Origin of the sequence: Acidovorax sp. GW101-3H11, from assembly GCF_001633105.1 — a bacterium.
Lineage (GTDB): Bacteria > Pseudomonadota > Gammaproteobacteria > Burkholderiales > Burkholderiaceae_C > Acidovorax.
Map to the genome: position 1 here is coordinate 342,531 of NZ_LUKZ01000012.1, position 49,372 is coordinate 391,902.

The window sequence follows — 49,372 nt, forward strand, 5'->3', positions numbered from 1 at the left end:
GCGGGCGTTTGACCAACGCCTCCCAGCGCTGCGCATCGTGCTGCGCAAAACCCAGCGCATCCAGATCCTTGACTGCGTTGTCCGGGTCAAAGATCCGCATGACCATCTTCTCGCCGAATGCTGTGGGCAGCGTGGACAGGCGCATTTCCACCTCGTCCCCCCGCTGGTTGCGCGTCTTGATGCGGCCGTCCTGCGGGCGGCGTTTTTCCACCACGTCGATGCGGCCCAGCAGCTTGATGCGCGACACCATGGCGTTGTGCACCCCCATGGGCATCTGGTAGACCGGGTGCAGCACACCGTCGATGCGGAAGCGGATCACACCCTGCTCGCGGCGCGGCTCCAGGTGGATGTCGCTTGCGCGCTGGTCAAACGCGTACTGCCAGAGCCAGTCCACCACCTTGACCACGCCCTGGTCATTGGCATCGAGCTGCTTGTTGCTTTTGCCCAGCTCCACCAGTTGCTCGAAGCTGCTGCCACCCGAGTTCCCCCCCGCTTTCTGCGCAGCGCGTACGGACTTGGCAAGCGCAAAGAACTCGGCAGTGAATCGATGGATGTCCTGCGGATTGGCCACCACCCGGCGCACCGTGCGGCGTGACTGGCGCTCCACCTCGGCCACCCAGTCGTCAATGAAGGGCTCGGCCGTGGCCACCACCACTTCCTTGGCCGTCACCTGCACCGGCAGCACCTTGTGGCGCTCGGCGTAGGTGGCGCTCATGCTGTCAGCCACGCGGCCCACATCGACCTTGAGGGGGTCAATGCGCAGATAAGCCAACCCGGCACGCGTGGCCAGATACTCGGACAGTGCCTCGATATCGAGCGGTTTGCCATCGCTCGCGCGCTCCATGGCCACACTGGCCAACCGCACCAGCGCATGCTGGGAGCTTTCAGCCTGCGAGCAGCGGGCAATGGTGCGCTGCGCTTCTTCCGGCGAAATGACATGGTCATCGCTGAGCCACTGCACCATGCGGCGCCAGTCCACCGGGCCGATGTGGGTGGCGGCCTTCAGTCGGCCGGGGATGTCCACGGAAGCATTCATGTCAAAACCTTTCAGGGAGCCACAGGCTTGAACGCCCGCAGCCATTTGGTGGTGGGCAACTCCCAGCGTGCCTGGATCGCTTCGGCCTGTTCCTCCAGCTCCGCACGTTTGGGCCGGGAAGGCGTGCGCTGCGCCAGCACCACCGTATTGCCCTCGCGGGTGGGCTTGAATGCCCACAGCGCATCGTTGCCAAACGCCTGGGCCATGCTTTGGAGGCTGCGGTCAAAACTCGACGCGCGGCCGAACAGGTTGACCGTCATGCAGCCCGTCTCGGTCAGCAGCGCCCGGCAATCGGCATAAAAATCCGGGCTGTCCAGCACCGGTGCAGCTGCCTCGTGGTCGTAGAGATCCACAGCCAATGCGTCCACCGTGCCCAGCCACATGGGGTTCTGGATCTCCTTGGCCGCATCAGCAAGCACCACACGCAGTTTCGGGCCATCGGGAGGAAGCTTGAACCATTGGCGGCACACCGCCAGCACCTGGGGATTCAACTCAATCGCAGTGCTGCAGATGCGCAGCTTCTTGTGGCAAAACTTGGTGATGGCGCCTGCCCCCAGCCCCAGTTGCATGGCATGTCCCTTGGACACCTGGGCCAGGTCGGCAAACAGCAGCCAGGCCATCATGCGCTGCACGTATTCCAGCTCCAGCGCAAAGGGCTCATCAATGCGCATGGAACCCTGGATCCACGGTGTGCCCAGGTGCAGGTGGCGCACCTCACCATCGTCCGACACACTGACTTCGGGCAACTCTTGCAGTTTTTCTTTTTTACGGGTCATTCAAAGCGTTCAAAGCAGGTGGTGGGCCGACAACACTGCGGCCCAGGCCGCCAATTTACGGTCAAAACTCCAGGACGCATTGGCCGGACTGGTCGATGGCAGCCGCACGGCCTGCAGTTGCAGCCTGTGCTGCGAACCCAGGCTGGCCAACACCGCCGGGGCGTGCCGGAAGCTTTCGGCACCGTTGTGGGCCACAGCCACCAGCCGGGGACAGCGCCCGAGCAGACGGGCAAAGTCGTTGACCTGAGGGTTTCGGATGCTGGTGTCCAGGCTGCCTTCGCGCTCGCAGCTGGCATACACATCCCATAGCCCCAGCCCCCGTGCCAGCAGCCAGTCGCAGCGCTGCGCGTAGTGCTCCGGCCCGGCGACGGGCAGCGGATGCTGCGGCCAGAGGGCCTGCAATATCTTCCAGAAGTGATTCTGCGGATGGGCATAGTACTGCTGTGCCCGCAGGGAGGCTGCGCCCGGAAAGCTGCCCAGCACCAGCACCACCGTGACCTCGGACGCCACGGGCGGCAGCCCCTGCCACCGGACGGCAGCAGGAGCGGACATGAGGCCAGTGGCACCGGGGTCAAACATGGGCCGATTCTGGACCGAAACCACGCCAACGCTTTTGCGCAAATGCAAAAAAAGAGAGCTGTAAACCGTTTACCACACGGCCCAAAGCTCCCAAATTGCTCCTCATTTTCCACCCTGGGCAAGCAAAGGCACCAGTCGCGGTAGCGCCACGCAGGCGTTGACCGTGGTGGCCTGGGCCAGCGCCGCCAAGGGCTGGCCCCGCAGTTGCGCCAGCACCTCGGCAATGCGCGGCAACTCGGCCGGGGCATTGCGCCCCTGGGGCAAGCCCTCAGCCCGCTGTGCGGCCGGGGTGTAGAGCCAGTGGGGCGGGATATCGGGGGCGTCGGTCTCCAGGACCAACGCCTCCTCGGGCAGCTCAGCCGCCAGGCGGCGCAGCTGCAGGGCGCGGTCATAAGTCATGGCGCCGCCAAAACCGAGCTTGAAGCCCAGGCCGACGAAGGCCTGCGCCTGCTGCAGGCTGCCATTGAAGGCATGCGCAATCCCGCCACGCACCGGCAGGTCCCGCAGGCCCTTGAGCAGTTTGTCGGCCGATCGACGCACATGCAGGATCACTGGCAGGTCAAACCGGCGGGCCAGCTGCAACTGGGCCCGGTAAAACCGCTCCTGCCGTACAGGGTCCAGCCCCGGCACGAAGTAGTCCAGTCCAATCTCGCCGATCGCCACCAGGCGCGGGTCGGCGTGGCGCTGGGCCAGCATCTGCTCAAGTAGCGCCACATCCCCATCGCCTGCACGCCCGGTGTACAGCGGGTGGATGCCCAGCGCATAACTATCCCCATGCTGGTGCGCCAGCAGGCGCACGGTGTCCCAGTTGCTGCGCTCCACGGCCGGAATCACACAATGGCCCACCCCTTGCGCGATTGCTTCGCGGCGCACTGCACTGCGGTCGGCATCGAACTCGGGCGCATCCAGGTGGCAGTGGGTGTCAATCCAGGCAGTCATGCGCCGATGATGCCCGATGCGGTGTACCCCACACAGGGGCGGTAGCCCTGCGTGTGCATTTGCGGGCAAACCGTGCTACCGTCATTTGCGTGCGCCGGTACTTGGCGCCAATGAACCTGCGAATGATCTTCCGGGGCCGTCCCAAGACCCTCCGCAGGCTCCCAGAGCAAAGGTGACAGGATGCCCCGGCCCGCCCTCTACAGCAGCTCACGCCCCGCCCGCAGCCGTGCCCCCAATCCGGCGGTCGCACCCGCAGCGCCTGCGACCGCTGCACTGCCCTCAGCCGATGCACCGCCCTCGCCGCAGGAGGTGGCCCAGGCCACGGCGGCCGCCCCACACTCTGCGGCCATCCTGCGACAGCTTTGGGCCCTGTGGACCATCGTGGTGCTGTTGGCAGCCCTGCTGGTAGCCAGCGCCTGGCACAACAGCCGCAGCACCACCCGCAAGATCACCCAGGACGACATCGACGCCGCCGTGCTGCGCACGCTGGAGACCACGACGCCGCCTTCGGCCGCCGCACGCGCCGTGGAGAGCATCGCCCCCTCCATCGTGCGCGTGGTGGGCTATGGCCGCAGCAAGAACGGCAAGGAAGAAGTCGAGCGCGGCATCGGTACGGGCGTGGTCATCGTGGACAAGGGTGTCATCCTGACCAACCTGCATGTGGTGGCGGGCGCCGACCGCATCGGCATCACCTTCCACGATGGGCTGGAAACCACCGCCAGCATCACCGGTGCCCAGCCCGAGAACGACCTGGCCGTGCTGCAGGCGCACAAGGTGCCCGACGACCTGGAGGCCGCCACCCTGCGCTCCACCCAGAACCTGCGCCCTGGCGACCACGTGGTGGCCGTGGGCTTCCCCTTTGGCATCGGCCCCTCTGCATCGGCGGGTGTCGTGTCGGGGCTGCAGCGCGAATTCACTTCGCCCGAGGGCAAACGCCAGCTCAGCAACCTGATCCAGTTCGACGCCGCTGCCAACCCCGGCAATTCAGGCGGCCCGCTGGTCACGCTGGATGGCGAAGTGGTGGGCATCGTCACCGCCATCCTCAACCCCACGCCTGCGCGCACCTTCATCGGCATCGGGTTTGCGGTGCCTATCGAGAACGCGGCCTCGGCCGTGGGCATGCCCCCCTTCTGACCCTGACCCTCCACAAGGAGCACCATGGAAACCACCCCCTCCCCCGCCGCCATGAACAACGCCGCCACCGCCACCCTGATGGAGCAAGTGCTCTACGAAGTCAAACGCGTGGTGGTGGGCCAGGACCGCTTTCTTGAGCGCGTCATGGTCGCCATGCTCGCCCAGGGCCACCTGCTGGTCGAAGGCGTGCCGGGCCTGGCCAAGACGCTCACCGTGAAGACGCTGGCCAGCACCATCCAGGGCAGCTTCAAGCGGATCCAGTTCACGCCCGACCTGGTGCCCGCCGACCTGGTGGGCACGCGTCTGTACAACCAGAGAACGGGCGAGTTCAGCACCACGCTGGGCCCCGTGTTCACCCACCTGCTGCTGGCCGACGAAATCAACCGCGCACCCGCCAAGGTGCAGAGCGCGCTGCTGGAAGTGATGCAGGAGCGCCAGGTCACGATTGCGGGCGAAACGCACAAGGTGCCCGAGCCCTTTTTGGTGATGGCCACCCAAAACCCCATCGAGACCGAGGGCACCTACGCGCTGCCCGAGGCGCAGGTGGACCGCTTCATGATGAAGGTACTCATCGACTACCCGACAGAGGAAGAAGAATTTGTGATCGCCCAGCGCGCTCTGGACAAGCCCGTGCAGGTGCTGCCCGTGGCCACCACCGCGCAGCTGGCCGCGCTGCAGGCCGAATGCCGCACGGTGTATGTGGACCCTTCCCTGCTGCAGCATGCGGTGAAGTTGGTGGCCGCCACGCGTGCGCCCGCCAGGCACGGCCTCAAGGACCTGGCCGGCTTCATCGCCTGCGGCGCCAGCCCCCGCGCGACCATTGCCCTGGCAGAGGGCGCCCAGGCCCTGGCCATGCTGCGCGGGCGCAACTACGTGCTGCCCGAGGACATGACCGACCTGACCGCCGATGTGTTGCGCCACCGCATTGCGCTGTCGTACGAGGCGCTGTCCGAAGGGCTGGATGCCGACGCGCTCATCCAGCGCATCATGGCCAAGATTCCGGCACCTGCGCGGCCTTTGCACCACGAGCAAAAAGTGGCCTGAGCCTGCACCATGAGCAACAAGCCGCCCGACACCCCTTCCGCCACAGTCCACACGCTGCCGACCCTGCCCGGGCAGGCCGACCGGCTGCTGCGCGAGCTGGAGTGGAAGGTCATCCGCCGCCTGGACGGTCTTCTGCAGGGCGACTACCGCACCCTGATGCGCGGCAGCGGGCTGGACCTGGCCGACCTGCGCGAGTACCAGCCACACGACGACGTGCGCCACATCGACTGGAACGTGACCGCCCGCCTCAACCAGCCCCATGTGCGCGTATTCACCGAAGACCGCGAGATGACCGCCTGGTTCCTGCTGGACCTGAGCCCCTCGATCAGCTTTGGCCCTGAAGGGCGCGCCAAACGCGACATCCTCACCGGCTTTGTGGCCGTGCTCTCGCGCCTGCTCACGCGCCACGGCAACCGCGTGGGCGCCATGCTCTATGGCGGCGCCAGCCACCAAGCCGAACGCGCGGTAGACGCCGTGCTGCCACCCCGCAGCAGCCGCGCCCATGTGCTGCACCTGGTGCACCGCCTGCTGGCCCCCACCACGCCCGCCACACGCCAGCCCCAGGGCGGCGGTGCGGCCACCGAACTGCACCGGCTGCTGCAAACCGGCCTGGCCAACCTGCGCCGCCGCGCCACCGTGTTTGTGGTGTCCGACTTCATCAGCGCGCCAGGCTGGGAGAAGCCCCTGGCGCAACTCGCCCAGCGCCACGACGTGGTGGCCGTGCGCCTGCTCGACCCGCTGGAGCTGGAGCTGCCCGACCTGGGCCTGATCACCCTGCGCGACGCCGAAAGCGGCGAGCAATTGCAGGTGGACACCCACGATGCCGCGTTTCGCCGCCGCTTTGCCCAGCTGGCGGCCGAGCGCGAGGCCACATTGCGCAATGGCCTGGCGCACGCCGGGGCCGACACGCTGGAGCTGTGCACCGACGACGACCTGGTGGACGCCCTGCTGCGCTTCATGGACCTGCGCCAGCGCCGCGTGCGGGCGCCCCGCGCCACGGCGGATGCCACCGCGCCCCACCCCCACTACGCCACCTGAGGACCCGCACCATGGTTTTTCTCTGGCCCACCCTGCTCTGGCTGCTGCTGGTTGCGCCCCTGCTGGTGCTGCTGTACTGGTGGCTGCTGCACCGGCGCAAGAAGACTGCGCTGAACTATTCCAGCCTGTCGCTGGTGCGCGAGGCCCTCGGCCCCGGCCAGCGCCTGCGGCGCCACATCCCGCCCGCGCTGTTCCTGCTGGCGCTCATCGCCTTGCTGCTGGCCGCCGCGCGGCCCCTCGCGGTGATCACCCTGCCCTCGCAAGACCAGACCATCATGCTGGCCATGGATGTCTCGGGCAGCATGCGCGCCGCCGACGTGGAGCCCGACCGCATCACCGCCGCCCAGAACGCCGCCAAGGCCTTCATTGCCGAACTGCCCCGCCATGTGCGCGTGGGCATCGTGGCCTTTGCAGGCAGCGCCCAGCTGGCGCAGCTGCCCACACAAAGCCGCGAAGACCTGGTCAAGGCCATCGACAGCTTTCAACTGCAGCGCGGCACGGCCACAGGCAACGGCATCATGTTGTCGCTGGCCACCCTCTTTCCCGATGCGGGCATCGACATCTCCGCCCTGGGCGGCCGCCAGGCCATGCGCCCCAAGCCCATCGACGAAATCGGCAAGCAGGACCCGGCCAAACCCTTCACCCCCGTAGCGCCGGGCTCCTACAACTCGGCCGCCATCATCATGCTGACCGACGGCCAACGCACCACGGGCGTGGACCCGCTCGAAGCCGCCAAGTGGGCGGCCGACCGGGGCGTGCGCGTGTACACCGTGGGCGTGGGCACGGTGCAGGGCGAAACCATTGGCTTTGAAGGCTGGTCCATGCGCGTGCGACTGGACGAAGAGACGCTGAAAGCCGTGGCCGCACGCACCAACGCCGAATACTTCCATGCCGCCACGGCGGCCGACCTCAAGAAGGTCTACCAGACCCTCAGCTCGCGCCTGACGGTGGAAAAGCGCGAAACCGAAATCTCTGCCCTGTTCGCGCTGGCGGGCGCTGCGCTGGCTCTGCTGGCTGCGGCGCTGTCGGTGTGGTGGTACGGGCGGGTGATGTAGCCCCCCAAGCCCCGCCGGGCGCAGGCACAGGGCCCCTGCCTCGGCATCCCGCTCAGTCGGTCCTGGTATTCGCACGAAGGAGATCATTCCATGCGTTCCCTGATCCGCACCACGGCCCTGGCGGCCCTGCTGGCCACCGCCGCAGGCATGGCGCTGGCCCACAACTGCCCCAACGAGATGAAGGCCATCGACGCCAAGCTGGCCACCAACCCCAGCCTGTCGGCCGACAACGCTGCCAAGGTCAAGCAGCTGCGCGCCGATGGCGAAACCCACCACAAGGCGGGCAAACACGACGATTCGATGAAGGCTCTGGCCGAGGCCAAGAAGATCCTCGGGATCTGAACCCGCGCCCCCGTCTATCCAGCGGGGGCGATCAGGCGCGTGGCGCCTGCAGCTTTCCTTCGGCAATCCGCACCACGCGGCCGCAGCGCGCGGCCAGGGATTCGTCGTGCGTCACCATCACAAAGGCCGTGCCGTGGTCGCGCGCGAGCTGGAGCATCAGCTCGAACACGCCGTCGGCCGTGCCCCGGTCCAGGTTGCCGGTGGGTTCGTCGGCCAGCACGCACGCGGGCCGCGTGACCAGCGCGCGCGCAATGGCCACACGCTGGCGCTCGCCGCCCGACAACTCGGCCGGACGGTGGTGCACCCGCGCCTTCAGGCCCACGGCCGCCAGCACTTGCTCGGCCGCCTGGTGGGCTTGTTCAGAAGGCATGCGGCGAATGCGCAGCGGCATGGCCACGTTGTCCAGCGCGCTGAACTCGGGCAGCAGGTGGTGAAACTGGTAGATAAAACCCAGGTGCTGGTTGCGCAGTTGGCCCTGCGCCTGGGGCGACAGCGCCGACAGCTCGGCCCCCTTGAGCCGCACCGACCCGGCCGTGGGCGCATCCAGCCCGCCCAGCAGGTGCAGCAAGGTGCTCTTGCCCGAGCCCGAGGCACCCACAATGGCCAGGGTTTCGCCCGCATGCACCTGCAGATCCACGCCTTGCAGCACGGTCACGTCCAGGCGGCCTTCGGTAAAACGTTTGGTCAGGCCCTTCGCCTCCAGTACCACCGCACCATTTTTCAAACCATTTTGGCCATTACCGCCTGATGGTATTGGGTTGATAGCTACATTATTCATAGCGTAAAGCTTCGGCAGGGTTCACACGGCTGGCGCGCCAGCTCGGGTACAGGGTGGCCACAAAGGCCAGCACGAGCGAGATCAAGCCGATAGGCACGATGTCGCTGCTTTGTGGCTCGCTGGGCATCTTGCTGATGAGGTAGATGTCCTTGGGCAAGAAGCTCGCGTTCAGGGCCTTTTCGATGGCGGGCACGATCACGTCGATGTTGAACGCAATGCCCAGGCCCAGCAGCAGGCCCACGGCCGTGCCGATCACGCCCACCATGGCGCCCTGCACCACGAAGATGCCCATGATGCTTTTCGGGCTGGCGCCCAGGGTGCGCAGGATGGCGATGTCGGCGCGCTTGTCGGTCACGGTCATCACCAGCGTGGAGACCAGGTTGAACGCGGCCACCGCCACGATGAGCGTGAGGATGATGAACATCATGCGTTTTTCGAGCTGCACGGCGGCAAACCAGGTGCGGTTCTGCTGCGTCCAGTCGCGGATCAGCAGCATGCCGCTCAAGGACTGCGCGAGCTGCTGCGCCACCTCGCGCGCCTGGTGCAGGTCCTTGAGCTTGAGGCGCACACCCGTGGGGCCTTCCAGGCGGAAGATGCGCTGCGCGTCCTCATGGTGCAGCAGCACCAGGGCCGAGTCGTATTCATAGTGGCCCGAGTCAAACGTGCCCGCCACCGTCATCTGCTTGAGGCGCGGCACCACACCGGCCGGGGTGACCTGGCCTGCGGGCGCAATCACCGTGACCACATCGCCCGCACGCACGCCCAGGGCGCGGGCCAGCTCGCCGCCCAGCACCACGCGAAACTCGCCGGGCACCAGCAGGTTCAGCGTTTTCTCGTTGGTGGCGGCCAGGTCGGTCACCGCGCCTTCCAGCGCCGGGTCGATGCCGCGCACCAGCGCACCCTTCATGTCCTCGCCCCGCGCCAGCAGGGCCTGCGCCGCCACAAAGGGGGCGGCGCCGATCACGTTGGGGTTCTGTTTGGCCTCGGCCAGCGTGCGCGCCGGGTCGGGCAGCGCCGCGCCCTGGGGGGCAAAAATTTCGATGTGCGAGACCACGCTGAGCATGCGGTCGCGCACCTCCTTCTGAAAGCCGTTCATCACGCTGAGCACGATGATGAGTGCCGCCACCCCCAGCGCAATGCCCAGCATGGACACGCCCGAGATGAACGAGATGAAGCCATTGCGCCGCGTGGCGCGGCCCGCGCGCGTGTAGCGCCAGCCCAGGGCCAGTTCGTAGGGGATTTTCATGGATTGGGAAAGAAGGCCTCGCCCCAGCGGAATGCCGGGGCCGGGCCGGGGCAGATTGTGGCATCCCGGACAATAGCGGGATGTCGGACACCACCCATTTGCTCATTCCTGGCGCCGCGAGCGCCTCGGAGGGATGCCAGCAAGCCCAACAAGGCCTCGCCCTGCCCCACCTGGACCGGCTCCTTGCCCGGCTCAGCCCCCACCCTGCCCAGAGCGACGACGGCGAAGAAACCAGCTTCACCCCCCCGCACGAACGCGCCCTGGCCCGCGCCCTGGGCCTGCCTGCCGAGGATGGCCACATCCCCTGGGCCGCCTGGCACCGCCACCAGCAAGGTCTTTCGACGGATGGCGAAGCCTGGGCCTTTGTCACCCCCTGCCAGTGGCAGGTCAGCACCGACCACGTCACCCTGCGCGACCCGGAGCAACTGGGCCTGGATGAGGCGGCATCGCGCGCACTGCTCGGCATCGTGGCGCCCTGGTTTGCCGAAGACGGCATCACCTTGCACTACGACCAGCCCACGCGCTGGCTCGCCAGCGGCCCGCTGTTTACCCACCTGGCCACCGCATCGCTGGAACGCGTGCTGCTGCGCGACGTGCGCGCCTGGATGCCCGACGCCAAGCAGGCCCGCACCCTGCACCGCCTGCACAGCGAGATGCAGATGCTGCTCTACACCCACGCCTTCAACGACGAGCGCACGGCGCGCGGGCTGCCGGTGGTCAACTCCTTCTGGGTGCATGGCGCGGGCGCGCTGCCCCAGCCGGTGCCCGCCCCTTCTGCGCCCCCCCACATGCCCACCCCGCTGCGCGATGCCGCGCTGCGCGAAGACTGGCGCGCATGGGCCCAGGCCTGGGCCGCGCTCGATGCAGGCCCCGTGACCGAGCTGCTGCGCCAGGCCGAGGCAGGCGTCCCCGTAACGCTCACACTGTGCGGCGAGCGCAATGCACGGACTTTTCACAGCGCGCCCCGCTCGCTGGCACAGCGTTTTCAAGGCCTTTTTCGGCCTCTGCGCGCGACAGATCTACTCCATAAGCTATGAAAATAATAGCAAGAGACATTCCCCCCCGCGCCGCCTGGGCGCTGGAGCAGGCCGGGGTGCACCCGCTGCTGGCCCGCCTGTACGCCGCGCGCGGTGTGCGCGCCCATGAGGAGCTGGACGACGGCCTGGGCCGCCTGCTGCCCCCCGGCGGAGACCTCGGCCTGAAGGGCATCGACGCCGCCGCCCGCCTGCTGGCCGACGCCATGGCGCAAAACCAGCGCCTGGTCATCGTGGCCGACTACGACTGCGACGGCGCCACCGCCTGCGCCGTGGGCGTGCGCGGCCTGCGCCTGCTGGGCGCCCGGAACGTGGATTACCTCGTGCCCGACCGCGTGACCGACGGCTACGGCCTCACGCCCCCCATCGCCCGCCGCGTGGCCGAGCGCGGCGCCGATGTGCTGATCACCGTGGACAACGGCATCGCCAGCGTGGAAGGCGTGGCCGAGGCCAAGGCGCTGGGCCTGCAGGTGCTCGTCACCGACCACCACCTGCCCGGCCCCGCGCTGCCTGCGGCCGATGCCATCGTCAACCCCAACCAGCCCGGCTGCCCGTTCGAGAGCAAGTCCATGGCGGGCGTGGGCGTGATGTTCTACACACTGCTGGCGCTGCGCGCCGAGCTGCGCGCGCGCGGCGTGTTTGACGTCGGCAGCCAACCGAAGCTCGACCCGCTGCTCACCCTGGTAGCGCTGGGCACGGTGGCCGACGTGGTCAAGCTCGACGCCAACAACCGCCGCCTGGTCGCTCAGGGCCTCAAACGCATTCGCATGGGGCAGATGCCCGCAGGCATCGCCGCACTCTTCCACGCCGCAGGTCGCAAGGCGCCTGCCGCTACCACCTTCGACTTTGGCTTCGCTTTAGGCCCGCGCATCAACGCGGCCGGGCGCCTGGCCGACATGACGCTGGGCATCGAATGCCTGCTGACCGACGACGCGGGCCGCGCCGCAGAACTCGCCAGCACGCTGGACAGCATCAACCGCGAGCGCCGCGAGATCGAGGGCGGCATGCGCGAGCAGGCCATGCTGATGGCCGAGAGCCTGTTTGACGAGAGCGAAGAGCCGCCCCCGGCCATCAGCGTGTTCGACCCCGACTTCCACGAAGGCGTGGTCGGCATCGTGGCCAGCCGCATCAAGGACAAGCTGCACCGCCCCACCTTCGTGTTTGCGGCCAGCAGCGCGCCGGGCAAGGAACATGAACTCAAAGGCTCAGGCCGCTCCATCCCCGGCTTTCACCTGCGCGACGCACTCGACCTGGTGGCCAAGCGCCACCCGGGCGTGATCCTCAAGTTCGGCGGCCACGCCATGGCGGCGGGCTGCACCGTGGCCGAGGAAGCGTTTGACGTATTCGAGCAGGCCTTTGCCCAGGTCGCGCAGGAATGGCTCGACGCCGCCACCCTCACCCGCCGCATCGAAACCGACGGCCCGCTGGCCCCTGAATACTGCCGCGCCGACATCGTGGACACCCTGCACCGCGAGGTCTGGGGCCAGGGTTTTGCGCCGCCCACCTTCAGCGAAGAGGTGCAGATCGTGAGCCAGCGCCTGGTGGGCGAGGCCAAGAACCACCTGTCCCTCAAGCTCATCCACCAGGGCAACCCCGTGGATGCCATCTGGTTCGGCCACACCGAGCAGCTGCCCGCGCGTGTGCTGCTGGCCTTCCGCCTCGACGTGAACGAGTGGAAGGGCGAGCGCAAAGTGCAGTTTCTGGTGGAAGGCGCCGAGGTCTAAGCGCTTCCCCCTGAGGCGCTGGCGCGGCTGCCGCTGGATTGGTGCTGCGACCGTTGCGGAAGTCTGTCGGCCACACCGGCATCCACAGAGTTCAAACGTCAGTTGAAGAGGTCGATGCGCGCAAGTTCAGGTCTGCAGCGGCCCCTGGCTGCGCTGGCGCACTGCGGTGACCTGCTCGCCCCCCACGCCCCAGTTGTCGGGGTCGATCTCGTCAATGATGACGGTCACGGTCTCGGGTTTTTTGTCCAGCACCTCCTGCATGAGGCGGGTGACACCCGCGATCAGGGCCGCCTTCTGGGCGGATGTGGTGGGGATGTCGCGGTTGGCGAGACGGATGTTGACCAAAGGCATGGGCGGGTCCTTTTCTGGTGTGGTACCAAAGCAAAAGGCAGCCAGGGCTGCCTTTGTTCTGCTCGTTGATTTGGAAGCTTGCGCAAACTCTTCAGAAGCTTTCCCAGTCGTCATCCCCGCCCTGGGCCGTGGCACGGGGTGCGGGTGAAGGGGCCGGGGCTGCCGAGGATGCGATCCGTGGAGCTGTCGGCGCCTTGGTGCTGGCGGCGGGCTTGGCCGGTGCCGCCACGCGCGGGGCGCTGGTTGCGGCCTTGGCCACCGCAGGCCGGAGCGCTGGCGCTGGTGCTGCGCGGGGTGCCGCTGCCGGGGCCCGCGCCGCCACTGCGCCCACGTTGAACACCGACACCACCTCTGCCAGCCGCTGCGCCTGGTCGCGCATCGAGGCGGCTGCGGCCGTTGACTCCTCCACCAGCGCTGCGTTCTGCTGCGTCATCTGATCGAGGTGCGTGACTGCCTGGTTCACCTGGGCGATGCCGTCGCGTTGTTCGGTGGACGATGCCGTGATCTCGCCGATCAGGTCGCTCACCCGCTGCACGCTCGCGACGATCTCTTCCATGCTTTGACCGGCCTGGGCCACCTGGGCCGAGCCCGATTCCACGTTTTGCACGCTGGCGCTGATGAGGTTTTTGATCTCTTTGGCCGCCTCGGCACTGCGCTGGGCCAGGCTGCGCACTTCGCTGGCCACCACGGCAAAGCCCCGGCCTTGTTCACCGGCACGGGCGGCTTCCACGGCGGCGTTCAGCGCCAGGATGTTGGTCTGGAACGCGATGCCGTCGATGGTGCCGATGATGTCGCTGATCTTTTTGCTGCTGTCGGTGATCTGCTGCATGCTGCTGACCACCTGGCCCACCACTTCGCCACCGCGTGCTGCGGCCTGGGCGGCGGTGCCTGCGAGCTGGTTGGCCTGGCGGGCCGTGTCGGCCGACTGGCTCACGGTGGCGGTGAGCTGTTCCATGCTGGCCGCCGTCTCTTCCAGGTTCGAGGCGGTCTGCTCGGTGCGGGCCGACAGGTCGTGGTTGCCATTGGCAATCTCTACCGAGGCCGACGACACCGAGTCCACCCCGTGGCGCACCTCGCTCACCACCGTGCGCAGCCGCGCCGACATGGCCGACAGCGAGCGCAGCATGTGGCCGAACTCGTCCTTGCGGGTGGACTGCAGTTCCTGGGTCAGGTCACCGGCGGCAATCGCATCAATGGTTTCGACCGCCTGATCAAGCGGCACGGTGATCGAATGCACCAGCCGCCAGGCCAGGAAAATGCCCACGGCCAGCAGCACCATGGACAGGATGATCCCCGAGACGGCGTTCTCGATGCGGCGGCTCACGGCGTCGGCGCGGATGGCGTCGCGGCGCTTTTCCAGCGTGGCCACAAAGTCGTCCTGGGTCTTGAGGTACTTGGTGACCAGGGGGGCAAACTCGTCGTCGGCAAACCGCTGGGTGGCCACGGCATCGCCCGCGCCTTTCAGCTCCCAGGTCTTGGCGGTGGCGGCCAGCACGGCCTTGCGGGCGTCCAGCACCTTGTCGAGCGCGGCTTTTTCCTCGGGCGCGGTGGCAGACGCAACGATCTTCTCCTGCACCTTGTTGATGTTGCCGATGATCTCCTTGACCTTGGCGCCGTACTGCTCGGCCAGCACCGAGTCGGTGGTCACCGCGCCGCCCATGACCATGGTGACGGCGGTTTCGGTGGCGCCACGCCAGCGCACGGCCGAGGAGATGCGCTCCTCGATCTCGATGATGCCGTCCATCGCAGCCGTCATCGAGTTGTTGCCCCGGTTCTGAGCAAAGCTCGAGAGCAGGAGCATGCCGATCATCAGACCCAGAAAAGCGCCCCAGAGCTTGCGGGAGACGCGGATATTGTCGAATTGCATGGTTTGGATTTCCTCGTGGACCGGTGATGTTCTCTTCATGTTCTGCGCATGCCGCACAGGAAACATTCGATTACATCAACGACAGGCCATAGCCTACGCCAGCCCGGCGTGCCCACAGGCCCGGACCCCACCGGGAAATACCCGCATCCAGAAAGCGCCAGAAATGCGCGAACGAAAAAGCTGCGAACACCGGGCCATGCGCCCCGCCGGGCAGCGCCGCGCTAAGTGGCCGCCCCAGGGATCAGGAATTTGAACAAAAATGGCCGTTACCGCTCTACCAGATTGCCTTGGCAGCTATCAATTCAGGAGTATCCGCACCACAAGGGCTGGGCCGGGTCAGAAGCTCTCCCACTCGTCGTCATTGCCCCCTGCGGCAGCCCGGGGGGCTGGGGCGGGGGAGGACGCCGCAGAAGGCGCGGGTGCAACCTTGGGCGCGGCAGGCGCCTTGCCCGCCAGCCGGGCAGCCACCGGCGCCTTGGCTGCGGATGCCGGTTTGCTGCCGGTGCCGCCCACCCGCGCGGCTGCGGGGGCGGGCCGGGGCGCCGCTGTTGCGCGGGGTGCTGCTGCCGGGGCCCGCGCCGTCACTGCGCCCACGTTGAACACCGACACCACCTCTGCCAGCCGCTGCGCCTGGTCGCGCATCGAGGCGGCGGCTGCCGTCGATTCCTCCACCAGCGCTGCGTTCTGCTGCGTCATCTGATCGAGGTGCGTGACCGCCTGGTTCACCTGGGCAATGCCGTCGCGTTGTTCGGTGGACGACGCCGTGATCTCGCCGATCAGGTCGCTCACGCGCTGCACGCTGGCGACGATCTCTTCCATGCTTTGACCGGCCTGGGCCACTTGGGCCGAGCCCGATTCCACGTTTTGCACGCTGGCGCCGATCAGGGTCTTGATTTCCTTGGCCGCCTCGGCACTGCGCTGCGCCAGGCTGCGCACTTCGCTGGCCACCACCGCAAAGCCCCTGCCTTGTTCGCCCGCGCGGGCGGCTTCCACGGCGGCATTGAGCGCCAGGATGTTGGTCTGGAACGCAATGCCGTCGATGGTGCCGATGATGTCGCTGATCTTTTTGCTGCTGTCGGTGATCTGCTGCATGCTGCTCACCACCTGGCCCACCACTTCGCCACCGCGTGCTGCGGCCTGGGCGGCGGTGCCTGCGAGCTGGTTGGCCTGGCGGGCCGTGTCGGCCGACTGGCTCACAGTGGCTGTGAGCTGTTCCATGCTGGCCGCCGTCTCTTCCAGGTTCGAGGCGGTCTGCTCGGTGCGGGCCGACAGGTCGTGATTGCCGTTGGCGATCTCGATGGACGCCGAGGACACCGAGTCCACGCCCGTGCGCACCTCGCTCACCACCGTGCGCAGCCGCGTCGCCATGCCCGACAGGGCCCGGGTGAGCACGCCCAGCTCGTCCTTGCGGTCGTCGTGGATGTTCTGCGTGAGGTCCCGCCCGAGATGGATTCGGCCAGCGCCACGGCCCGGTCCAGCGGGCGCGTGATGGAGCGCACCAGCAAGGCCGCCAGCAACATGCCCAGCGCCACCACGGCAACAGCGGCGGCAGACCCTATCAGCACCAGGCTGCTGCGGGTGGCGTTGGCGGCCTGCACCGCCGCCTCGCGCTGGCGCTCCTGCACACCTACAAACTTGTCGATCGACTCCAGATAGGCCACCACTTTGGGCCGGTACACGTCGGCCAGATAGGTTTGTTTAGCGGCAGCATCGCCCGCGTCGGTCAGCTCCTTGAGCTTGTCGGCCTGGCCCCGCACATCGGCGCGCGCTGCGGCCACGGCGGCCAGCGCGGCCTTGTCGTCGGCCGACACGGCGGCCTTGTTGATCTTTTCCTGCACTGGCGTGATGCGCGCCGTGAGGGCCGCCACCCGGGTGTCAAAGTCGGCCTTGAGCGCCTGGTCGGTGGTCACAAAACTGGCCATCGACATGGTGACGGCCACCTCGGCCAGCCCGCGCCAGCTGACGGCGGTGGTGATGGCGGCCTCAAATTTGTCCACGGATTCCTCGGTGGCGGCGGTCACCTGCCGCCCGTACCACTGGGTTCCGATGGCGGTCACCAGCATCAACGCCAGCAAACCGAGGATCACGCTCCACATCTTGTGGGCCACGCGCAGGTCATTGAATTTCATACTTGCTCCTTGGAACACGCCATCCATTGCCGCGCTGCCGCCAGCACCGGCCCTGCCCGCAGTGTTGCTGGGTTCGGCAGGGCGCGTTATCGGTACAAGCCCTAAAATGACCCGGTGACCCCCATACTCAACGCCGACCTGCACTGCCACTCTGTCGTTTCCGACGGCACCCTGACCCCCGAAGACCTGGCCGCGCGGGCCAAGGCCAACGGGGTCGAGCTGTGGGCGTTGACGGACCATGACGAAATCGGCGGCCAGCACCGCGCCGCCGCCGCAGCCCGCGCGCAGGGCATGGCCTACCTCACCGGCACCGAGATTTCGGTCACCTTTGCCAACACCACCGTGCACATCGTGGGCCTGGGGTTCGACCCCGACGACGCCCAGCTGGCCCGGGGCCTGGCCGCCACACGCGGCGGGCGCAGCGAACGGGCCCAGGACATGGCCGCACAGCTGACGCAGGTGGGCATCCACGGCGCGTACGAAGGCGCGCTGCAGTTTGTGGGCAACCCCGACCTGATTTCGCGCACGCATTTCGCGCGTTTTCTGGTGGAAAGTGGCGTGTGCAAGGACACCTCGGAGGTGTTCCGCAGGTACCTCATCGAAGGCAAACCCGGCTACGTGCCCCATTGCTGGGCCAGCTTGGGCGATGCGGTGCGCTGGATCACCGGAGCTGGCGGCATGGCCGTGATTGCCCACCCTGCGCGCTACAAGTTCACAGCCAACGAGGAGTACGCGCTGTTCTCCGAGTTCAAGCAACACGGCGGGCGTGGCGTGGAGGTGGTGACCGGCAGCCACACCGCCGCCGAATACATGACCTACGCCGCCATGGCCGAGGAGTTCGGCCTGGCCGCCTCGCGCGGCAGCGACTTCCACAGCCCCAACGAATCCCACACCGACCTGGGCACGCTGCCCCTGCTGCCGGGCCAGCTCACCCCGGTGTGGGAACTGCTGGCAGACCGCATCCAGCACCCCGCCGCCTGACCCGGCGCCCCAAAGCAGCCCCCAAGCAAAGCAGCCCGCAAAAACGCCCCCATAGCGCCCCCACAACGCCCATGGCCCAGTATTTCGAAGTTCACCCCGACAACCCGCAGCCACGCCTGCTCAAGCAGGGGGCGATGCTGCTGCAAAAGGGCGGCATCCTGGCCGTGCCCACCGATTCGAGCTACGCACTCGTCTGCCACCTGGACGACAAGGACGCCGTGGACCGCCTGCGCCGCATCCGCCAGGTGGACGACAAGCACCACCTCACGCTGCTGTGCCGCGACCTGTCGGAGCTGGCCAACTATGCGCGGGTGGACAACCGCCAGTATCGCCTGCTCAAGCTGGGCACGCCCGGGCCCTACACCTTCATCCTCGAAGCCACCAAGGAAGTGCCACGCCGCGTGAGCCACCCCTCGCGCAAGACCATCGGCCTGCGCGTGCCCGACCGCAAGGGCCTGCAACTGCTGCTGGAGCTGCACGGCGCGCCGCTGCTGGCCACCACGCTGATCCCGGCGGGCGAGACGGAGCCACTGAACGACCCGCAGGAAATCCGCGAACGCTACGAGAAGCTGCTGGACGCCATCGTGGACGCAGGCGCCTGCCCGCTGGAGCCCACCACGGTGGTGGACCTGACCCCCATGGGCGCCGGTGGCGACCCCGAGGTGGTGCGCGAAGGGCGCGGCAGCCTGCAGGCGCTGGGGTTGTAGAGAGACCTGTACCGTCTGTCGATTTCGCGGTGCGCTGGCCACTCACTGGCTACAGCGCTAGCGGATGGTCTTTCCGTCCAATGTCAACGAAGTGATTCGCTTTTGCGATTTACTGACCACGCACGATGCAGTGGTGGCTACCTCAATGCCTAGCCCATTGCGCATCCTCGCCATCTTGGTTGACGGCCCCCACGCGTAGTAAAACTCATCGCCTTTGCCAAAATTTTCGACATACGGCACGTCTGCTTTTTCTGGATCACGCGATGCGTTCTTTAAGCTCATCTGACAAAGGGTGAGCGCATCATTCCAAGTGAATTCATCCGCACTTTTTGTGTCGTCTTTGCCTCCGACACAGGACACAACCACGAAAGCCATCATCCCTACAGAAACTGCTGCTACTAACAAAATGCCAATCGAGGGCGATGGCTTTGCTGATGCAGCGGGTTCATCGATTGGTTTTTGAAGCACTACGGGTGCTCCACATCCCGGGCATGCAGACGCTTTGTCACTGATCTCTTTTCCACATTCGAAACATTTGACCAGTGCCATTCCGTCCTCCTAAGTTGCCTTCATTCTGACGAATGGCATTTTTGCGCCTGGCTCGATACCCAACCTGGAGAGCGTTCGCACAAGCAGCAACAGCAGTTGCACAGCCGAGAGAGATCTAAAGCTTGAACGCGCCCACAGCCTGCTCCAGATCGCGCGCCTGAGCGGTCAATGAGGATGCGGTGGCCACGGCGCTCTGCACCAGCGCCGCCGTGTCCTGGGTCGTGCCGTCCATGTGGGCCACGGCCTGGTTCACATGGGTGATGGCCTCGCTCTGCTCGCGCAGGGCCACGGAGATCTCGCCCAGCAAGGCGCTCACCTGGCCCACGGCGCCAACGATCTCTTCCATGGTCTTGCCCGCCTGGCCCACCTGGCCTGCGCCGCTTTCGACCTGCTCGACGGATGCACTGATCAGCGCCTTGATCTCGCGCGCGGCCACCGCGCTGCGCTGGGCCAGGTTGCGCACCTCGCTGGCCACCACGGCAAAGCCCCGGCCTTGTTCGCCCGCACGGGCGGCCTCGACAGCGGCGTTGAGCGCCAGGATGTTGGTCTGGAAGGCAATGCCTTCGATGACCTGGATGATGTCCACGATCTTGCGGGAGCTGCCGCTGATGGCCTGCATGGTCTGCACCACGTCGCCCACCACGGTGCCGCCCTGCTCGGCAATGGCCGAGGCCTTGACGGCCAGGCCGCTGGCCGAATGGGCGCGCTCGGCGTTCTGGCGCACCGTGGCCGTGAGCTGCTCCATGCTGGCGGCCGTCTGGGTGAGGGACGACACCTGGTCTTCGGCGCGGCGCGAGAGGTCGGTGTTGCCGTGATCGATGTCGGCGGCCGAGGCGCTGATCGCGTCGGCGTCCTGCTTGATGCGCGAGACCAGGTCGGTCAGCGTGTCCTCCATGGTGCCCAGCGCGCCCAGCAGGCGGCCAAAATCACCCTGCAGTTCGGAGCTGAATTCCTGGCTCAGGTCGCCCGAGGCCACGGTTTCGGCGATCAGGATGGCCTGGTTCAGCGGCGCCACAATGCCCGCGCGCAGACTGACCACGGCCAGCAGCGCCAGCACAAACACCACCACACTGCAGCCAATGGCCCAGGCCCGCACGCTGCCCAGGTGGGCCTGCGCGGCCTGCACCTGCTGTGCCCCCACCGCACCGCCCTGCAGGGCCTGCTCTGCCCCGCCAATGCCCGACAGCACCATGGCCATCAACAGCAGCACCACTAGGCCAATGCCACCAAACGCCAGCGTCAGGCGTGTTCCGATCTTCAGATGGTTCAACATGCGCGTCGTCTCTCTAGAACTGTTGTAGTGATTTTTGAGGGGCACACCCGGCGTAGGCCCGCAACTTGCAATGATCGCCCAGCCGGGCATGCCTCCAACATACGTACAACCCACAATCACCCAACCCGCCGCCTGCGGGACCGCCGGGCGGCAGGCGGTCTGAGACAATCCCCCGGGTGGACACCTCCAATCTCATCCAAACCGTTCTGATCTACGCCCTGCCGGTGCTGTTTGCCATCACCGTGCACGAGGCGGCCCATGGCTACGCGGCGCGCCACTTTGGCGACAACACGGCCTACATGATGGGGCGCATCACGCTCAACCCCCTCAAGCACATCGACCCGGTGGGCACCATCCTGATGCCGCTGCTGCTGTACTTTGCCACCTCGGGGGCGTTCCTGTTCGGCTATGCCAAGCCGGTGCCGGTCAACTTCGGCAACCTGCGCAAGCCCAAGCAGCACATGGTCTGGGTGGCGCTGGCGGGGCCCGCATCCAACTTCATCCAGGCCATTGGCTGGGCCGTGCTGCTGGTGGCGCTGGTGGGTTCGGGCGTGGAAGAGCGCTTCTTCATCGAGATGGCCCGCGCGGGTGTGATGGTCAACCTGGTGATGTGGGCCTTCAACCTGTTTCCGCTGCCGCCGCTCGACGGCGGGCGCATCCTGGTGGGGCTGCTGCCCTGGAAGCAGGCGCACATGGTCTCGCGCATCGAGCCCTGGGGCTTTTTCATCGTGATGGGCCTGGTGATTGCAGGCGTGGTGGGGGCCCTGTGGCTGCGCCCGCTGATGGCGCTGGGCTACAGCACCATCAACCTGCTGCTCACCCCGCTGACGGCCCTGCTGCGCTGAACTTCCTTTTTCTTCTCCTTTCCAGCTGATTTTGTTCCCATGAGCACCACGCGTTTTCTCACCGGCATCACCACCACGGGCACGCCCCACCTGGGCAACTTTGTCGGCTCGATCCGCCCCTCGGTGGCGGCCAGCCTGTCGCCCAACGTGCAGAGCTTCTACTTCCTGGCCGACTACCACGCGCTCATCAAGTGCGAAGACCCGGTGCGCATCCAGCGCTCCACGCTCGAGATCGCGGCCAGCTGGCTGGCGGCGGGCCTGGACCCCGAGAAGGTCACCTTCTACCGCCAGTCCGACATCCCCGAGATCCCCGAGCTGACCTGGCTGCTGACCTGCGTGACGGGCAAGGGCGTGCTCAACCGCGCGCACGCCTACAAGGCCAGCGTGGACAAGAACACCGCTGCCGGGCGCGAGCAGGACGACGGCGTGACGGCCGGCCTGTTCATGTACCCCGTGCTCATGGGCGCTGACATCCTGATGTTCAAGGCACACAAGGTGCCCGTGGGCCGCGACCAGATCCAGCACATCGAGATGGCGCGCGACATGGCGGCCAGCTTCAACCACCTGTATGGCGAGCACTTTGTGCTGCCCGAGGCGGCGATTGACGACCATGTGGCCACGCTGCCCGGCCTGGACGGCCGCAAGATGAGCAAGAGCTACGACAACACCATCCCGCTGTTCAGCTCGCGCGAGCAGCTCAAGAAGCTGATCGGCTCCATCCTTACCGACTCGCGCGCGCCCGGCGAGGCCAAGGAGGTCGAGGGCTCGGCGCTGTTCCAGATCTACCAAGCATTTGCCACGGCCGACGAAACAGAAGCACTGCGCAAGGCCTACGCCGACGGCATTGCCTGGGGCGATGCCAAGCAGGTGCTGTTCGAGCGCGTGGACCAGGTGATTGCACCCATGCGCGCCAAGTACGAAGACCTGATGAACAACCCCGCCCGCATCGAAACCACGCTGCTGGCCGGTGCCGAGCGTGCCCGCGCGCTGGCCACCCCGTTCATCCGCGAGCTGCGTTCGGCCGTGGGCCTGCGCAGCCTGGCGCAGGCCAGCACGGCCGCCAAGCCAGCGAAGGCCGCCAAGGCCGCCCTACCCACGTTCAAGCAGTACCGCGAGGCCGACGGCAAGTTCTACTTCAAGCTGGTGGACGCCGATGGCCGCCTGCTGCTGCAAAGCACGGGTTTTGACGCGCCCAAGGACGCAGGCCAGGCCATCGCCCGCCTGCAGCGCGAAGGGCTGGGCACCCTGGCGGGGCACCTGGCGCCTGTGGACGGCGTGGCAGATGCCGATGTGGCAGCTGCACTGGCGGCGCTGGCCGCGCACGCAGAGGCTGCGGCCTGAGCATCTGGCACGCATGATTGCTATATATTTGCTAGCTTAAAACGCTTGATAGTCGCGCGCAGAGGGCCTAAAAAGCCCTCAAAAACTGTGCTCAATCCATGCGGTAACGCAGACTCGTCCACAGCGTGGGGCGCACGGTGCCATGCAGCGGTGTCTGCAGCGTGCCCGTCCACGCCCAGCGGCGGTCCGCCGATTCGCGGAACAGCACGAGGTTGAAGCTCCAGCCCGCGCCCTGGGGCTGGGTTTTGGCCTCGTCGGCAAACCGCGAGCCCCGGTAGACCAGCGATGCCAGCGTCAGGTCGCGCGCCCCATGCCGCCAGACATTGGCCAGCACCCCCGTGTGCTGCGGCACGCCCGGCAGCAGATTGCCCGCGTGTTGCACGCCGGTGTTGCGCGAGTGGGCCCAGGTGTAGCTGCCCAGCACGCTCCAGTGCGGGGTGAGCACCCGGTTCAGCGCGGCGCCCGCCTGGTGCAGGCGGCCCTGGCTGAAGTAGGGGTTGCCGTTGTAGGCATCGATCACCACCTGCCCGGACGCACCCACGGGAGCCAGCACACCCGCCCGGTCTGACACCGAACTGCCCAGGTTGGGCACGAGCAAACGGCCATCGGCAAACGTGGGGTTGGCGATGGACTGGCTGCTGAGCACGCCCCAGGCAAAGGTGCGCGCATCGATCTCCCAATCGAGCTGCACCGCGCGTTTGCGCGCCAGGCTGCCCAGGCGCTGGTACTGGTGGTCGATGGCGATGGCGCCCACGGCCACGGGTGCCAGGGTGTGGGATGCGGGCGCGTGCATGCTTTCGATGTAGGCCGCGTGCAGCGCCCGGCCCGGCCCGAAGCGGTACGAGAGCCCCGCCCGGGGCCGCAGGCGCCGGGTGTGGCCGCCCTCGGTGATGTCGGGGGCAAAGAAATCTTCGTTGGTGATCTGGCTGTAGTAGCGGTTGACGTAGCGAGCGCGCAGGCGCGGCCAGGCGGCGCCGACCTCCCACGCCCAGGCACCGTGCTGCCATTCGGAGGTGATCCAGGGCATGTCAAAACGTGCGGTGGTGGTGCCGTCCGATGCCTCCCAAGGCACGCCGGGGTCGTACAGCCCGGAGCGGGCCTGGGCGCGGACGTTTTCCCACCCGGCACTGAGCCGCTGCCCCGGCAGCTGCACCACATGCCGCAGCATCACGCCGTCCATGCCGTCCTGCACCCGCGAGTTCTGCGGGCCCCAGGCGTCGAAGTCGAGCACGCGGGTGTTGGTGCTGCGCACATGGTGCACCTTGAGCCAGGTCTGCGCGTCGGCCGACCAGCGCCAGGCCCCACCGGCATCTGTGCGCGCGGCGTGGGTGCGCGCCACGCCATCAAAGCGCGCAGGCCCCAGGTCCAGCCCGCCCGGGTAGCCCACGCGGTCCCAGCCCTGGTCGTGCACCACAAACAGGCCCAGCTGGTCGGTGGGCCGCGCGCCCCAGCCCAGCGTGGCCATGGGCGCTGTCAGCCAGTACGAGCCCGACCCGCCCCGGGGCCACATGCGCAGCCCGGTGGCGCGGGCCAGCCAGGCCATGGGCACCGCGCTGGCATCGAGCCCACGCAAGGTCACCGCGCCCACCAGGGCCGAATGCACCGGGTTGTGTTCTGCGCTGGTGGTCCACACGGTTTCGTGGCCCTCGGTGGGCAACACGGGCACCTGCCGCTCGCCCAGGCCCAGCGCCAGCGGGTCGGCCAGGTAGCCCTGGTACAGCTCGGAGTTGCGGCTGTAGTCGCTCTCGTGCCGATTGGCCATGAAGAAATGGCTGCCCGCCCAGAGCGGGTAGTACGACTGCTGCGCATAGGCGCGCGCCCAGTGCTCCAGCCCGAAGTCGCCCAGCGCCTTGCCCAGGTTGGCCGAGCCCTGGCTGTCGGACACCAGCGGGTTGAGCGACTTGAGGGCGGGCAGCCGCACCAGCGCCTGGCGCGCGGCGGCCATCGCGGCCTCGGGCTGGCCGCTGTCGTTGCGCAGGATGGCTTCGATCTGCCAGGGCAGCGGGTCGTTGGGGTCGGCCAGGCGGGCGCGGTCCAGCGAATCCAGGGCGGCGGCGAGCTCGCCCAGCCGGTATTCGGCCACGGCCAGCCACACCTGGGCGCGTGCGTAGCGGGGTTCGATCACCAGCGCCTTGAGCAGCTGGGTGCGCGCACCCTCGGCATCGCCCTGCTGCAGCGCCAGCAGGCCCGCACCGGCCAGGCTGGTGTAGTCGTCGCCCGCCAGGGCCAGGGCGGCGTCAAAGCCGGTGCGTGCGTCGGCCAGCCGCAGTGCCTCGGTGTCGGCCGTGGCCAGCTCGGCCCGGTAGGCGGGGTGGTCGGGCGCCAGCGCCACGGCGCGCGCCAGGGTGGTGCGTGCGGCATGCAGGTCGCCCCGCTCCTGCAGCGCACGGCCCAGGCCCCACAGCGCGGCGGCCTGCTGCGCCGTGCCTGCGGGCGCCGCGTCGGCCGCCTGGCGGTACAGGGCCAGGGCGGCATCGCCCCGGCCCTCCAGGCGGTGCCAGTCGGCATCGGCCAGCAGCAGCTCGGGCGCGGCAGGGGCGGCGGTGCGGGTGGTGTCCAGCCAGGCGCGGGCCTCGGCGGGGCGGTCCAACGCCATCAGCAGCTCGGCGCGGCGCGCGGCGATGCGGGGGTCTGGCGTGCGCGGCCAGGCGGCGGCCAGGCGGGCCTGAGCGGCGTCCATCTGGCCGTTTCGCAGGTCCAGGTCAGCCAGCACAAGGGCCACCACGGCGCTGCCGCCGCCCGCGTCACCAGCGTCGCCCCGCGCTGCCATCTGCTGCAGCTGGGCCTGCGCAGCACTCCACTGGCCGGCCTGCAGCGCAGCACGCAGGTCGGCCAGCGCGGGTGCGATGTCGGGGCGCTGGAATTCGGCCCAGCGCGTGGTGTCGGTGGGGTAGGCCGCCACCCACTGCACCCGCTCGCGGGGGTTGACCAGCACGCGTTTCACAGGAGCCCGCCCCGGCTCCGCAAAGCCCTGCTCCGCCGGGCCCAGTTGCACGCTGCCCTGGGCGTTGGACAGCTCCACCAGGCCCGAGAGCACGGTGAGCGTGGTGCGCCCGGCAGCGTCCACCTCCACGTCCCAGTCGGTGCCGCGCACCACGGCCAGGGCGGCGGGGGTTTGCAGCTGCAGGGTGGCCGGGGTCTTCTTGGTGCGGGCCCACAGGCGCCCGGCTGCCAGCTCCAGCAAGGTGCGCTGGGGCTGCGATTCACACAGCCGCACCTGGGCGCTGGCCGACATGCGGATCTGCGTGCGGTCGGCCAGCAGCAGCGCGGCAGACGACAGCGCCAGCGTGCGCATGTCGGCCCCGGCCCCCAGCTGCTGCGCCAGCGCGGCGGGGGACCAGGGCTCCACACCGGGCGCGCGGGTCTGGCCCTGGCCCGCCAGCGCCACGATCTGCGCCGCCGACGCACCGGGTGCGGGCGCACCACCTGCGCACTGCGCCCAGGCGGTGGCACTGCCCATCGCACCGAGCGCGAGGCCCAGACGGGTCCAACGGAAGAAGGAGCGGCGATGGGATGGCATGGGGTGGCCTTTCATCGGGAGGTTCGGAGTCTTCTATTTGTCGAGCGCACGGGCGCCAAAAGACGGTGGCGTGGCCGAGGCTTGCGCGGCGGCATCGGCCAGATCCAGCACCCGGGCCTGGAGCTGATCGGCGTGCGGCGCCCACTGCGGCGCCTGGCGGTGCGCGTGGGCCTGCCACTGGGCGCAGCAGACCAGGGCTTCGGCCCACTCGGCGGCCTGCAGGTGGCGGTGCAGCGCCTGGCTGGTGGCCACCAGCGTGGCGTCGTCGCAGGGGGTGTACACATCCAGCCCCGTGCTGCGCCCGGCCAGCACCACGGTGTCGAGCCAGAGCAGGTGCGCGTGTTCCGGGGCCCCGGCGGGCAGGGCCGCGCGCGTGGCGCCGGAGAGCAGGATGCTGGAGCCAAAGGCCTTGTTGGCCCCTTCCAGTCGCGCGGCGGTGTTCACCGCGTCGCCCACTGCGGTGTAGGTGAAGCGTTCGTGCGAGCCCAGGTGGCCCACCGCCGCCTCGCCCGTGTGCAGGCCGATGCGCAGCTGCACCTGCGCAAACGGTGTGCCCGCCCACTGGGCGCGCAGGGCCACCATCTCGGCCTGCATGGCCTGGGCGCAAGCCAGTGCGCGCGCCGCATGGGCGGGCTCGGGCAGGGGCGCATTCCAGAAGGCCATGACAGCGTCGCCAATGAACTTGTCGAGCGTGCCGCCATGCTGGTGCACGGTATGGGTCATGCGCGAGAAATAAGCATTGAGGGCCTGGGCCACGGCCTCGGGGGGCAGGCGCTCGCTGGCGGCCGTGAAACCGGCCAGGTCGGAGAACAGCAGGGTCAGAACCCGGCGTTCGCCCTGCAGCGCCGGGGCCGCGCCTTCGGCCACCAGCGCATCGACCACGGCGGGCGGCACATAGCGGGCAAAGTCGGCGCGCAGTTGCTCGCGGCGGCGGTGTTCGCGCCAGTAACTGTCAGCCGCCCCCACATTGAAATGCAGCGCCAGGCCTGCCAGTGTGGGCAGTGCGCTCCACCACAGGCCCGCCACCAGGGCCCACCACCCGCCCGCCACGGCCAGCAGCGCCAGCACGGCGCTGAGCCACGCGGCCCGCGCCCCGCGCCAGCGGCGTGTGAGCGCAGCCACCACGCCCACCGCCAGCACGGCCTGCAAGAACGGCCCCAGGGGGTGCGCGGGCCGGATCCAGTCGCCCGCCAGCCCGTTGATCAGCACCGTGGCATGCACCAGCACGCCCGACTGGGTGCCCGCCCCCAGCACATGCAAGGGGGTGGCGAACTGGTCCACGCCGTCCACCGGCGTGTTCTGCCCCAGCAGCAGCACCCGGCCTTGCAGGGCGCCCGGCGCCAGCATGCGCGTGGGCTCCAGCGCCTGGGTGTAATGGGCATAGGGCAAGGGCAGCTCGGGCGCGTAGTAGCGCAGCAGCGCGCCCTCGGGCGGCGGGGTGACCGCACGCCCTGCGGCCTGGGCCAGCACGCGCCACAGTGCGGCGTCGTGCCCCGGGGCGCGGCGCAGCACGCCGTCGCCATCCGGCTCGACGGCCACACTGCCAAACCGGGCATGGGGGAACACGGAGGGCACGGTCTGCCGGTATTGCGCCACCTGCGAGCTGGGCACCGCGACCTCGGCCGTGGCCAGCACCACGGGCAAGCGCCCTTGCAGCGCCAGGGCCAGGGCCGCGTCGTCCTCGGGCGTCTGGGGTGCGGCAAACAGCATGTCGATGCCCAGCGCGGCGGCGCCTGCGGCCGATACGGCGTCTACCAGCTGCGCATGCAGGCGGCGCGACAAGGGCGGGCTCATGTTCAGCGCGGCCAGGCTGGGTTCGTCGAGCCCCACCACCAGCGCACCCACATCGGGCCGCACCGGGGCGGTGAGGCTGGCCAGCAGGTCGTATTCCAGCCGCTGCAGCGGCGCCCACACCGGCAGCACCTGCAGCAGGGCCAGCAGGCCCAGTGCCCACAGCACCCGCAGCGCCCAGGCGCGCCAGGCGTCGTGTGTGACCGGTGATTGCGTGCCTGCCATCCCGCCCCCTCTTTGGCTGGCGCCACACGATGCAGCCCAGCATGGTGGGCACACTGTAGTGCGTCATCCGCCCCGTGCACAGCGGGGATACGCGCAAACATGCCCAGCGGCCGCTTCCTTGCACCCGGCCCTTAAACTGGGCGCCTGGACTGATCTGGAGAACCCCATGAAACTGCTGTTTGCCTCGGTCTCTGTGCTGGCCCTGCTGGCCGGTTGCAACGCCACCCACCCTCACCAACCCTCCGGCCCCATGGCATCGGGACGGGACCGCACCTTCAGCGTGCCGGTGTACGGCCCGGACACCTCCCAGGCCTACGCCACCGCCAGCCGCGAATGCCAGCGCCTGGCGCTGCACGCCAAGCTGCTGCGCAACGATGGCTCGCGCCTGATTTTTGAGTGCGTGAGCGAACTGCCCGACAAACCTTGATGCCCGTGGCCCCCACCGTACGCACCCGCCGAGCGGGCGCCCGTGGGGCCCTGCTGGCCCTGGCCGCGCTGCTGGCGGGGTGCCAGCACGCACCTCGCCTGGAGCCCCCGGCAACCCCCACCTGGGTCAACAGCCTGGGCATGGTGTTTGTGCAGGTGCCTGCGGGCCGGTTCTGGATGGGGGGCGTGCCCCCGCTGGAGATGCTGGCCCAGACCTACCCGCAGCTGGAGAAAAAACGCTTTACCGACCTGATCGATGAAGCGCCCGGCCATGAAGTGCACATCCGCCGCGCGTTCTACCTGGGCCAGCACGAGGTCACGGTGGGGCAGTTCCAGCGGTTTGTCGAAGCCTCGGGCTACCAGCCTGAATCCGAGACCGATGGCACGGGCGGCTATGGCTACAACCCCCAGTACGACCCGGCCACCACCCAGCGCGGCGACGCGTTCGAGGGGCGCTTGCTCCGGTACTCATGGCGCAACCCCGGGTTTGCGCAGGGCCCGGAGCACCCGGTCGTCAACATCACCTGGAACGACGCCCAGGCACTGGCGCACTGGCTGAGCCGCACCGAAGGCCACCGCTACCGCCTGCCCACCGAGGCCGAGTGGGAATACGCCTGCCGCGCGGGCACCCGCACCCTCTACCCCCATGGCGACGATCCGCAAGGCCTGGTGCGGGTGGCCAACACTTTTGACCAGGCCGCCGCCCCCCTGTGGCCCCGCTGGCGCCAGCATGCGCTGGCAGGCAGCGACGGCCATGCCTTTACCGCCCCAGTGGGCAGCTATGCCCCCAACACCTTTGGCCTGCACGACATGCTGGGCAATGCCTGGGAGTGGGTGGCAGACTGGCACGACGACCACTACTACGCCGCATCTCCAGGCGCCGACCCGCAGGGCCCGGCCGAGGGCGGTGTGCGGGTGCGCCGGGGCGGCTCGTGGCACACCTGGTCGTTTTATGCCCGCTGCGGCTTTCGCAACTGGAACACGCCACAGACGCGGTATCCGCTGGTCGGCATGCGGCTGGTGCGCGAAATCGCCCCACTGGCAGCACCCCGGCCGCCATCGCCCTGATGATGGCCCCCCCGCGTCTGCCACACACAACAAAGGGTTAACAAATGTCAAACCACCCGCACACCCGCACGGGGCCGCTAGGCCAGGCGCGGGATATCGCGAATAATTCCCGGCTTCGATTTCGATGGGGGACACCATGCGCATAGCCGCTCTGGACGACGATGCGCTTCAGCTGGATCTGATCAAGCAGGCCACCGAGGCGATGGGCCATGTCTGCCACACGCATTTGACGGGCGCCGAGTTGCTGCGCACTTTGCGCCGCGAGACCTTTGACCTGCTGATCGTGGACTGGCACCTGCCCGACACCACGGGCCCCGAGGTGGTGCGCTGGGTGCGCAAGAACGTGGCCGCGCAGCTGCCCATTCTGTTCGTGACCAACCGGCAGGAAGAACGCGACATCGTCGAAGGCCTGGCCAGCGGGGCTGACGACTTCATGGTCAAGCCTGTGCGCATCGGTGAGCTCAATGCCCGCGTGGCCGCGCTGCTGCGCCGCGCCTACCCCGACAACGCAGCCAGCGTGCTGGAGTTTGGCCGCTACCGGTTTCTGCCCGAAACCCGCGCCATCGAAATGGACGGTGTGCCCGTGGAGCTCAAGAACCGCGAATACGACCTCGCGCTGTTCCTGTTTCAGAACATGGGCCGGTTGCTGTCGCGTGACCACCTCAAGGAAATCGTCTGGGGCCAGGTGGCCGATGTCATGTCGCGTTCGCTGGACACCCACATCTCGCGCCTGCGCACCCTGCTGGACCTGCGCCCCGCCAATGGCTTCATCGTCACGGCGGTGTATGGCGTAGGCTACCGTTTTGAAGCCGTCGAAGCCCCGCGCAAGGACTGACAAAGGCGCCCAAGACCCCGCAAAGGCACCGCCACAAGCGGCCCCACCTGCGCCGGACCGCACGAAGGAGACATGACTTGACCCCCACCACCCCGCACATCCGCTGGACACCCTGCGCCGCCGCTGCACTGGCTTTGGCCGCCCTCGCAGGCCTTGCAGCCCGGGGAGCACAGGCCAGCCCGCCCGTCCCCCTGGGGGATGAAGTGGCCCACATCGTCAAGGAGGGGGACACCCTGGAAGGCCTGGCCCGGGACTACCTGGCCGCGCCCCGGCAGTGGCAGCAGCTGCAGACCCGCAACAAGGTGGCCGATCCCCGGCGGCTGCAGCCAGGCTCGGTGATCTGGATCCCAGTGCGGCTGCAGCCCAGCGAGTCGGCCACGGTGCAGTTCGTGCAGGGTGCCGTCACGGCACAGGCGCGGGCCGGTGATGCCCCCGCCCCTGTCAGCCCCGGCGGCAAGCTGGAGGAAGGCACAGCGCTGCAGGTGGGCCCGGAATCCTTTGTGACCGTCAAGCTCGCCGATGGCACCGTGGTCCGGGTGCAGGCGCAGTCCGAGCTGCAGCTGCGGCAGTTGCGCCGCCGTGGCCGCGCGGGCAGCGTGCAGTCGGTGCTGGAGATGCACAAGGGTGGCGTGGAATCGACCGTGCCCCCCAGTACCGAGCCCCTGCGCCGGTTCGAGATCCGCACCCCGCTGGCCGTGACCAGCGTGCGTGGCACCCACTTCAGCGTGGCCATGGCGGACTCGGGCCAGACCACGGCCTCGGTGCTCAACGGCTCGGTGGCGGTGCAGTCCCGGCGCGACACCGACAGCCACCCCGGCGCGTCGCTGAACGCCCCCACCGCCCTGCTCGCCCCAGGCCAGGGCCTGGCCGTGGCCACCGATGGCACCGTGGGCGCAGCCCGCCCCCTGCTGCCCCCACCCGACACCTCGGGCATGCCCGCCATGCTGGGCGATGCCAGCCTGCTGGCCATCGACCTGCCCACGGCCCCGGGCGCCACACGCTACCTGGCCCAGGTGGCGCAGGACGAAGCACTCACCCAGGTGCTGCGCCACGGCAGCTTTGCCGATGGGCGCCTGCGCTGGAAAGCGCTCGAAGACGGCCGCTACTACCTGGCCGTGCGGGCCGTGGACGATGCCGGGATTGCCGGCCTGCCCGCCGTGCAGCCCTTCACCATCAAGACCCGGCCCGTGGCACCGCTGCACCAGTCCCCCGCGCCCGGCGCCGTGGTGCCCAGCGGCGCGGCCGAGCTGCGCTGCACCGAGGTGCCTGGCGTGCGCTGGTACCGCGTGCAGGTGGCCGCCGATGCGAAATTCACCGCCCCCCTGCGCGACGAACAGCGCCTGGACGAATGCCGTCTGCCCATTGGTGCCCTGCCCGTGGGCAACTACTTCTGGCGCATGGCCAGCGTTCAGCAGTTGCCGGGCGGCCAGGCCGACCAGGGCCCGTTTGCCCCGCCGCAACCCTTCACCGTGGCCGAACGCCCGGCCACCCTGTCCCTGCAAGCCTTGCAGGCTGACGACGGCGAACCCACAGTGCGCCTGCACTGGCCGGCCCAACCGGGCCAGCGGTTCCGGCTGCAGCTGGCCGCAGCCTCCGACGCGGCTTTTGCCCAGCCCGCCCAGGACACCGTGCTGGACGCTCCCACCTGGACTGGCAGCAACCTGCCCGCTGGCGAGTACCTGGTGCGCATCCAGGTGCTGGACCCCAGTGGCCTGGAAAGCGAGTTCTCGCAGCCCCGCAAGATCCGTGTGGGCACGGGCATCCGCACCGGCGCCGGGCTGCCGGTGTCCACCTCCAGCGGAGCGCCGGTGGGGCGCCCTTGAGCGCGCATTGCAACCGCTGTGCCCTGGTGGGCATTGACGGCAGACGCCCCTTTGCAGCGCCCCGCCCGGGCGCTGACGCCGCCCCATGCTGAGCATTGCCCACAGCCGCCGCCGCAGGCGCCGCCTGGAATGGTCGGTGCTGGCCATGGTGCTGCTGGGGCTGGTGGCCTGGCTCAGCACGCCCGACAGCCTGGGCCGGGTCAACCACCTGGTGCAGGACGCCGGGCTACGCCTGGTCTCTCGCGCCCCGCACCCGGACATCGTGCTCGTGGCCATCGATGACCCCAGCATTGCCGCCATCGGTCGCTGGCCCTGGCGCCGGGCCCTGCATGCTGAACTCATCACGCGCATTTCGGCGCAGAACCCGCATGTGATCGGCATGGACGTGTTGTTCAACGAGGCCGACCTGGACTACCCCGAAGACGACCTGCTGCTCACCGATGCCATCCGGCGCAGCGGTCGGGTGGTGCTGCCCGTGCTGCGGCGCGGCTACGGCCCCACCGGCAACGCCACCGACCTGCCCTGGCCCGCATTTGCCCAGGCCGCCGCCGACCTGGGCCATGTGCATGTGGCCCCCGACGGCGATGGGGTGGTGCGCAGCCTGTACCTGCGCGAAGGCCCGGCCGCCGCGCCCTGGCACCACTTCAGCATGGCCCTGCAATGTGTGGCGCAGACTCGGCAACCTGGCGCGGCGCCCTGCCCCCGCCCGGCAGCTCTTGCCGCCGATGCAGGCCCCTGGGAGCGCACTGACCACGCCCTGATCGCCTACGCAGGCGGCCCCTCGCAGTTCACCACCTACTCTTACATCGACGTGCTGCGCGGCGCAGTGCCCGCCGATGCCTTCCGGGGCAAATACGTGCTGGTGGGCGCCGCCGCGTCGGGGCTGGGCGATATGTTTGCCACCCCGGTCAGCCAGCAGTCGCGCCTGATGCCGGGGGTGGAGGTGGTGGCCCACGTGCTGGATGCTCGCCTGTCGGGCGACCAGATTGCCCCCGCGTCGCGAACACTGAACACGCTGTTCAACCTGGCCCCGGTGGCCGCCGCCCTGCTGGCCCTGCTGCTGATGGGCCCCCTGGCCGCGCTGCTGACCAGCGCGGCGCTGGCCCTGGCCACGCTGCTGCTGAGCGTTGGCCTGCCCTGGTGGGCGGGCCTGCAGTTTGCCCCGGCGGCTGCCCTGCTGGGGCTGGTGCTGGCCTACCCACTGTGGAGCTGGCGGCGCCTGAGTGCTGCGGCGCATTTTCTGCGGCTGGAGATGGAGAACCTGCAGCGCCAGGGCCTGTCGATGCGGCTGCGCAGGCGGCCTGGGGACTCGGCCGACTTTCTGGAGCGGCGCATCAATGCGGTCGAGCGCGCGTCGCGCCAGTTGCGCGACCTGCACCACTTCGTGAGCGAAAGCCTGCAGCAGTTGCCTTCGCCCAGCCTCGTCTGCGACCCCGAGGGCCAGATCCTGCTGGCCAACCAGGCCGCCCGCGAGCACCTGGGCGGTGGTGCTGAGGCCCCGCTGCAGGGGCAGTCGGTGGTCGATCTGCTGGCCGACCTGGTGCATGCGGGCAACCGCCAGCCACTCGTCACGCGGGAACACCTGCAACAAAGGTCCATGCCCGAGCACAGCGAAGGCACCGATGCGCAGGGCCGCAGCCTGCTGGTGCAATGCAAGCCCTTCACCGACCTGGCCAACGCAGGCTGGCTGCTGACGCTGGTGGACCTCACCGACATGCGCCGTGCCCTGCAGCAGCGCGACCAGGCGATGCACTTCATCTCGCACGACATCCGCGCGCCCAACGCTTCCATCCTCACACTGCTGGAGATGCAGCGCGCCTACCCCGGCCGCATGGCAGACGATGAACTGCTGCGGCGCATCGAGCGCTATGCACAGGCGTCCCTGGGCATGGCCGAAAGCTTTGTGCAGCTGGCCAGCGCGCAGGCACAGGAGTACCGCATGGCGCCGATCGATCTGGTCGCACTGCTGGCCGAAACCACCGACGACCTCTGGGCCCTGGCCCGCGACAAGCAGGTGGATGTGCGCACCATCGCCTCCCCCGACACCGCCCTGTGCCTGGGGGACCAGGCCCTGCTGCGCCGCGCCCTCGCCAATGTGATCAACAACGCCATCAAGTTCAGCCCGGAGGGCGGTGTGGTGCAGTGCGCCATTGCAGAACGCGGCCCGCACTGGGTGGTGTCGGTGCGCGACCAGGGCCCCGGTATTGCCCCTGAACTGCAGGACAAGCTGTTCACGCCCTACCAAAGGCTGCACGACCGCAGCCACCCTGCCGTGCAAGGCGTGGGCCTGGGCCTGGCGCTGGTGGCTACCGTGGTGCAGCGCCACGGCGGCAGCCTGGAGGTGGACAGCGACACGGGGCGGGGCGCCGAGTTCCGGCTGGTGCTGCCCCGCAGCTAGCACAGGCCAGAAGACAGCGAGGGCTAAACCGCCCTGCCGCCCGCCGCACCTGCCGCGCCCACCGTGCCTGCGATGGAAGCAGATGCACGCAAATAATCCAGCACCGCCTCCCGGTCGCCCTGGAACACGATGCGACCCGCCCGCTGGCGCTGCTGGTAGGCGTACATCGGGTCGTAGTAATCGCGCACCAGCAGGGCGATCCAGTCCCGGTGCAGCGCGGGGTCTGCATGGTCTTTTTGACGCGCCAGCGCCACCAGCATGGTCGCGCGCAGTGCCCGGTGCCGGTCGCCGCCCAGGCGCTTGGCGAGTTTGTCCAGGCTTTCGAGCAAGCGGGCCGCAAACAGATCGGTGCCCACCGCCTCACCATGGGCTGCCACAAAGTCAGCGCATTGCTGCACCACATAGTCCCGCAGGATGCGTTCGACCCGGGCATCAAAGCCGTCGTCCAGGCACACGATGGGGGCCTGCTCCAGCCGCTGCCGCAGCGCCAACGGCACAGAGCAACTGCCCACATGCCGCCCCTCGTCTTCGACCACAAACGCCCCATGCCCTCGGTCGCGTTTTTTGAGCAAATCAATGGCCAGCCGGTTTTCAAAATCGATCTGCGACGGCTGGCCACTCACACGCTGGCCAAAGCTGGAGCCCCGGTGGTTGGCAAAGCCCTCCAGGTCCAGCCCCTGGGCCAGTTGCGCGATCACCTCGGTCTTGCCGGTGCCAGTGAGACCGCCCAGCACCACAAAACCGCACTGCGCCGAGGCCGCCTCCAGGGTGTCGATGAGAAAACCGCGCAGGGCCTTGTAGCCGCCCTGCACGCGGGGGTAGTCGATGCCCGCCTCGCTTTTCAGCCACTGCTGGACGATCTGGGACCGCAGTCCACCCCGAAAGCAATAAAGCACGCCCCCCGGATGGGCCTGTGCAAACTGTGCCCAGGCCGCAATGCGGGCCTGCTTGGTGGCCCCGGACACCAGTTGGTGCCCCAAGGCAATCGCCGCGTCCTGCCCCTTGTGCTTGTAGCAGGTGCCCACCTGCTGGCGTTCGCCATCGTCCATCAGTGGGCGGTTGACCACCCCGGGGAACGCGCCCTGCGCAAACTCCACCGGCGCCCGCACATCCATCATGGGCACACCGTTCAGCAACAGGTGCCGGTAGTCCGACAGAGCGGCCAACATCAGCGCAACACCACGGCCAGGGCGCGCCGCTCCGTCATCTGGCCAATGGGTGCCAGCGCCAGGCCCAGCCCGCTTGCCACCGTCAGAAACTCGTCCTCGCCTTCGGGGCTCACGGCCACCAGCAGCCCGCCGCTGGTCTGCGGGTCGCACAGCAGGTGCTTCTGCTCGTCGGTCAGCGGCGCAATCTTGGCGCCGTAGCTGTCGAAATTGCGCTGCGTGCCGCCGGGCACGCAGCCCTGGTCCATGTAGTGCTCCACCCCCGCCAGGCGCGGCACGGCTGCGTAGTCGATCTCGGCGCTCAGGCCACTGCCATCGGCCATCTCGACCAGATGCCCCAGCAGGCCAAAACCTGTCACATCGGTCATTGCCTTGACCCCCGCCAACCGGCCAAAGCGGCTGCCGGGTTGGTTCAGCGTGCACATCAGGTCGCGCGCCACACCCACGTCCTGCGGGCGCAGCCGGGCTTTTTTCTCGGCCGTGGTCAGGATGCCAATGCCCAGGGGCTTGGTCAGGTACAGGCGGCAACCCGCCGTGGCGGTGTCGTTGCGTTTGAGGTGGCGCTTTTCCACCACCCCGGTCACCGCCAGGCCAAAGATGGGCTCCGGCGCATCGATGGAATGCCCACCCGCCAGCGGAATGCCCGCCGCATCACACACGGCCCGCCCGCCGCGCACCACCTCGCGCGCGACCTCGGGGGGCAGGACATTCACCGGCCAGCCCAGGATGGCAATCGCCATCAGCGGGTCGGCCCCCATGGCGTAGATGTCGCTGATGGCATTGGTGGCTGCGATGCGGCCAAAGTCAAAGGGGTCGTCCACGATGGGCATGAAGAAGTCGGTGGTGGACACCACCCCGCGCTCGCCATCCAGCGCATACACGGCCGCATCGTCGCGCGAGGTGTTGCCCACCCACAGCCGGGGGTCCAGGTTCTGCGCCCCGCTGCCCGCCAGGATCACATCCAGCACCTGGGGGCTGATCTTGCAGCCGCAGCCTGCGCCGTGGCTGTATTGGGTCAGGCGGATGGGAGGGTTCGTTGGCAGTTCTGGGGACATACAGGATTCTTTCCGGGCATCAGGCGCAAACCGCGCAGCCCTCCATTCTGGCGGTGAGGGCCCGGCGGCTCAACACGCCAGCCCCATCCCCCCATGCCCGTGAGCAATCCGCAGAAGCTGCTGGGCGGTATACCGGGCTGGACATAGTCCCTTCCCCTTCGCCCCCTAGAATTGCACCAGACCGGTGCAGTGGCGCTGCACAGCCACCCCCAGGCAACGGCCGTGCCTCGCAGGCCCGTCGCCCTCCCCCCAACCCCACCATTTCGCCAGCCCCCCATCCATTCATGCTCAGTCTTGACCTTCGCTCCCTGACCATCATGGCGGGCCTGATCGGCATCGTGATGGGGCTGGTCTTGCTGGGCTTGCGACGCAGCTACCCGGCGTCGATCCGGGGCATGCGGCTTTGGGGCGCGGCGCCCCTGCTGTGTGCCGGCTCCACCCTGTTTTATGGCCTGGACGGCGTGCTCCCGCCCACCCTCGTGGCCCTGACGGGCAACGCGCTGCTGCTGGTGGGTGTCACGCTGTTTCTGCTGGGGAGCGAGCGGCTGTATGGCCTGCCATCCTCAGGCCGCCGCTGGGCTGCGGTGATCGCGGTGGTTTTGCTGGTCCTCGCCTTCTTCATGCATGGCCACCCGGACTACCGCATCCGGGTGCTGGTCTTCAGCGGCACCCTGGCAGCCATCGTGGCAGAACATGCACGCCTGCTGGGCCGCCATGGCAGCCAGGGCTTCGCCCCCCGCTTCACGGCCATGGTGCTGTGGGGGCAGGCAGCGGTGCTGGTCTGCCGTGCAGTGTCCACCCTGTGGCTGGACCAGGCGGACACCCAGCGCTTCGCGCAGTCCTTCGTCCAGACCCTCTACATCGCGGCCTTCAGCTTCTCGGTGCTGCTGGTCAGCATCGGGGTCTTGCTGATGGCCGGCGAGCGTGTGCGCGCAGAGTTTGAGTACCTGGCCACCCACGACTCCCTGACGGGGGCCCACACCCGCCGGTCCGTGCTGGCGGCCTGCGCCGACGAGCTGGCCCGCTGGAGCCGCTACAGCAAACCGTTCTCGCTGCTGATCCTGGACATCGACCACTTCAAGCGCGTCAACGACGCACATGGGCACCTTGCAGGTGACCAGGTCCTCACACGCTTTGTGCGGCTTGCCGAGTCGCACCTGCGATCGGCCGACCGGCTCGGGCGCTACGGGGGCGAAGAATTCATGGTGCTGCTGCCAGAAACCGACAGCGCCGCCGCCCAGGCCGTGGCCGAACGCATGCGCGCAGCACTCGACGCCACCCCGGAGGCCGCAGGCCTGCCGCACTGCACCGTCAGCATCGGGGTGACCACGGCGCAACCCGGCGACGAATCGGTTGATGCCCTGATCGCACGCGCGGATGCCGCCCTCTACGAGGCCAAGGCACAAGGCCGCAACCAGGTTCGGGTCGGCTGAAGAACTATTGGGAAGGGAAAGCGTGGACAAGAGGGCCCAGAAACCAGAAAGGGTTTGCTTCTATTTTCATAGCAGCAAACCCTTTGGATACTGGCGGAGAGGGTGGGATTCGAACCCACGGTAGTGTTGCCACTACGCCTGATTTCGAGTCAGGTACATTCGACCACTCTGCCACCTCTCCTGTGAGTCGAAGCTGCGATTATAGCAAGGTTTTTCCGGCGCTCAGACGGGTTGCTACGGCATGGTCCGCCTGCCTCAGCCGTGGCGGCGAACAATGTGCCCAGGCCCCAGGTCTGTGCACGCCCTGGCGCCCAGCATGGCGAGGTTGCGGTCCACCTCGTCGCGCAGCAGCCCGATGGCGTGTTGCACCCCGGCCTCCCCAGCCACAGCGGCCGCGTAGTTGAAGGGGCGCCCCACCAGCACCATGCGTGCGCCCAGCGCAATGGCCTTGAGCACGTCGGAGCCACGCCGGAAGCCCCCATCGATGAGCACCGGGAAAGCAGGACCCACGGCTGCCACCACGGCCTCCAGCACGCGCATGGCGGACACGGCGCCGTCGAGCTGGCGGCCGCCATGGTTGGACAGCACCACCCCGTCGGCCCCCAGGTTTCGGGCCTGCAATGCGTCTTCCACGCGGAGCACGCCTTTGACAACCAGCGGCCCCTTCCAGCGGCGACGGATGGCCTCCAGATGGTTCCAGCTGAGGTGGTCGCGCGCGGAGAAGTCGCGCAGCACGGAAGACGACACAATGGGCGCGCCCCGCGTGGCGAACGAGTTCTCGAAGTGCGGCATGCCATGGCGCAGCAGCGTGCGCACAAAGGTGCCCGCCACCCAGCGTGGCCGCACCAGGCCGTCCCAGGCCAGGCGCAGGCCGGGCCTGAGCGGTGTTGAAAAGCCCGTGCGGATGTTGTTCTCGCGGTTGGCCGAGATGGGTATGTCCACCGTGACCACCAGCGTGCGAAAACCTGCGCGCTCCACGCGGTCGATGAGCGCATCGATGCGCGCCTGGTCGCCGGGTAGATAGGCCTGGAACCAGGTGCCAGGACTCTCGCGCGCCACTTCTTCCATCGGGATCAGCGAGGTGCCGCTCATGACCGACACGATGCCTGCACGCTGCGCCGCACACGCCAGCACCAGATCGCCCCGGTAGGTGGACAACGCATTGATGCCCATGGGTGCAATGCCGAACGGGCTGCTGTAGCGCTCGCCAAACAGCTCCACGGCCTGGGAGCGCTGCGAGACGTCGCGCAGCACACGCGTGGTGAAGGCGTATTCGCCAAACACCTCGCGGTTGTCGCGCAGCGAGGCGTTGTCTTCCGCCGCGCCTGCGATGTAGCCAAAAATGGGCCGGGGCAGACGCCTGCGTGCGGCGTCCTCAAAGTCGTGCAGCGACAGCATGCGGCGCAGCACGGCAGGGGAGCGTTGCGGGGCGCCCGGCGTGGGCGATAAAGCGGGGGACACGGAATCAATGGCGGTGGTCATGGTGTGGACATCGGTGCAGGCGCTCAGACGCATTCAGACGCGTTCATGCAAGCCCCCACTCTAGGCAACATTCCATGCGCACAAAAGCGAAATATCTAGAATGAAATCGTTCGCTTTTTCGACCAAAGACCATGCCGACCCCTTCCATCAAGCAGCTCGAAGCCTTCTGGTGGGCCGCCACCTGCGCCAACTTCACCACCGCTGCAGACCGTGTGCATGTGTCGGTGTCGTCGTTGTCCAAGCGCATCGCCGAGCTGGAGTCGGCGCTGGGCCAGCCGCTGTTCGACCGCAGCGGCCACCGCGCCGTGCTCACCGAAGCGGGCGAGCGCCTGTTGCCCGCAGCGCTCGATGTGCTCCAGGCCATGACGGCGCTGGGCCAGGCGGTGGACGCGCGCGCCACACTCACCGGCCGGTGCCGTTTTGGCGTGGGCGATCTCTCGGCGCTCACCTGGCTGCCCACCTTTGTGGCCGCCGCCCGGCACGCCCACCCCCGCCTCACGCTGGAGCCCGTGGTGGATGTGGGCAGCGTGCTAGAGCGCCGCCTGGACGATGGCGAGCTGGACTTTGCCGTGATCGCCGGGCGCTCGTCCCGCAGCAGCCTGCTGTCGCAACCGATAGGCGCTGCCCACTTCACCTGGGCGGCCGCACCAGGCCTGCCCGGCGCGGGCAGGATGGGCGCCGGGGCCTTGCTGCAACGCCATGCCCTGGTCACCCTGCCCCCCGGCGCGGGCACCACGCGGCTGCTGGACGACTGGCTGCTGGCGCACCGCGTCACGGTGGGCGAGCGCATCCTGTGCAACAGCTGGGGGGCCGTGGCGGGAATGCTGCGCGCGGGTGTGGGGGTGGGGTTTTTGCCTGCTGGCTGGGCCCACACCCTGGGCCTGCGCGCGGTGGGTGGGCGCACGCCGCTGGCGCCCCTGCACTACGCATACCAATGGCGGCGGGGCGATACGCGGGCGCTGGTGGCAGCCATGTTGCGCCTGGCCCAGGCGCAGGTGGATTTTTCAGCTCCCCCCGCTCTGGCGGCCTGAGCCCGTGCACAAGGCTTTACCCAAGGTCATTCGCGTGGCACCCATACGCGTCACGCCTGCACGAACGGGAAGTGAAAAACACAACGGGCCACAAGGGCCCGCTGTAGGAGTCGATGAATCAGGCAAGCCCGAACGGACCTGCCGGGCTGTCTCACGCGGCCTCAGGCCTGCAGCACAGTCTGGCCGCCCAGGTAGGGGCGCAGCACCTCGGGCACCATCACGCTGCCATCGGCCTGCTGGTAGTTGTAGTTCCGGCACGCTTCGCTTCACTTTCGCGCTGCGAAAGTGAGCCTGCACAGAAACTATCCGCTCAGGTCGGAGCAAGCTCCGACACTCCGCCCATGTATGGGCGGAGAACGGACGGAACCTCGACGGTTCCGTCCGCACGCTGATAGTTTTCCAGCACCGCCACCAGCGTGCGGCCCACGGCCAGGCCGGAGCCGTTCAGGGTATGCAGCAACTCGTTCTTGCCCTGGGCGTTCTTGAAGCGGGCTTGCAGGCGGCGGGCCTGGAAGGCTTCGCAGTTGCTCACCGAGCTGATCTCGCGGTAGGTGTTCTGTGCGGGCAGCCACACTTCCAGGTCGTAGGTCTTGGCGGCGCCAAAGCCCATGTCGCCGGTGCACAGACTCATCACGCGGTAAGGCAGGCCCAGCTTCTGCAGCACGGCCTCGGCGTGGCGGGTCATTTCTTCCAGCGCTTCGTAGCTCTTGTCGGGGTGCACGATCTGGACCATCTCGACCTTGTCGAACTGGTGCTGGCGGATCAAGCCCCGAATGTCACGCCCGCCGCTCCCGGCTTCCGAGCGGAAGCATGGCGTGTGGGCCGTGAGCTTGATGGGCAGGTCGGCCTCGGGCGTGACCACGTCGCGCACAAAGTTGGTCAGCGGCACTTCGCTGGTGGGGATGAGGTACAGCGCGGTGTTGTCCGGCACGGGTTCGCCGTCCTGACCGCCCTTTTTGGCAGCAAACAGGTCGCCTTCAAACTTGGGCAACTGGCCTGTGCCCTTGAGGGAATCGGCATTCACGGCGTAGGGCACGTAGCACTCGGTGTAGCCATGCTCTTGCGTCTGCACGTCCAGCATGAACTGGGCGAGCGCGCGGTGCAGGCGGGCGATCGGGCCCTTCATCACGGTGAAGCGCGAGCCCGAGAGTTTGGCGCCCATGTCGAAGTCCAGGCCCAGCGGCGTGCCCAGGTCCACATGGTCTTTCACCTCGAACGCAAAACTGGGGGGAGCGCCCCAGCGGCGCACTTCCACATTGCCCGATTCATCGCTGCCCACGGGCACGGATTCGTGCGGCAGATTGGGCACGGCCACCAGCATGGCCAGCAGCTCGGACTGGATTTGATCGAGCCGAATCTTGGAGGAATCAAACTCTTGATTGATTGCAGCGACTTCTAACTTGAATGCCTCAACCTGCTGCTTATTGAACTCAGCCTGATCGAGCTCCTCAGTCGCGACCAAACGCGCGATTTGCCCCATCAGCACACCGATTTGTTTTGAGCGCTGGTTGCGCTGGGCCTGCAGCTCTTCGGTGCGGGTCTGCAGCGTCTTGCGCTCGGACTCCAGCGCCTGAAAAGCGGAGACGTCCAGGAAGGCCTGGGGCTTTTTACGGGTTTCCAGCCGCGCGATGGCGGTGTCGAGGTCTTTGCGGAGAAGGAAGATGTCAAGCATTGCTGGATTTTAAAGGGGTGGTCGGCCTGGGCTCAGGCGAGGTTTGCCGGGTCGAAGTTGGCGCCGCAAAGAATCAGGGCCACGGTCTCTTGGGGCTGCGGTTTGTACGCGCCCGTCTGCAGCGCCGCCAGGCCCAGCGCGGCGGCGGGCTCCACGGCCAGTTTCAGCTCCTTCCACAGCCACAGCTGGGCGGCGCGGATGGCGTCGTCGGGCAGCAGCAGCGCGTCGTGCACATGGCGCTGGCTCACTTCCCAGCCAATGGCGCCGATGCGCTTGGCGCCCAGCGAGTCGGCGGCCACGCCACCCACTTCCACATCCACCGGCTGCCCTGCAGCCCGCGCCGCGTGCAGGGTGGGCGCGCGTTCGGGCTCCAGCGCCACCACATGGGCGCGGCTTTCCACCCAGGCGGCCACACCGCCGATGAGGCCCCCACCGCCCACGCTGACGAGCACCGTGTCGGGCAGGCGACCGCCCTGCTCTTCCAGCTCCAGCGCCAGGGTGCCCGCGCCCGCCACCACTTCGGGCTGGTCGTAGGCATGGGCCTGCAAGGCGCCGGTGGTCTTCTGGCGGGCCACGCAGGCTTCAAAGGCTTGCGAGTACGCAGCGCCGGTAACGATCACCTCGGCGCCCAGCGCGCGCAGGCGGGCGCGTTTGGCCTCGGGCGAGACCTCGGGCACAAACACCTCGCAGCGCACGCCCAGGGCCTGGGCGGCCGCCGCCACGGCAATACCGGCGTTGCCGCCCGAGGCAATGATCACGCCGCTCTCGGGCACCGGGTTGGCCAGCAAACGGTAGAGCATGCCGCGCGCCTTGAAGCTGCCGCCCACCTGCAAATGCTCCAGCTTGAGCCAGACCTCGGCACAGTCCACGCCCAAAGTCTTGCCAGACACACGCATCAGCGGCGTGGTGCGCAGAAAGTCGGGCTGGGTGGCCAGTTGGCGGCGGGCAGCGGCAATGGCGGCGCGGTCGATCATGCAGGGGCTCCGGAGGGCAGGTGGTGTCAAAAGAAGGGGCAGTGTAGGGGCTGCCCGCAACATGCAGACACAAGGCTGACTGCACGCGCGCCCCACAACTGCCGATAACATGGGCAGAGCAGCCCCCGCCACCGCCCGTGGCGGGCCTGCCCGCAGGAGGAAAGACATGTTCTTTGTGTTCGGCCCGTCGGGCCAGATGTACCGGGGCGGCCCGGAGAACCTGGCCCAGATCTCGTCGGTGCGGCGCGTGCAGCGGCCCCAGGCGCTGCGCACCCGGGCGCTGGACCTGCCGGGGGAGCCCGTGCCCGTCTTCCCCGCCCCGCCCCACGCGGCCACGGCTGAAGCCACCACACCCGCCGTGGTCAACCTGCGCCTGCAGGATGCCGTGAGCGCCTACGCACAAACCGAACAGGGCCCCCAGCATGCCCGCCAGCCGCTGACCCGGGTGAGCGACGTGATGACCCGAGGCGCACTCAGCGTGCAGCCGGATGCCCGTGTGAACAACGCCTGGCAGACCCTGGCTGAACACAAGGTGGCCCAGGCCCCGGTGGTGGATGTGCTGGGCCGCGTGATCGGCCTGCTGGTGCGTGCCGACATGGCGCCACTCGACCTGCTGCCCGAACCCGGCGCCGTGAAGCAGGCCATTGACCTGGCCCGCCGCCCGGTGGCCGAGGTGATGGTGAGCCCCGTGCCCACGGTGTCCCCCGACACCGAACTGCGCCGCGTGGCGGCCGTGCTGCTGGACACCGGCCTGCCGGGCCTGCCGGTGACGGACGAAGCGGGCGTGCTCTCAGGCTTTATCTCGCGCACCGACATCCTGCGCGCCGTGGCGGCCGACCCGCCGCTGGACCTGTGGAGCGGGCCGGCCGTGCCGCTGTGACGAAAAATATGAATAAAAATGGCCGTTACCGCGCGATGGTCAAGCGATGATAGCTATCAATTCAGGAGCAAAAATAAAAAGGGCGCCTATGAGCACCCTTCTTCTCGACTGAACCTCCCCACCGTCAGTGTTCAGTGGGCAGAAGGCCCCGTCTCGGGCGTGCGCTCACGAATCTCCAGCCCCGTGGCCGCGTCGATCTTCAGCCCCTTGGGCAGCGGGAACTTGATGGTCTCCTCGATGCCCGCCATGCTGCGCACCGACACCGCGCCCAGCGCCTTGATGCGGTCGATGACCTGCTGCACCAGGATTTCAGGCGCCGATGCGCCCGCCGTGAGCCCCACGCGCGAGCGGCCCTTGAACCACTCGCCCTGCAGCTCATCGGCGCTGTCCACCATGTAGGCGGTGGTGCCCAGCTTTGCGGCCAGCTCGCGCAGGCGGTTGCTGTTGGAGCTGGTGGGGCTGCCCACCACGATCACGACATCCACCTGCGGGCTCAGCACCTTGACGGCGTCCTGGCGGTTTTGTGTGGCGTAGCAGATGTCCTGCTGCTTGGGCTCGCGCACGCTCGGGAAGCGCGCGCGCACGGCGGCCGAGATTTCGGCGGCGTCGTCCACACTCAGCGTGGTCTGCGTGACCACGGCCAGCTTCTCGGTCTGCGCGGGCTGCACTCGGGCCACGTCTTCCACGTCTTCCACCAGGTGGATGCCCTGGTCGAGCTGGCCCATGGTGCCCTCGACCTCGGGGTGGCCCTTGTGGCCGATCATGATGAATTCGTAGCCCTCTTTGGCGAGCTTGGCCACTTCGACGTGCACCTTGGTCACCAGCGGGCAGGTGGCGTCAAAAATGCTGAAGCCACGCGCCACAGCCTCTTGCTGCACGGCCTTGCTCACGCCGTGGGCACTGAAGACCAGCGTGGCGCCCGGGGGCACGTCCGACAGCTCCTCAATAAAGATCGCGCCCTTGGCCTTGAGGTCGTTCACCACATAGGTGTTGTGCACGATCTCGTGGCGCACATAGATGGGGGCGCCAAACTTCTGGATGGCGCGCTCCACGATCTCGATGGCGCGGTCCACACCGGCGCAAAAGCCGCGCGGCTCGGCCAGCAGAATTTCTTGCGGCGCCTGCATCACAAAATTCCGATCAGCTGCACTTCAAAAGTCACGGGCTGGCCCGCCAGCGGGTGGTTGAAGTCGAACAGCACGGCGCCGTCTTCGCGCACCTGCATCACGGCCCCGGCGTAGCTGCCCTGGCCGTCGGGCGTGGGGAACTGCACCACATCGCCCACGTTGTACTTTTCGTCGGGGTCGCCCAGCTCGTTCATCAGCTTGCGCGCCACCCACTGCTGCATGTCGGGGTTGCGCTCGCCAAAAGCCTCGCCCGCAGGCAGCTCGAACGTAGTGCGCGTGCCTTCGGCCAGGCCCAGAAGGCGCTGCTCCACGGCGGGCGACAGCTCGCCCGTGCCCAGCGACAGGGTGGCGGGTTTGTCGGTAAAAGTGTTGATCACATCGCCTGCAGGGCCCGCCAGACGGTAGTGCAAGGTAAGGAAGGAGCCCGGCTGGACGGTGGGCAAAGCAGCAGCGGTAGAGGTCATGACAGTCTCGATAAACTCCTGCGATTGTAGAAAACCGGGCAAAGCCCTACCGCCACCACCGCCGCTGGCGCGTCCCACCTCCTCGTTCCATGGCCCTCAAAGACCTGCCCGCCGACGCCCAGCCCCGTGAAAAACTGCTGGCGCGCGGCCCCGCCGCGCTGGCCGATGCCGAGCTGCTGGCCATCCTGCTGCGCACCGGCATCGTGGGCAAAGGCGTGCTACAGATGGCGCAGGAGCTGCTGGACCCGCCCGGCATCGACCCGGACACCGGCGCCATCAACGGCGGTTTTGGCGGCATCGCCGGGCTGCTGCACACCAGCGCGGCCGACCTGGAACGCATCAAGGGCCTGGGCCCCGCCAAGCGCGCCGAACTGGTGGCGGTGCTGGAGCTGGCCCGCCGCGCACTGGCCCAGCAACTGCGCGAGCGCGAGGTGTTCGACTCGCCCGATACCGTCAAGCACTACCTGCAGCTGCATCTGGCCGCCAAGGGGCATGAGGTGTTTGCGGTGCTGTTCCTCGATGCGCAAAACCGCTTGCTGGCACTGGAGGAGCTGTTTCGCGGCACGCTCACGCAGACCAGCGTGTACCCGCGCGAGGTGGTGCTGCGCGCCCTGCACCACCAGGCCGCCGCCGTGGTGCTGGCCCACAACCACCCCAGCGGCAGCGTACAACCCAGCCGCGCCGACGAGGCGCTGACCCAGACCCTGAAGACCACGCTGGCGCTGGTGGACGTGCGCGTGCTCGACCATGTGATCGTGGCGCCGGGCCAGGCGTTGTCGATGGCGGAAAAGGGCCTGGTGTGACCGCCCCTGCGCCCGCACCGACCCACCCGCCCACGGCGCTGCAAGCCGCGTTGGCACGCGCTGCGCGCACGGCGGCGGGCGGCCATGCCGCAGCTGCAGAGCCAGCCCCCGCGCCAGCCCCACCGCCTTCCACGATCCCCCGGTCCGCCCGGCGCGCGGGCCTGGCCGACAAAAAAGCGGCAGCCAAGGCCGCCATGCGCCCGCTGCGCCACGCCCCCGCCACACCCGCAGCCGCAGACAACCCCGCACCACCCCGCCGCCGCGCCCCCCCGGCCCCGCGCCGGGCGGGCGAACGCATCACCCAGCTGCAGGACCTGGCCACCGTGGCCCGCCGCCTGCGCGAAGAACAGGAACGCCGCGAGGCCGAAGACAAGGCCCGGCGCGAAGCAGCAGCACGGGCCGAGGCCGAGCGCCACCTCTTCAGCCGCAGCGTGGGCCCCGTCACCCCGCTGCGCAACCCCAACCTGGCGCGCGTGCGCCGCCACCAGCCGCCGCCGCTGCCGGTGCAGCACTGGCTGGACGAAGAGCGGGTGCTGATGGAGTCGATCAGTGACGATTTCGACGTGAGCACCCTGCTCGACACCGACGACCAGCTCAGCTTTCGCCGCCCCGGCATTGGCGTGGAGATCACCCGCCGCCTGCGATCGGGCCACTGGAGCATCCAGCGCCAGCTCGACCTGCACGGCCTGCGCGTGGACGAGGCGCGCGAGGCGCTGGGCGACTTCATCCGTCATGCCCACAAGACGGGGCTGCGCTGTGTGCGCGTGGTGCACGGCAAGGGCCTGGGCTCGCCCGGCAAAAGCCCCGTGCTCAAGGGCCGCGTGCAGCGCTGGCTGGTGCAAAAGAACGAGGTGCTGGCCTTTGTGCAGGCCCGGCCCATGGACGGCGGCGCAGGCGCGCTGGTGGTGCTGCTGCAGCCGGTGCTGCACAGAAATACATAAAAAAATAGGCTCTCTTCCGTTTCGGGTGGAACACTACAGTACAAATAAACCCATTGACACCCCCCGAACAGGAGCCCTCCCCATGCAAGAAGCGTTGTTCTGCCAGGCATTGGGGCTGGCCGCGCCCTGGGCTGTGGAGCGTGTTGCACTGGACGTTCAAATAAACCCATTGACACCCCCCGAACAGGAGCCCTCCCCATGCAAGAAGCGTTGTTCTGCCAGGCATTGGGGCTGGCCGCGCCCTGGGCTGTGGAGCGTGTTGCACTGGACGTCGAGCGCAGCCGCATCGACCTGTACGTGGTCTGGCAATCCGGCAGTGCCGCCTGCCCCGTTTGCGCAGCAGCTGACCAGAAACTGCATGACCACCGCCAGCGCAGCTGGCGGCATCTGGATTTCTTCCAGTTTGAAGCCTACGTGCACTGCGCGCTGCCTCGCGTGTCGTGCAGCGCCTGCGGCTGTACGACCCAGCTGAGTGTTCCCTGGGCGCGAGAGGGYAGCCGCTTCACGCTCATGTTCGAGGCGCTGGCCCTCACGCTGGCCCGGGAGATGCCGGTGGCCGCGTGTGCGCGCATCCTGCGCTGCGCGGACAACGCCTTGTGGCGCCAGATCGATGCCCATGTCGGATTGGCGCGGGCCAAGGAGAGCTACGCGGGTGTGGCGGTCATTGGTATCGATGAGACCAGCTGCGCCAAAGGCCACAGCTACATCACCCTGGTGCACGATCTTGAGCGGGCGCGACTGATCTACGCCACCCCCGGCAAGGATGCCAGCACGGTTCAGAGATTTACCGAAGACTTCAAGAGCCACCAAGGCAGACCCGAGGCCATCCAGGTGGTGTGCATGGACATGTCCAAGGCCTTCATCGCAGGAGCAGGCCAGCACTTGTCCCAGGCGGCGATTGCCTTTGATGGCTTTCATGTGGTGCAGCTGGCCAACCGGGCCGTGGACGCTGTGCGGCGAGAAGAAGCCAGGGGCGAGCGCTGGCTCAAGAAGACCCGCTGGTGCTGGCTCAAGGACAAAGCCAGGTGGACGGACAAAGAGCAGGCCAAGATGGATTGGCTGCCCCACACCCGACTGAAGACCGCCAGGGCGTGGCGGATCAAGGAGGGGCTGCGCGATGTTTACCGGAACTCAGACGCGGATGTCGCCAGCAGTGCACGGGCACTCAAGAAATGGCTGCGATGGGCGCAACGCAGCCGCTTGCAGCCCTTCAAGGACTTGGCCAAGACCATCCAGCAGCACTGGGCGGGAATACTCAAGGCGTTTGATGCCTCTCATCTGCATACCGGCTATGTGGAGGCGGTGAACTCACTGCTGCAAGCGGCCAAGGCCAAGGCGCGTGGCTATGGCACCACCGACCACTTCATCGCCATGGCGTTCCTGATCGCTGGAAAGCTCACTCACCTGCCGGGCAGTCCTTTGCAAAAAGCAAGGGCCTGACCATGGCTATGGTGGGGAATGTGGCTTTCCACCCGAAACGGAAGAGAGCC

The 49,372-nt window shown here is 68.1% G+C and carries 43 protein-coding genes and 1 tRNA gene (1 of these 44 running past the window's edge); 22 read left to right on the forward strand and 22 right to left on the reverse strand.

Going from position 1 to position 49,372, the window contains the following annotated elements:
* The 4 genes from A1D30_RS14130 to A1D30_RS14145 form a co-directional block, all read right to left on the reverse strand.
* Window positions 1-1,036, reverse strand: partial view of a GspE/PulE family protein gene (locus A1D30_RS14130; RefSeq protein WP_063461343.1) — the 5' portion only. 758 nt of this gene lie to the left of the window's left edge; the window shows 1,036 of its 1,794 coding nt (coding positions 1-1,036); the start codon lies at window positions 1,034-1,036; its stop codon lies off the left edge, out of view.
* An 11-nt stretch (window positions 1,037-1,047) separates the two neighbouring features.
* On the reverse strand, window positions 1,048-1,812 hold the full coding sequence (locus tag A1D30_RS14135) for a hypothetical protein (RefSeq protein ID WP_063461344.1): 765 nt from the start codon (window positions 1,810-1,812) through the stop codon (window positions 1,048-1,050).
* Window positions 1,813-1,821: 9 nt separating this feature from the next.
* Window positions 1,822-2,364: a DNA-deoxyinosine glycosylase gene (locus tag A1D30_RS14140; protein ID WP_063461405.1), complete on the reverse strand. Its 543-nt coding sequence runs from the start codon at window positions 2,362-2,364 to the stop codon at window positions 1,822-1,824.
* Between the two features lie 129 nt (window positions 2,365-2,493).
* Window positions 2,494-3,330, reverse strand: coding sequence for a TatD family hydrolase (locus tag A1D30_RS14145; protein ID WP_063461345.1), 837 nt, complete (start codon window positions 3,328-3,330; stop codon window positions 2,494-2,496).
* A gap of 180 nt (window positions 3,331-3,510) precedes the next feature.
* Here A1D30_RS14145 and A1D30_RS14150 point away from each other — a divergent pair, with 180 nt between their 5' ends.
* From A1D30_RS14150 to A1D30_RS14170, 5 genes are all read left to right on the forward strand, one after another.
* Window positions 3,511-4,464 (forward strand): trypsin-like peptidase domain-containing protein, encoded by a 954-nt coding sequence (locus A1D30_RS14150; protein ID WP_063461346.1) that lies wholly within the window; start codon window positions 3,511-3,513, stop codon window positions 4,462-4,464.
* Between the two features lie 24 nt (window positions 4,465-4,488).
* Window positions 4,489-5,508, forward strand: a complete 1,020-nt coding sequence (locus tag A1D30_RS14155; RefSeq protein WP_063461347.1) for an AAA family ATPase — start codon at window positions 4,489-4,491, stop codon at window positions 5,506-5,508.
* Window positions 5,509-5,517: 9 nt separating this feature from the next.
* A complete protein-coding gene (locus A1D30_RS14160; RefSeq protein ID WP_082836454.1) occupies window positions 5,518-6,546 on the forward strand; it encodes a DUF58 domain-containing protein in 1,029 nt (342 codons plus the stop codon).
* A gap of 11 nt (window positions 6,547-6,557) precedes the next feature.
* Window positions 6,558-7,601 (forward strand): VWA domain-containing protein, encoded by a 1,044-nt coding sequence (locus A1D30_RS14165; RefSeq protein ID WP_063461348.1) that lies wholly within the window; start codon window positions 6,558-6,560, stop codon window positions 7,599-7,601.
* Between the two features lie 90 nt (window positions 7,602-7,691).
* Window positions 7,692-7,943, forward strand: a complete 252-nt coding sequence (locus tag A1D30_RS14170) for a hypothetical protein (protein WP_063461349.1) — start codon at window positions 7,692-7,694, stop codon at window positions 7,941-7,943.
* Window positions 7,944-7,974: 31 nt separating this feature from the next.
* Here the strand turns inward: A1D30_RS14170 and lolD are convergent, their stop codons facing one another.
* Together lolD and A1D30_RS14180 are read right to left on the reverse strand one after the other, a co-directional pair.
* The gene (gene lolD / locus A1D30_RS14175; protein ID WP_063461350.1) at window positions 7,975-8,667 is read right to left on the reverse strand and encodes a lipoprotein-releasing ABC transporter ATP-binding protein LolD; all 693 of its coding nucleotides are present in this window, start codon (window positions 8,665-8,667) and stop codon (window positions 7,975-7,977) included.
* 46 nt (window positions 8,668-8,713) lie between these two features.
* On the reverse strand, window positions 8,714-9,967 hold the full coding sequence (locus A1D30_RS14180) for a lipoprotein-releasing ABC transporter permease subunit (protein ID WP_063461351.1): 1,254 nt from the start codon (window positions 9,965-9,967) through the stop codon (window positions 8,714-8,716).
* A gap of 80 nt (window positions 9,968-10,047) precedes the next feature.
* On the opposite strand from A1D30_RS14180, the gene A1D30_RS14185 reads away from it, so the two are divergent.
* Together A1D30_RS14185 and recJ are read left to right on the forward strand one after the other, a co-directional pair.
* Window positions 10,048-11,004, forward strand: coding sequence for a hypothetical protein (locus A1D30_RS14185; RefSeq protein WP_063461352.1), 957 nt, complete (start codon window positions 10,048-10,050; stop codon window positions 11,002-11,004).
* Entirely contained in the window at window positions 11,001-12,725 is a 1,725-nt protein-coding gene (gene recJ, locus A1D30_RS14190) for a single-stranded-DNA-specific exonuclease RecJ (protein ID WP_063461353.1), read from the forward strand. The genes A1D30_RS14185 and recJ overlap by 4 nt, the downstream gene beginning before the upstream one ends.
* A gap of 126 nt (window positions 12,726-12,851) precedes the next feature.
* Here the strand turns inward: recJ and A1D30_RS14195 are convergent, their stop codons facing one another.
* From A1D30_RS14195 to A1D30_RS26740, 4 genes are all read right to left on the reverse strand, one after another.
* Window positions 12,852-13,076, reverse strand: a complete 225-nt coding sequence (locus A1D30_RS14195) for a 4-oxalocrotonate tautomerase family protein (protein ID WP_063461354.1) — start codon at window positions 13,074-13,076, stop codon at window positions 12,852-12,854.
* A 91-nt stretch (window positions 13,077-13,167) separates the two neighbouring features.
* Entirely contained in the window at window positions 13,168-14,943 is a 1,776-nt protein-coding gene (locus A1D30_RS14200) for a methyl-accepting chemotaxis protein (RefSeq protein ID WP_063461407.1), read from the reverse strand.
* Window positions 14,944-15,279: 336 nt separating this feature from the next.
* Window positions 15,280-16,395: a methyl-accepting chemotaxis protein gene (locus A1D30_RS26735; RefSeq protein ID WP_347336240.1), complete on the reverse strand. Its 1,116-nt coding sequence runs from the start codon at window positions 16,393-16,395 to the stop codon at window positions 15,280-15,282.
* Window positions 16,284-17,072, reverse strand: coding sequence for an MCP four helix bundle domain-containing protein (locus A1D30_RS26740; RefSeq protein ID WP_347336239.1), 789 nt, complete (start codon window positions 17,070-17,072; stop codon window positions 16,284-16,286). Before A1D30_RS26740 ends, A1D30_RS26735 begins: the two co-directional genes overlap by 112 nt.
* Window positions 17,073-17,186: 114 nt before the next feature.
* On the opposite strand from A1D30_RS26740, the gene A1D30_RS14210 reads away from it, so the two are divergent.
* Both A1D30_RS14210 and A1D30_RS14215 read left to right on the forward strand, forming a co-directional pair.
* Complete coding sequence (locus tag A1D30_RS14210; RefSeq protein WP_063461355.1) at window positions 17,187-18,053, forward strand: 3',5'-nucleoside bisphosphate phosphatase; 867 nt, start codon at window positions 17,187-17,189, stop codon at window positions 18,051-18,053.
* A 71-nt stretch (window positions 18,054-18,124) separates the two neighbouring features.
* A complete protein-coding gene (locus A1D30_RS14215; protein WP_063461356.1) occupies window positions 18,125-18,760 on the forward strand; it encodes an L-threonylcarbamoyladenylate synthase in 636 nt (211 codons plus the stop codon).
* A gap of 57 nt (window positions 18,761-18,817) precedes the next feature.
* Here A1D30_RS14215 and A1D30_RS25245 read toward each other — a convergent pair whose 3' ends face one another.
* Together A1D30_RS25245 and A1D30_RS14225 are read right to left on the reverse strand one after the other, a co-directional pair.
* Complete coding sequence (locus A1D30_RS25245; RefSeq protein ID WP_109790952.1) at window positions 18,818-19,309, reverse strand: zinc ribbon domain-containing protein; 492 nt, start codon at window positions 19,307-19,309, stop codon at window positions 18,818-18,820.
* 115 nt (window positions 19,310-19,424) lie between these two features.
* On the reverse strand, window positions 19,425-20,582 hold the full coding sequence (locus A1D30_RS14225) for a methyl-accepting chemotaxis protein (RefSeq protein ID WP_063461358.1): 1,158 nt from the start codon (window positions 20,580-20,582) through the stop codon (window positions 19,425-19,427).
* A 176-nt stretch (window positions 20,583-20,758) separates the two neighbouring features.
* On the opposite strand from A1D30_RS14225, the gene A1D30_RS14230 reads away from it, so the two are divergent.
* Together A1D30_RS14230 and A1D30_RS14235 are read left to right on the forward strand one after the other, a co-directional pair.
* The gene (locus tag A1D30_RS14230) at window positions 20,759-21,427 is read left to right on the forward strand and encodes a site-2 protease family protein (RefSeq protein ID WP_063461359.1); all 669 of its coding nucleotides are present in this window, start codon (window positions 20,759-20,761) and stop codon (window positions 21,425-21,427) included.
* 39 nt (window positions 21,428-21,466) lie between these two features.
* Window positions 21,467-22,768: a tryptophan--tRNA ligase gene (locus tag A1D30_RS14235; RefSeq protein ID WP_063461360.1), complete on the forward strand. Its 1,302-nt coding sequence runs from the start codon at window positions 21,467-21,469 to the stop codon at window positions 22,766-22,768.
* Between the two features lie 91 nt (window positions 22,769-22,859).
* On the opposite strand, the gene A1D30_RS14240 is transcribed toward A1D30_RS14235, so the two are convergent.
* On the reverse strand, window positions 22,860-26,288 hold the full coding sequence (locus A1D30_RS14240; protein ID WP_199865990.1) for a tetratricopeptide repeat protein: 3,429 nt from the start codon (window positions 26,286-26,288) through the stop codon (window positions 22,860-22,862).
* Window positions 26,289-26,321: 33 nt separating this feature from the next.
* A complete protein-coding gene (locus A1D30_RS14245; RefSeq protein ID WP_063461362.1) occupies window positions 26,322-28,304 on the reverse strand; it encodes an adenylate/guanylate cyclase domain-containing protein in 1,983 nt (660 codons plus the stop codon).
* 166 nt (window positions 28,305-28,470) lie between these two features.
* Between A1D30_RS14245 and A1D30_RS14250 the strand changes: the two genes are divergently transcribed.
* The 5 genes from A1D30_RS14250 (at window position 28,471) to A1D30_RS14270 (ending at window position 34,854) form a co-directional block, all read left to right on the forward strand.
* Complete coding sequence (locus A1D30_RS14250) at window positions 28,471-28,731, forward strand: hypothetical protein (protein ID WP_063461363.1); 261 nt, start codon at window positions 28,471-28,473, stop codon at window positions 28,729-28,731.
* Between the two features lie 140 nt (window positions 28,732-28,871).
* Window positions 28,872-29,798, forward strand: coding sequence for a formylglycine-generating enzyme family protein (locus tag A1D30_RS14255; protein WP_242421894.1), 927 nt, complete (start codon window positions 28,872-28,874; stop codon window positions 29,796-29,798).
* A gap of 136 nt (window positions 29,799-29,934) precedes the next feature.
* Window positions 29,935-30,633 carry a response regulator transcription factor gene (locus A1D30_RS14260; protein ID WP_063461408.1) on the forward strand — a complete coding sequence of 233 codons (699 nt, stop codon included), beginning with the start codon at window positions 29,935-29,937 and terminating at the stop codon, window positions 30,631-30,633.
* A 77-nt stretch (window positions 30,634-30,710) separates the two neighbouring features.
* Window positions 30,711-32,456, forward strand: coding sequence for a FecR domain-containing protein (locus A1D30_RS14265; protein WP_242421890.1), 1,746 nt, complete (start codon window positions 30,711-30,713; stop codon window positions 32,454-32,456).
* 85 nt (window positions 32,457-32,541) lie between these two features.
* Window positions 32,542-34,854, forward strand: a complete 2,313-nt coding sequence (locus A1D30_RS14270; RefSeq protein ID WP_063461365.1) for a CHASE2 domain-containing protein — start codon at window positions 32,542-32,544, stop codon at window positions 34,852-34,854.
* Window positions 34,855-34,877: 23 nt separating this feature from the next.
* Here A1D30_RS14270 and mnmH read toward each other — a convergent pair whose 3' ends face one another.
* Window positions 34,878-36,023: a tRNA 2-selenouridine(34) synthase MnmH gene (mnmH, locus tag A1D30_RS14275; RefSeq protein WP_063461366.1), complete on the reverse strand. Its 1,146-nt coding sequence runs from the start codon at window positions 36,021-36,023 to the stop codon at window positions 34,878-34,880.
* Window positions 36,023-37,075, reverse strand: a complete 1,053-nt coding sequence (gene selD / locus A1D30_RS14280) for a selenide, water dikinase SelD (RefSeq protein ID WP_063461367.1) — start codon at window positions 37,073-37,075, stop codon at window positions 36,023-36,025. Before selD ends, mnmH begins: the two co-directional genes overlap by 1 nt.
* Before the next feature lie 284 nt (window positions 37,076-37,359).
* On the opposite strand from selD, the gene A1D30_RS14285 reads away from it, so the two are divergent.
* A complete protein-coding gene (locus A1D30_RS14285; protein WP_063461368.1) occupies window positions 37,360-38,508 on the forward strand; it encodes a GGDEF domain-containing protein in 1,149 nt (382 codons plus the stop codon).
* A gap of 91 nt (window positions 38,509-38,599) precedes the next feature.
* On the opposite strand, the gene A1D30_RS14290 is transcribed toward A1D30_RS14285, so the two are convergent.
* Window positions 38,600-38,689: transfer RNA gene (locus tag A1D30_RS14290), tRNA-Ser, on the reverse strand.
* 74 nt (window positions 38,690-38,763) lie between these two features.
* Window positions 38,764-39,906 carry an alpha-hydroxy acid oxidase gene (locus A1D30_RS14295; protein WP_242421895.1) on the reverse strand — a complete coding sequence of 381 codons (1,143 nt, stop codon included), beginning with the start codon at window positions 39,904-39,906 and terminating at the stop codon, window positions 38,764-38,766.
* 215 nt (window positions 39,907-40,121) lie between these two features.
* Here A1D30_RS14295 and A1D30_RS14300 point away from each other — a divergent pair, with 215 nt between their 5' ends.
* Window positions 40,122-41,021 (forward strand): LysR family transcriptional regulator, encoded by a 900-nt coding sequence (locus A1D30_RS14300; RefSeq protein WP_063461369.1) that lies wholly within the window; start codon window positions 40,122-40,124, stop codon window positions 41,019-41,021.
* A 310-nt stretch (window positions 41,022-41,331) separates the two neighbouring features.
* On the opposite strand, the gene serS is transcribed toward A1D30_RS14300, so the two are convergent.
* Together serS and A1D30_RS14310 are read right to left on the reverse strand one after the other, a co-directional pair.
* Window positions 41,332-42,693: a serine--tRNA ligase gene (serS, locus tag A1D30_RS14305; RefSeq protein WP_063461370.1), complete on the reverse strand. Its 1,362-nt coding sequence runs from the start codon at window positions 42,691-42,693 to the stop codon at window positions 41,332-41,334.
* Between the two features lie 32 nt (window positions 42,694-42,725).
* Window positions 42,726-43,667 (reverse strand): threonine/serine dehydratase, encoded by a 942-nt coding sequence (locus A1D30_RS14310; protein WP_063461371.1) that lies wholly within the window; start codon window positions 43,665-43,667, stop codon window positions 42,726-42,728.
* Between the two features lie 166 nt (window positions 43,668-43,833).
* On the opposite strand from A1D30_RS14310, the gene A1D30_RS14315 reads away from it, so the two are divergent.
* A complete protein-coding gene (locus A1D30_RS14315; protein ID WP_063461372.1) occupies window positions 43,834-44,547 on the forward strand; it encodes a CBS domain-containing protein in 714 nt (237 codons plus the stop codon).
* 131 nt (window positions 44,548-44,678) lie between these two features.
* Here the strand turns inward: A1D30_RS14315 and ispH are convergent, their stop codons facing one another.
* Both ispH and A1D30_RS14325 read right to left on the reverse strand, forming a co-directional pair.
* Entirely contained in the window at window positions 44,679-45,674 is a 996-nt protein-coding gene (gene ispH / locus A1D30_RS14320) for a 4-hydroxy-3-methylbut-2-enyl diphosphate reductase (RefSeq protein WP_063461373.1), read from the reverse strand.
* Window positions 45,674-46,138 (reverse strand): FKBP-type peptidyl-prolyl cis-trans isomerase, encoded by a 465-nt coding sequence (locus A1D30_RS14325; protein WP_063461374.1) that lies wholly within the window; start codon window positions 46,136-46,138, stop codon window positions 45,674-45,676. Before A1D30_RS14325 ends, ispH begins: the two co-directional genes overlap by 1 nt.
* A gap of 89 nt (window positions 46,139-46,227) precedes the next feature.
* Here A1D30_RS14325 and radC point away from each other — a divergent pair, with 89 nt between their 5' ends.
* The 3 genes from radC to A1D30_RS14340 all read left to right on the forward strand — a co-directional run bounded on the left by radC (window position 46,228) and on the right by A1D30_RS14340 (window position 49,322).
* A complete protein-coding gene (radC, locus tag A1D30_RS14330) occupies window positions 46,228-46,941 on the forward strand; it encodes a DNA repair protein RadC (RefSeq protein ID WP_063461375.1) in 714 nt (237 codons plus the stop codon).
* A 161-nt stretch (window positions 46,942-47,102) separates the two neighbouring features.
* Complete coding sequence (locus A1D30_RS14335) at window positions 47,103-47,882, forward strand: Smr/MutS family protein (RefSeq protein WP_242421896.1); 780 nt, start codon at window positions 47,103-47,105, stop codon at window positions 47,880-47,882.
* Window positions 47,883-48,080: 198 nt separating this feature from the next.
* On the forward strand, window positions 48,081-49,322 hold the full coding sequence (locus A1D30_RS14340; protein WP_063461376.1) for an ISL3 family transposase: 1,242 nt from the start codon (window positions 48,081-48,083) through the stop codon (window positions 49,320-49,322).
* Window positions 49,323-49,372: the final 50 nt, after the last annotated feature.

Excerpts from the sequence above, each read along its gene's own strand:
- A1D30_RS14235 (WP_063461360.1), top strand. The coding sequence starts at position 21,467 with ATGAGCACCACGCGTTTTCTCACCGGCATCACCACCACGGGCACGCCC.
- mnmH (WP_063461366.1), bottom strand. The coding sequence starts at position 36,023 with ATGTTGGCCGCTCTGTCGGACTACCGGCACCTGTTGCTGAACGGTGTG.
- radC (WP_063461375.1), top strand. The coding sequence starts at position 46,228 with ATGGCCCTCAAAGACCTGCCCGCCGACGCCCAGCCCCGTGAAAAACTG.
- A1D30_RS14135 (WP_063461344.1), bottom strand. The coding sequence starts at position 1,812 with ATGACCCGTAAAAAAGAAAAACTGCAAGAGTTGCCCGAAGTCAGTGTG.
- A1D30_RS14195 (WP_063461354.1), bottom strand. The coding sequence starts at position 13,076 with ATGCCTTTGGTCAACATCCGTCTCGCCAACCGCGACATCCCCACCACA.
- A1D30_RS14215 (WP_063461356.1), top strand. The coding sequence starts at position 18,125 with ATGGCCCAGTATTTCGAAGTTCACCCCGACAACCCGCAGCCACGCCTG.
- A1D30_RS14165 (WP_063461348.1), top strand. The coding sequence starts at position 6,558 with ATGGTTTTTCTCTGGCCCACCCTGCTCTGGCTGCTGCTGGTTGCGCCC.
- A1D30_RS14310 (WP_063461371.1), bottom strand. The coding sequence starts at position 43,667 with ATGATCGACCGCGCCGCCATTGCCGCTGCCCGCCGCCAACTGGCCACC.
- A1D30_RS25245 (WP_109790952.1), bottom strand. The coding sequence starts at position 19,309 with ATGGCACTGGTCAAATGTTTCGAATGTGGAAAAGAGATCAGTGACAAA.
- A1D30_RS14295 (WP_242421895.1), bottom strand. The coding sequence starts at position 39,906 with ATGCTGTCGCTGCACGACTTTGAGGACGCCGCACGCAGGCGTCTGCCC.
- A1D30_RS14160 (WP_082836454.1), top strand. The coding sequence starts at position 5,518 with ATGAGCAACAAGCCGCCCGACACCCCTTCCGCCACAGTCCACACGCTG.
- A1D30_RS14325 (WP_063461374.1), bottom strand. The coding sequence starts at position 46,138 with ATGACCTCTACCGCTGCTGCTTTGCCCACCGTCCAGCCGGGCTCCTTC.
- A1D30_RS14225 (WP_063461358.1), bottom strand. The coding sequence starts at position 20,582 with ATGTTGAACCATCTGAAGATCGGAACACGCCTGACGCTGGCGTTTGGT.
- A1D30_RS14170 (WP_063461349.1), top strand. The coding sequence starts at position 7,692 with ATGCGTTCCCTGATCCGCACCACGGCCCTGGCGGCCCTGCTGGCCACC.
- A1D30_RS14300 (WP_063461369.1), top strand. The coding sequence starts at position 40,122 with ATGCCGACCCCTTCCATCAAGCAGCTCGAAGCCTTCTGGTGGGCCGCC.
- A1D30_RS14285 (WP_063461368.1), top strand. The coding sequence starts at position 37,360 with ATGCTCAGTCTTGACCTTCGCTCCCTGACCATCATGGCGGGCCTGATC.
- A1D30_RS14155 (WP_063461347.1), top strand. The coding sequence starts at position 4,489 with ATGGAAACCACCCCCTCCCCCGCCGCCATGAACAACGCCGCCACCGCC.
- A1D30_RS14140 (WP_063461405.1), bottom strand. The coding sequence starts at position 2,364 with ATGTCCGCTCCTGCTGCCGTCCGGTGGCAGGGGCTGCCGCCCGTGGCG.
- serS (WP_063461370.1), bottom strand. The coding sequence starts at position 42,693 with ATGCTTGACATCTTCCTTCTCCGCAAAGACCTCGACACCGCCATCGCG.
- A1D30_RS14150 (WP_063461346.1), top strand. The coding sequence starts at position 3,511 with ATGCCCCGGCCCGCCCTCTACAGCAGCTCACGCCCCGCCCGCAGCCGT.
- ispH (WP_063461373.1), bottom strand. The coding sequence starts at position 45,674 with ATGCAGGCGCCGCAAGAAATTCTGCTGGCCGAGCCGCGCGGCTTTTGC.
- A1D30_RS14245 (WP_063461362.1), bottom strand. The coding sequence starts at position 28,304 with ATGGCAGGCACGCAATCACCGGTCACACACGACGCCTGGCGCGCCTGG.
- A1D30_RS14145 (WP_063461345.1), bottom strand. The coding sequence starts at position 3,330 with ATGACTGCCTGGATTGACACCCACTGCCACCTGGATGCGCCCGAGTTC.
- recJ (WP_063461353.1), top strand. The coding sequence starts at position 11,001 with ATGAAAATAATAGCAAGAGACATTCCCCCCCGCGCCGCCTGGGCGCTG.
- A1D30_RS14315 (WP_063461372.1), top strand. The coding sequence starts at position 43,834 with ATGTTCTTTGTGTTCGGCCCGTCGGGCCAGATGTACCGGGGCGGCCCG.
- A1D30_RS14180 (WP_063461351.1), bottom strand. The coding sequence starts at position 9,967 with ATGAAAATCCCCTACGAACTGGCCCTGGGCTGGCGCTACACGCGCGCG.
- A1D30_RS14250 (WP_063461363.1), top strand. The coding sequence starts at position 28,471 with ATGAAACTGCTGTTTGCCTCGGTCTCTGTGCTGGCCCTGCTGGCCGGT.
- A1D30_RS14185 (WP_063461352.1), top strand. The coding sequence starts at position 10,048 with ATGTCGGACACCACCCATTTGCTCATTCCTGGCGCCGCGAGCGCCTCG.
- A1D30_RS14200 (WP_063461407.1), bottom strand. The coding sequence starts at position 14,943 with ATGCAATTCGACAATATCCGCGTCTCCCGCAAGCTCTGGGGCGCTTTT.
- A1D30_RS14270 (WP_063461365.1), top strand. The coding sequence starts at position 32,542 with ATGCTGAGCATTGCCCACAGCCGCCGCCGCAGGCGCCGCCTGGAATGG.
- A1D30_RS26740 (WP_347336239.1), bottom strand. The coding sequence starts at position 17,072 with ATGAAATTCAATGACCTGCGCGTGGCCCACAAGATGTGGAGCGTGATC.
- A1D30_RS14255 (WP_242421894.1), top strand. The coding sequence starts at position 28,872 with ATGGTGTTTGTGCAGGTGCCTGCGGGCCGGTTCTGGATGGGGGGCGTG.
- A1D30_RS14260 (WP_063461408.1), top strand. The coding sequence starts at position 29,935 with ATGCGCATAGCCGCTCTGGACGACGATGCGCTTCAGCTGGATCTGATC.
- A1D30_RS14240 (WP_199865990.1), bottom strand. The coding sequence starts at position 26,288 with ATGCCATCCCATCGCCGCTCCTTCTTCCGTTGGACCCGTCTGGGCCTC.
- selD (WP_063461367.1), bottom strand. The coding sequence starts at position 37,075 with ATGTCCCCAGAACTGCCAACGAACCCTCCCATCCGCCTGACCCAATAC.